Origin of the sequence: Pedococcus sp. 5OH_020, assembly GCF_027812955.1 — a bacterium.
GTDB lineage: Bacteria > Actinomycetota > Actinomycetes > Actinomycetales > Dermatophilaceae > Pedococcus.
Genome location: NZ_JAPYZV010000005.1, coordinates 1 through 57,671, shown reverse-complemented (window position 1 = coordinate 57,671; position 57,671 = coordinate 1). Strand labels below are relative to the sequence as shown.

Genomic DNA, 57,671 nt, shown 5'->3' with positions numbered 1-57,671 from the left:
TCCGTTCGACGACCGGACGGATCGACTCGTGAAGCTCGCCCTTGCGGTAGGCGCGCAGTCGCCGGGCGCCGTACGGTCCAATGTGCGGAAGGCGCTCGACCAAGGGGTCACCGTCGAGGAGCTGCGCGCGCCGTGGCCCTGGAGGCGATCACGACCTGCGGCTTTCCGACGGCCGTGGCAGCCCTTCGGTGGGTCGAGGAGGTGATCCGGCCCCAATCAGGTCCCTGACGCAAACCGCCGCCCGGGGGCAGGATCGGTCCCAGGCAGAAGGGAGCGTCTGGCGCCTCTTTACTGGCCGTGGACAAGTCGGGCTTTGACCTCGGCCGTGAACTCCCGGGTGGTGGCGCTGCCTCCGAGGTCAGCCGTGCGAACGCCAGCGGTCAATGCGCCCTCGAAGGCGCTCACCAGGGTCGCCGCAGCCTTCTCCTGCCCAAGGTGCTCGAGCATCATGGCGCCAGCCCACATCTGACCGACGGGATTGGCGATCCCGCGTCCGGCGATATCCGGAGCCGAGCCATGGACCGGCTCGAACATGGAGGGAAAGTCGCGCTCGGGGTTCAGGTTCGCAGACGGCGCGACGCCGATCGACCCTGCCACCGCCGCAAGAAGATCCGAGAGAATGTCTCCGAAGAGGTTCGAAGCCACGACAACGTCCAAGGATGCAGGTTTGAGCACCGCCCGCGCCGCGAGTGCATCGATCAGCACATGTTCGTGAGTCACGCCCGGGTGTTCGGCCAGAACACCGTCCACAACCTCGTCCCAGAACGGCATCGAGTGGATGATCCCGTTGGACTTGGTCGCGGACGTGACTCGTCCCGAGCGACGCTCCGCAAGCCGCGCTGCGAAGCCCGCGACGCGCTCGATGCCGGCGCGGGTGAACAACGCCTGCTGGATCGCCACTTCCTCAGGGCGCCCACGATACGCACGCCCACCGATCTCCGAGTACTCCCCTTCGACATTCTCGCGGACGATGACGGCATCCAGGTCGCCTGCCCCCAGAACTCGCGGCCGGACGCCGGGGAGGCAGCGCACGGGGCGAAGGTTGACGTACTGCATGAACTCACGCCGGATGGGGATCAGCAGACCCCAGAGGGTCACGTGGTCGGGGATGCCGGGCATCCCTACCGCACCGAGGAAGATGCCGTCGCCGTCGGCCAGCTCCTCGATGCCGTTCTTCGGCATCATCTCCCCCACGTCAAGGTAGCGCTGGGAGCCCCAGTCCCGTTCTCTCCACGTGATCGCGAAGTCGTTCACACCGGCGAGTGCGTCGATGCACTCGATCGCGGCCGGCATGACCTCCTGCCCGATGCCATCTCCAGCGATGACGTCGATGGTGTACGTCGTGCTCATGCCTGGTCCCGCCAGTTCACTGGCGAGATCGACAAGAGGAACCGGCTGCCCACCAGAGCGCCGTACTGCACGGTGGTGCCCTTCGGGATCGCGATCAGGCCACCGGCGTTGGCGACCACCTTGCGAACGCCGCCCTCCTCATGCACCAGAAGGCGCGCACGGCCCTCGATCACGTAGATGGTCTCCTCGTACTGGACGGTCCAGGGTTCGCTGTGGCCGTCGGCGTGGAACTCCATGAAGTAGGTCCCGAGCGCATCGAGCCCACAGCCCGCAGTGGCGTGCTCGATCGAGGCCGGCCCGAAGGGCTTGTCGTTGTCTTGGTTGTAGGTGGGCAGGGAGACAGGCGCGGTCATGGGATGCTCCGGGTTAGGTGGGGGTTGCTGCGACCGGCGTCGGCGACTCAGCTGCGCGACGCCAGCTCGGCGAAGAAGTCGAGGCGACGCAGGGCGAGTCCCGGCGCCTCTGGTCTGGCGCGCGACGCCATCAACAGATCATGGTCCAGGGTCACGAGGACGATCTGTTCCTCGTCGCTCTCGGCGAACGCCAGAAGCCCGTCGTTGACGCCGATGGTCCTGTCGACCGGGCCAGCGACTAGTGCACGCCCAACCGCGTACATCGGCGCATCCGTCGGTAGGCCGTTGTTTCCCACCAGCGGTGACATCACGACGTACAGCTGGTTCTCTATGGCGCGCGCCTGACAACCCGTGCGAACCCGGTGAACGCCCCGACGGTTCCACGTCAGTGAAGGGCAGAGGAGGAGGTCGACGCCCTTGCGGACGAGGAAGCGCGCGAGCTCGGGGTACTGGATGTCTGCGCAGATCAACACTCCGGCGGTGAACGGCCCGATCGTGGTGATCAGGAGGTCGTCTCCACCGCGCGCACCCAAGTCATGCTCCTGAGGCGTCAGGTGCGTCTTGTCCTGGGTTTCCACTCGGCCGTCAGGGTGAGCGACAACCGCCGTGTTTCGGAGAGTGCCGTCGGAGGCAACGCGGTTGTGGCTTCCGCCCACAAGCACCACACCATACTGTTCGGCCAGCTCCGAGAGCCTCGTGGTGATGGCCTCCATGTGCTGTGGCAGCACCCGCCAGTAGTCCGACGTGATGGTCCGCGTCGTCACCTCGTGGTCCTCGATGGCGCCGAGGAGGCCGGTACTCGCCAGCTCCGGAAAGAGCACCAGCTCTGCACCTCGCTCGACACTGGCCTGAACGAGCGACTCCAGGTGGGCGAGAAACCCCGCCACGGACTTCTCGGGTCGAAGCCCGAGCTGGACCGAGGCGACTGTCAACGACGACATCTTGTTTCCTTTCGGCGGACTAGCGGTGTTGACGCTAGCCGCGGAGAGGCCGGCGGCACATTGGTCACCTTCTGCCAGGCCGGCCCACCGCTTGGAGTTCTTCTGACGCACCGTGTTCGTCAGTCGGTGGCGCCTTGCAGCGCAGCGCGGTCCGGTGCAAGCGCAGCGCCGAACTCGTTCGTCTCACCTGCAACGATCGCGGCGAGCACCTCTGCGCAGGCGGGGGCACTCGAGACGCCCCAGTCGTGCCCCACATTGAGATAGATCGAGTCGATCCGACCGACGATGGGCAGCTGGTCCGGGGTCTCACTGCCCAACCCAGCCCAAAGGCCGGTGACGCCATGGTCGGAGTACGAGGGATATCGCTCCGCGGCAAGTGCCGCCATGACGTTCGTCGACGCCAGGCTGATGTGCGGGTTGAGAGAGCCGCGCCCGTCAATGCTGTGGCCGACGTAGAGCGCTCCGGCGCGGTTCAGCATGGCGGTGTCGTTGTACGACTCGTAGGCCCCGTCGCCCTCTCCGCTCAGGGGCGTCGCGAACGCCTCCGGGTCGAAGTCCGCAAGCTCCACCAGCGCACCGCTTCCGTGGACACCCTGTGGGCCGTGAAGCAGTGGGGTGGTCCCAGTCTCCACCGGCTGCATCATGAGCTGTCCGATGCGGACCGTCTGGACCGGAACGTGGATGCCTTCAGAGATCAGGGTCTTGGCCCAGGCCCCGGTGGCCCAGACGACTCCCGAGGCGAGCACATCACCGCGCACCGTTCGGACACCGATCGCCTGGTCACGGTCACGCAGCGTCGTCAGGACGGCAGTGTTGCGGAACACGCGGACGCCGGCTCTGATACAGGCTGCCTCGATCGCCGAGATGAACTGCAAGGAGTCCACCTGCGCGTCGTCGGCGCAGAAGACAGCGCCGATCGCACTGCGTGGAAGGACTCTCGACTTCTTGGCCGCCGCGGCGTGGTCCAGCATCTCGATCTCCAGCCCGGCGGCGCGGCGGTCCTGCACGTAGGACTGCAGGACCGCACCCTGCTCTTCTGTCTCGAAGAAGAACAGGCCTCCTTCGCAGCGATAGTCGAAGACATCGCCGACGATGCTGACGTACTCCTCGTACTTCCTCTTCCCATGTCGGGCAAGGCCGAGCTCGAGGCCGGATCGCCTCGTCTGAAGCCACAGCGCGCCGGGGTTGCGGCCAGAGGCGCCGTATGCGGGGAACCGCTGTTCGACCACAACCACACCGAACCCACGCTGACGCAGCTCCCACGCGGTACACAACCCAGAGAGACCGGCACCGACCACCACGATGTCGGTGTTCGCGAGAACGCTATCGCTGCTCATCAAGGCTTCCTTCCCACAGTTCGGCCCCCTGTGCCCCGAGCGCCGTACTCCCTGCGATGTGTGGCGCCCACGCGGTGGGTGGCGCCGAGCGACGGTTCAGTCGTCAACGCCTTGCCACCGATAGTGAGCCATGCTCGAACGCTACGCACCAACGCGCACAAGCTCATTGTGAAGTTCACAACCGTACGCCATAGTGACTATGACATCTCCTAAGCAGGTACACGCCGGTTCGCCTAGGGTTGTGGGATCCCTCAACCCCACCCCAGTCCGGGAAGCACACCCTGATGACGCTCATGCCCCCTTCCCTCGGCGTGGTTCTCACCGAGCTCGGCCCGGAGGCCAAGGTGCTGGTGGAGCGAGAGGACTCGCTCGCCCTGCCGGTCGCCGGTGCGAGCATCTGGGCGGGGCGCGCGCTCGCACCGGACCCGCAGGTGATCCTGGTCGTGGCGAACGGAGAAGAAGGGGACGAGCTTCAGGCCTTGTTGTCGCGCTTGCCCGACGAGCCCCAGCGCATTCTGGTACTGACGTCACCGTCTCCCCTGCCGACGCCTGAGCTGCAGAGGCTGGCAGGGCGACACACGGTTCTCGAGGCGGGTGGAACGGTCGACCCGGCCGACGTCGTGCTCGCCGTCTCGCGGGCCGCAGGAGCGCCGGCCGAGAACGTCACACGACGTCTGGCGACTCTCCAACGCTCGCTGACGCAGGCGCTGGCGGCTTCGGAACCTCTCCCTGCCCTCCTGGGACGACTGCGCAGCGCCAGTAACGCGCACGTCGCTCTCGTGGACAAGCAGGGCCGGTCGCTCCACGCCACCGGGCCGGTCCCGCTATCCCTGCTGTTCGAGGAGATCTCGCGGACCGGGGCCGACAGCCAGATGCTCGACGTCGACGGCTGGAGGGGTGTTGCGGACAAGATTCACGATCCTGACCGGCCCGGCGAGTACATCGGCTGGCTGATCGTGACGAGTCGACGTTCGGATTTTCCGGACCAGTACTCCGCCGCCGCCGTACACGTTGCCGCGGCGCTTGTCGAAGCCTGCTACCGCATGACTCTTGTGGCACGCCAGCAGGAACGAGCGATCAAGGCGGCGGTTCTCGAAGAAGCCCTGGCGTTACGCAGGGTACCTGACGACCCAGATCTTGCCGGACGGGCCGCCAGCTTCGGCCTCAACGTCGCCGAAGGGGTCCGCATCGCCATCCTGAAGCCACTTCGCGCTGCACCGACCGCCCGGGGAGCCCCGGCTCTCGAGGCAACCGCCGAGGACCTGGCGCAGGCCCTACGAGATGCGTCGATCCCTCACCTCCTCAGCCGCCGCGAGCGACACCTCGTCGTGGCGGTGCAATGCTCACCGGCGATGTTGAAGCGGGCCGTTGTCGCCTCCCCTTCGATACCGAACACCCTCATTGGCGTCGGACGGGTCGCCCTGAGTATTGGAGAGATACCCCTGTCGCACGGTGATGCAAGGCTGGCGATACGGACGCTGCAACGCGGTCCCCGAGGGCCGCGGGTACTTGGCTATGAGGACTTCGACTTCGCCATGCGCCTGTTCTCGGAAGTCGGTGTGGAGCGCATGGGCGTCTGGGCGCGCGACTTCCTGCGTCCGCTCGTCGACCGCCCAGCACTACTGGAAGGGTTGAGCGCCTACTTCAGGCACAGCCAGAACATGAATGCCGCCGCGGACGCGCTCAGCATCCATCACAACTCACTGCGCTATCGGCTGGCGAAGATCGAGGAGCTCCTGAACGTCTCGCTGCGCGAGCCGGCGACCTTCTCTTCGCTCTTCTTGGCGTCCACTGCCCTCGAGCACGAGATGGGAACGACGAACGTCCCAACCGTGCGAGGCGCCGCAGAACGTCCGGTGGATGTCGATGCGCCGCATCAGTTCCATGGCTACTCGGACCCGTCGCTCGAGCAGCTCGGCGTGGTCCTGAGTCCCGAACGCCCCTAGCAGAGAGCGCCGCAGGAGCACCGGGTGCCCTGCGCTCGGGCGGCCTACGAGGGCTGGTACGCGTCGAACACCTCGGACAGTGTCGGGAACCACACTCCCGAGTGCGATGCGACGTGGTCGACGAACCGCTGGAGCATCACCAGATTGTGGGCACGTCCGATGGTCTGTGGGTGCAAGGTCCACGTCATCACTCCACCCGGGCAGCTCTCGTAGGCGAAGTCGAAGCTGTCGATCCACCGCGACAGCACGGCGTCGTTGCTTTGCATGAGCGGGCTGCCCTTGAACGACTCGAGCTCTGGAAAGTCGTCCAGTACCCACGAGACCGGCAGCTCCAGGACCTCGCTGGGAGGGCCGAAGCTATTGCCCTTCCGTAGGTCGAAGTCCACGACCATACGAGGATGGTAGGGCGTGAAGTCGCGGCCCATGAGCGATGAGTCCCAGTGGAACCCGAACTCGGCCAGCAGAGCCAGCGTGTGGTCGGTGATGTCGAGTGCCGGTGAACGGTAGCCGCGCGGCGGGCGCCCGACCAAGCGCTGGTGCTGCTCGACCTGCACCGCAAGAAGCTCACGCTCCTCGTCCAGCTGAAGCTTCGGGATGTACTCGTGGTAGACGCCGTGGGCCGCGACCTCGTGCCCGTCCGCCAGAACCCGCTCCAGCGCGTGCGGAAAGGTGAGCATGGTGTGGGTCGGGATGCACCAGGTGGTCGTGATGCCGTACCGGCGCAGGAGGTCCAGCAACCGGGGCGCCCCCACCTCTGCACCGAACTCGCCACGTGACATCAGCGACTGCGACTGCGACTGGAACGTGGCGAGCCAGACGCTCTGGGCGTCGAAGTCCGGGCTGAGACAGACTGCGAGCCGCTTTCCCTCCGGCATGGCGACGGTCATGCGGGCGTCACACTCTCCGCCACGGGAGTCCAGTCGGCTGCCCACCCCGCCAGAGCGCGATCCGCGTCGATGTCTCGGGTGCAGGCGGGGTCGTAGGCGACATCGGCTCGAGGCACGACCCGGATCCGCCTACCATCCGCAAGCTCCTCGGAGATGTGCGCAATCACGCCCGGCAGGGTCGACAGGATGGCCAGCCCGGTCCCTTCCTCGGGAGTGAAGCCGAGGCCCAGGAGGACGACTGCCAATACCCCGACGTCGTTGATGCAGATGTCCGCCTTGCCCGGGATGGCGGTGAATGACGCATGCACCGCTTCGTACGTGGCCCCCGCCTGTGGCCAGCAACCCTCGGCGGCGGCGACCTTCTTCAGGGCAGCAGCCCGCGGATCGACCCGCTTGAACACCGGATGCCCCAGGCCCGGGATCCGCTCCCCCTCGGCACGCAGGCGACGTACCTCTGCATCGGCAAACCGCCCGAGGTCCTCGCCAGAGTCCTGAAATCGCCGGTGCAGGTCCGCGACATACCGGCCCGTCCCTTCGGTCGCCAAGGTATGGGCGCCCACGGAGAGGCAGGCGGCAGCAAGCCCGGCAGGGACGCTCGGGTTCGCCGACACCGCGAACCGAGCGGCGACCGTCCCAGGTTTCTCGAGCCCGAAGTCCAGCACCGCGCTGAGCGCCGCATCGAGCGTGCGTACCTGTGACGGCGTCGGCAGCCGGCCGCGGATCAGCAGGTACGTAGCCGCGGTGAACGGCAGGCCGGCGCCAAGGATGGACTCGAGGTCGTACCCCCGAATCGAGACCTTGTCGTCGCTGACGGTGCTGACGTGCGTGGCCCAGTAGGGGGCGTCGTACATTGCCACCGTTGCCTCCTCGTTACCGTTGTCCGGTCAGCTCGTCGTGAACGGGTTCGGAGATCGCGCGGAGAGCATCTCCGCCACAGCACTCCGCTTGGTCTTGCCAGTGGTCGAGCTCACCGGAAGTGCCTCCACGGCGACGAAGTCGCTGGGGACCTTGTAGCCACTGAGCCGTGCCGCGACCTGCTCGCGCAGGACGCCGAGATCCAGCTGCGGTCGCCCGACGACTGCCGCGACCACTCGCTGGCCGTAGACGTCGTCCGGAAGCCCCACGACAGCTACGTCCTCGACGTCGTCGCACGTCCGGATCGTGTGCTCCACCTCGGCCGGCGAGATGTTGACGCCGCCGCGGATGATGAGGTCCGACAGGCGTCCGACGACGTGGACGTACCCCTCTTCATCGATCCGAAGGAGGTCCTTGGTGCGGTACCAGCCATCGTCCGTCAGCGCCTCGGCCGTCAGCTCAGGCTCTCGCCAGTAGCCGAGCATCAGACCCGGTCCGGAGGACAGGCCCTCCCCCACCACGCCTGGGGGAACGTCGCTTCCGTCCGGGCCGACGACCCTGAGTTTCGCCCGAGGCACCAGCTTGCCTGCCGAGCCGGGACGCGGCACGGGGTCCGTGGTCGGGTCGTAGGTGACGAGAGGGAGACACTCGGAGGCGCAGTAGGCGTCCAGGACAGAGACGCCGGTCAGATCCGCCCAGCGCTGGAACACTCCTTCGTTGCGAGCTTCGCCACCCGAGATGCACAGCCGCAGGGAGCTGGTGGAGAGGACCCGGGAACCAGCTTCCTCGAGATGCCGAACCAGCTTCGCGAAGGTCGCTGTGACACCGGCGACGAAGGTCGCCCTGTTGGCGGCGATAGCGTCAAGCAGCGGCTCGGGGCGAGCTCGCCGAACCACGACGACGGTCGCTCCGGAGAACAGCAGCGCCATCGAGGTGCTCGCCAGGCCATAGAGCCACGACATCGGGAGGCACACGACGCCGCAGTCCGCGGCGTCGAGGTGCCAGACCTCTGAGTAGGTCAGGGCACAGTTCACCAACGTGCGACCGCTTACCATGATGGCCTTGGGTCGGCTGGTGGTGCCGGACGAGAAGCAGATCAGCTCGAGCGGCTCCCGAAGATCTGCGGGGTTCGGGGTCGTGTCGAGTCTCACCGCTGTTGGCGCAAATGGCTCGATGTCCACCACCGGAACGTTCGGGGCGATGCGGCGGACAAGGCCATGGTCGACCTGCGGTCCGAGGACCACCAGGACCGGATCGCTGCACGTGAGCGCGTAGGCGAGGTCGTCATGGCCGCTCGACGGGTAGATCGTGACCAGGACACCACCCCCATCCCAGACGGCAAGGGCCGTAGCCAGGAACTGGATGGAGCTCTCCGCCACGAGAGCGACCCGATGGCCGGCCTGGAGCCCCGCCCGCCGCAGGGCGCTGGCACGACGCTCGACCTCATGCTGTAGCTGTTGGTACGTCAGCCTTACGTCTCCGTCGACGACCGCCACGCGATCCGCGTGGCGCCGCACCGAACGCCTGAACGCTGCCGCGCAGCTGTCCAAGATGGGATCGGCTCCGTCAACCATCATCCGCCGCACACCGCCCGTCAGGTCGCGGACCAGCCGCCATCAACGGCGATGACCTGGCCGTTGATGTAGCCGGCTGACTCCGAGGCGAGGAACACGACGAGGCCGGCGACCTCATCAGGGCCAGCCGAGCGCTTCGCCGGGATCAGGAAGTCCATGATCTCGGGCGACACACCGATGCCACGTTGCTGCGTGGGGACCATCTCGCCCAGAACCTCCTCGGAGGTGGCTCGCAGGCTGGTCCTGATGACGCCGGGGGCTACGACGTTGGCGGTGACGTTGTGCGGCCCCACATCGATGGCAAGGCGTCGGTTCATGCCTTCGATGCCGGCCTTCGATGCCACGTACGAGAGACCGTCTGCGGCGCCACGCTGACCTGCGACGGAGCCGATCGTGATGATCCGACCTGAGCCCTGTTCGATCATCCGCAGGGCCGCTGCCCGACAGCCGTGGAAGGCTCCGCCCAGGTTGATCCCGATGATCTTCTGCCATAGGTCGGGGGTCGTCTCCTGGACATCGGCATAGCCGTCGAACACGCCCGCGGAGTTCACCATGGCGTCCAGAACGCCATTGTGCTTGCTCGCTTCCTCGACGAAGGCGTCCACGGCCGCATAGTCGCTGACGTCGACGACCCGTACGTTGAGATTGTTCGGCTGGCCTAGGGCCTCAGCAGTGGCCTCCAGCCGGGCTTGGGAGATGTCGCTGGCGAAAACCTCGTAGCTCTCGTCCAGGAAGGCCTTCGTGATGGCTTGGCCGATGCCAGAGCCGGCTCCGGTGATCGCGACAGTGCGGGTGGTCACAAGGAAACTCCTGAGCTCGAGCTGCGTCGGTACATCACGAGGGCCGGAAACCGGCGGCTGCCTGGGTCGCGCCGCGGTCGGCAAAGTCCTCACGTCGGAACATCACCAACCACTGACCGTGCTGACAGACCTCGTCGTGCTGGTTCCTGACCTCCACATCGAAGGTCACGACCCCTCGGTCGGGTTTGGACCGCGAGGGCCTCACCTCGGCGACCGTCTGGACGACGCGGATCGTGTCGCCGATGCGGACCGGTCCGGACAGGCTCCAGTTCATCCCCAGGAACGCCAGCGCCGTCCCGTCCTTGAGGCCGAGGCGCGACTCCAGTCCGATGGCGACGGAGAAGACTCCAGGACCGTGAAAGATCCGTCCGCCGAAGGCAGTGCTGCGAGCGAACTCCTCGTCGGTATGCAGGGGGTTGTAGTCACCCGACCAGCCGGCGAACGTGACCAGGTCAGTCTCGGTGATCGTGCGAGCCGCCGTGACCCACCGTTGGCCGACGGTGAACTCGTCCAGGAAGAGTCCCCTGGCGTGTAGCGCTGTTTGCGCGTGCGAGGCGGTCATCTCAGGCACGTCCTTCCGCGACGTTGAAGATCCGGCGCCAGCGCTGGGTCAGGCGGTCGAGCAGGCGGCCCAGTAGGGAGCGACGGGGGCTGGCGTCCTCGCCGCTGACGACCTGGACGAACTGCGTGATGGTGTCAGCCAGGATCGTGCGGATCACTGGACCGCCCATCGCGGCGAGGCTGCCTTCGACACGAAGCTGCGCCTCGTAGCGCAGGAGCGCACCGCCATCGGCCCCCGAGGTCACGACCACGTCAGCATGGCCGTCGAGCTTCATCCTCATCTTCGGGTCCTCGCCGCGAAGCTGGACGCTCAGGGTCTTTGTGGCGGCGAGCGGCCTGATCGTCGCTTCGAGGTCCCAGTTCGCGGTGATCCCCATGACGGTGTTGGTCATGGTGGCTCGGTAGACGCCCTGGCCCATGTCGACGAGGGTGGCCGGGTCGAGGCCGGGGATGCAGGCAGCGACGAGGGGGACGTCATCGAGCCGCCTCCATGCCGTCTGAGGTGTCACCGGAAGCTCGAGAACATCTTCCAGTGCGACCTCCGCGCCCGGAGGCTTCTTCGCCGTGCGCTTGCTCCAGTCGGCGCGTCGAGTGCTGGTCATGCTTGGTCCATTTCTGTAGGTCAGCCGAGCGTGACTGAGCGAGATACGCCCTCGGTGATGACGGCACGGTCGTAGCGGAAGGGCTCCGCGTCGATCGACGGCTCCTGGCCGAGCACCAGGTCGGCCAGGACGCGACCGCTGCCAGGACCGACCGTTGCGCCGTAGGCATGTCCCGCGCCGATGAAGAGTCCGGGCAGCGAAGGGACCTTGGAGAGGACCGGCTTTCCGTCACCCGTCTGCGGCGCGATCCCGGCCCAGATCCGCTCGACCGGAAGGTGCTGCAGCGCCGGGATGTGGTCCCCAAGAACTGCGAACGTCTGCGCCATGCCTGCGACGGTGGGCTCCTGGGAGTCGTCGGGGCCGTCGACGAACTCGATCGGGCAGCCGAGCCAAAGGCGCCCATCGGCACGCTGGCACACCAGCTCCAGCAGGCCGACCTCCGGCATGATGTGCTGCAGGGGGTGCAGAACGAGATCGTCGTCGTATCCCGGAAGCTCCCGGACGAACGCGTACTCGTGGAACAGGCTCGGGCCGTATACCGCGACGTCGAAGCGGGTGTCCTCGACCGGTGCGGTCTGCGCCATCTGCATCCGTAGATGGACCAGATGGAACGGCAGCCCCGCCTTGGCGAGCAGCTGGGAGGTCCAGGAGCCGGTGCAGACCGCGACCGCGTCCGCCGTGAGCAGGCCCTCGCTGGTATCGACCCCGACGCAGCGGCCGTCGCGGAGCTCGAGGCCGAGCCCGTCCGCGAAGACGACGTTGGCGCCTTCCTTCACTGCCGCGGCGACGAGCGCCTCGGTGAACTTGCCGGGATGGATGTAGCAGTCGCTCTTGGAGTGGATGGCACCCACGACGTCCTCGGGAAGCAGCGGACAGAGCTCGCGGGCACGGTCGCCGTCGACGATCTCCATCGGCAGCCCGTCCGCCGTGCGGCGTGCGACGAAGCCGTCGATCAACGGGAGCTGGTCCTCGTAGTAGAACACCACCGCACCGTTGGCCTGGAACTCGAAGTCGTCAATCTCGTCGGCCAGCTGCGGATAGAGGCTGCGTGAGAGCTGCGCCAGCTCCAGCTCCGCTCCCGGAGCCCGGCTCAGCATCGAGATGTAGCCGGCGTTGCGGCCGGAGGCGCCCCAGCCGATCGAGTGCTGGTCGACCAGTGTCACGCTCACGCCCTCGCGCGCCAGGTACAGGGCCGTCGAGGCACCGATGATCCCAGCGCCGACGATGATGACACTCTCCGGCCGAGTGACCGACTGGGCACTCGATGCGTTGACCGACATCTTGGTCACGTCCTTACTGCATTGTGATGGTGAAGCCAGGAGGGAAAGCTGCTGCGGCGACGCCGGAGAGCTGGGGTCAGGTCGACGCTCGGCTGCGTCCCAACCCACACGGACAGCATGGGGCTGGATCGACCACAGCCGCATCGTCCGAATTATCGTGGATCGGCCAGATCATCGTCATTTTGCCAACCTGGGTGCCGATCTACCGCGATCGCGCACCAGCGCTTCGGCCACAGGCTCGGGAAGCGGTCGCGATGTCGCGGATACGGGATCGACGTTGACGTAGGTCAGGGTCAGCTCCGCCAGCCTGCTGTGGTCACGCCATACCTCCATGGCCAGCACAAAGCTCGACGTACCGACCCGCACACAGGTCGCCGAGACCGACAGGTCGTCCTCGAAACGCGCTGGCGCCATGAACGTGAGGTCCGCGCGGACGACGGACGGGTCAGCGCCGGCCGCCACGAGGGCGAGGTAGGGGAACCCCAGAGCGCGAAAGTACTCGGTCATCGCGACATCGGCGAGCTCGAGGAAGCGACTGTTGAAGAGGAACCCCTGGGCATCCGCCTCGTGGTACCGGACTCGGTGGCGGTAGACGACCCTCGCGCTGGGCGCCGCGCCCGCTTCGTAGGCCGTCGCGTCACCCCGGAGCAGGGCGTCCGGCTCGTCGATCCGGTTGTCGACCATCGCTTTCACGTCTCTCTCCACAATGGCTTGAGCGAGCTAGCCGAGATCCGTGACCTCCAGTAGCTGCTCGAGGGCATCTCCGTACTCGTTGAGCATCCGTTCGATCTCGCGCTTGACGGTGGTGTGCCCCTTCATGTCCCCCACGACCTGCCCGACGGCGTAGGTCCAGTAGTCCAGGTCCTTCGCTCTTTCCGCGCGCTTGTAGGAGTAGCCGTTCAAGATCGACTGCATGGGCCACGTGAGCGGAGCCGGTGAGTCTGAGGCGCGCCACGTCTCCACATACTTGGTGCGCAGCATGCGGCCCTGCTTGCCGGTCATGACGTTGGCCAGGACGGCGTCGTCCGAGCTGGCAGCGAAGAGCTTCTCGCGTGCCTCGAGACTGAGCTCACTCTCGGCGGTGCCGAGCCACAGAGAGCCGAGCCACACCCCTTGGCAGCCCATCGAAAGTGCGGCGAGGATCTGCGACCCTCGCGAGATGCCGCCCGCGGCCAGCACAGGGACGCCGGCGGCGGCCTCCACGACCTGCGGCCACAACACCATCGAGGCGACGTCACCGACACTGCCGCCCGCCTCGGTGCCCTGGGCGACCAGCACGTCGACTCCGGCCTCGACCTGCTTGGCTGCGTGCCGCCCCGTGCCCACGAGCGCCCCCACCTGGACGTTGCGGGCGTGTGCGTCCTTGACGACCCAGTCCGGAGTCAAGCCCAGAGCACCCACGATGAGGCTCACCGAAGGACGAGCCAGGGTGACGTCGAGCTGGTCGCGGCTCTTCTTGTTGGTCATGGCCATCTTCCGGGCGTTCTCGGCCATGTACTCATCGCGGTCTTCAGGTGTGAGGTCACTGAGTCCACCGTCGTCCAGCATGTGCTGTACGAAGCTCAGGTACTCAGCAGGGATCGACGCGAGGTACTCCTCAGGAGACTTCTCGTCGCCTCCGGTGCCGGGAAAGACCAGGTCCACGCCGAACGGCTTGCCGTTCACCTCGTTCTCGAGCCACTCGATCGACATGTCGAGCTCCTCAGGAGTCATCCATGCCGCTCCGAGAACGCCCATGCCGCCAGCGTTCGTCACGGCGGCAATGACGTCCCGGCAGTGCGAGAACGCAAAGATGGGGAGCTCGATGCCGAGGCTCTCGGCGACTTTGGACTTCATCGTGAATCTTGTCCCTCAGAGTTGGTATGGCATCGAGTAGCTCGAGCCCTGGCTTGACGTGAAGCGGTCGGCCGCGGTGCAACCGCTCGTGGGTCGCTCCGGCACGGCCTTTCACGCAAGGTTAGAAGCACCCTGTTCGCCTGCCCATTGGGACAATCGCGAAACATCTGGCAGTCAGACAGAAGTTTTCACAGACCGAAGCATCGACTGGTCATGGAACCACGACCAGCTTTCCCACGTGCGCCCGCTTGAGCAGCTGCTCCTGTGCCATCCGCAGATCCTCAAGTGGGTAGGCCGCGTCAAGCAAGGGACGTAGAAGGCCCTCTTCGATGAGGTGCACCAGACGTCGGAACGTGTCCGCGGTCGGGTTCGTGATGCCGTACATCTCGAGGTCCTTATAGATGAGGTCCCGGAGGTCCATTGCCGCCATGGGTCCTCCGATAGCCCCAGAACTGGTGTACCGGCCACCGCGACGCAGGACTTTCAGCACCGGGCCGAAGAGGCTTCCGCCGACCACGTCGGCGACGACATCAACACCGCGCTCGCCCACCAGGTGTTCCACGGAGGCTCGCAGATCGCCCTCGTCCCTGGCAACGAAATGGTGGACGCCGAGGGCCTCGAGCCGTTGCTGCTTCGACCGGCTTGCGACAGCGACAACCTGGGCACCGCGCACCAGCGCCAGCTGGATGAGCGCCGTTCCCACTCCACCTCCCGCGCCGGTGACCAGGATCGTCTCACCGGCCGCGAGGGCTGCGCGCGAGAGCATCTCCTCGGCGGTGTCGTACGAACAGGGGAAGGTCGCCAGCTCCGCGTCGGTCAGCGAAGTCTCGACGGCATGGGCGTTCACCGAAGGAACGGCGACGAACTCCGCGAACCCGCCATCCCGCTCACTGCCCAGATACTCGACGAGCTGAGCTCGTCGCGGAAGCGAAGGATCCCGGACGGAGGGGTCCACCAGGACCCGCTGCCCGATCCTCGACGGTTCCACGCTCCCGCCCACTGCAGTGATCACGCCTGCCACGGCGGCGCCCTGGATCCGAGGGAACGTCACGGTGCTCTTGTTCCACGACGCAGCGGCCCCGTCGTCCCGACCGTGAAGTCCCAGCTCTTCCGTGACGCTCGACTCGACCTTGGAGTCGTACCACCCGGTTCGCGTGTTGATGTCAGTGTTGTTGAGACCGCAGGCTCCGACACGCACGACGACCTCGTCGTGACCCGGCTGCGGTGTCGGAACATCGTCCCGGGCGACAAGGCGGTCGATGCCACCATGACCGGTGAGAACGACAGCCCGCATCCGAGTAGGGACCACAACATCAGTCTGCACTTGTCGACCTTCGCCTCGTGTGGAGTCGTACGCCGCGCCTCAAGGCGCAAGCTCCGGCTTCACCATGACGTGCTTGAACTGCGAGTACTCGTCCAGGCCATGGCCCGAGAGCTCCTTGCCGTAGCCCGAGTCCCGGAAGCCGCCGAACGGCATCTCCGACGCGGTGAAGATCTGCTGGTTCACCCACACCGTTCCGAAGTCCAGCTCGCGGGTGAACCGCATCGTCCGCGCCAGGTTGGTGGTCCACACGCTCGCCGAGAGGCCGTAGTCGACACCGTTCGCCATGGCCAGCATTTCGTCGTCGTTGCGGCCGCGCTGGACCGTCACGACGGGCCCGAAGACCTCCCTTTGGATGATCTCCGAGCTCTGCTCGATGTCAGTGACGACGGTCGGCGCGTAGTACCAGCCTGCGCGCGGCAGGCGCTCGCCGCCCGTTCGGACGACCGCCCCATAGCCACGGGCTCGCTCGACGAAGCCGGCAACGCGCTCCAGCTGCCGTTCCGAGATGAGCGGGCCCATCGTCGTCTCTACGTCGCCGGGGTCCCCTACCGCGATCCTGTGCACCTCGGCGACGTAGGCATCCAGGAACTCGTCGTATGCGCGGTCTTCGACGATGATGCGGCAGGCCGCCGTGCAGTCCTGGCCACTGTTCGCGTAGCTGAACTCGACCAGGTCTCGCGCTGTCTGGGCCACGGGGCTGTCGGCGAACACCAGAACTGGCGCCTTGCCTCCCAGCTCCAAGCTGGCCCGCTTCAACGTCGCAGCGGCGCTGGCCGCGACCGCCTTTCCGGTCGATACGTCGCCGGTCAGTGCTACCAGGCGGACCTTCGGGTGCTCGACGATCGCCCTTCCTGCATTCGCATCGCCCAGCACCAGGTTCACCACACCTGGTGGCAGGAAGCGATTCATGAGGTCGACCAGCCTGATCGTCGTCTCCGGCGTCAGCTCGGACGGTTTGATCACCACGGCATTGCCGGCGGCTATGGCCGGCGCCAGCTTCCAGGTTGCCATCAGCAGCGGGTAGTTCCACGGGGTGATCAGCCCGACGACGCCGAGCGGTTCACGTCGGAGCCACGACGTGCTCCCGTTGGCATACTCACCGGCCGCAGGGGCGTGGGAAACACGCGCTGCGCCGGCACTGAACCGGATCACGTCCCACACCCACGGCATCTCGTCTCGCGCATGCGTGATCGGCTTGCCTACATTCTCAGACTCGATCCGCGCGAACTCCTCCGCCTCCTGCTCGATCGCGTCAGCGATCTTGAGGAGGATCTCCGCACGGTCCACCGGCGGCGTCCGGCCCCAGTCCGTCCTGGCGGCATACGCTCGCATGACGGCGTCGTGGACGTCCTCCGTGGACGCGTTGCGATACGTCGCGATGGGACGCTCAGTCGCGGGGTTGATCACCACCGAGATGTCCGCGTCCGCCGGCGTACCCAGCCAGTCCTGCGCCGTGTGTCCGGTCGTGGTGGGGGTGCTCATGTTCCTTCTCCGTTCTTCGGTTCGAACCAACCCGAGGCGCTCTGGGCGGTCTCGGGAAGCATCAGGGCGGTGGGCCATAAGAGCGGCCAACTCGGCATCCAACGCGGGTGCTCGCCATCTCAGGCGTCCCCGCACGTGTCATGAGACCTCGGCCGGGCGGTAGAAGTCGACATGTTGAGGGGCCAGCGGCTCGTTCCCGAGGATGAGGTCCGCGGCTCTTTCGGCGATCATCATGACGGGCGCGTAGAGGTTCGCGTTCGGGATGCGGGGCATGACAGAGGCGTCGACCACCCGCAGGCCGTCGACACCATGGACACGCATCGTCTGCGGGTCGACCACGGCGTGCTCGTCAGTGCCCATCTTGCAGGTCCCGCAGGGGTGGTATGTGGTCTCGGCATCGCGCGCGACCCACTCCAGAATCTCCTGCTCGGTCTTGACCTGCGGTCCCGGGGAGAGCTCGCCACCGTTGTACGGCGCGAATGCGGGCTGGTTGAGGAGCTCGCGAGTGAGCTGGACACCCTCGACCCAGTCGCGACGGTCCCGCTCGGTGGACAGGTAGTTGAACGTGAGTACCGGGGCCTGGAACGGGTCGTTGGCACGGAGCCTCACGTGCCCGACCGACTCGGGCTGCTGCGGACCCAGGTTGATCTGGTACGAATGCGGCGTAGGCGCCGCAGTTCCGTCGTTCCTGACGCCGAGTGGAAGCATCGTCAACATCTGGTTGGGCATGGGGGCGTCGTCGTTCGAACGGATGAAGCCGCCGGCCTCGAAGTGGTTGGTCGCTGCCGGTCCGCTTCGCCGAGTGAGCCACTTGAGGCCGGTGCTGGGCCACGTCCGCTTGCGGAGGATGCCCGCCATGGAGACCGGCTGGGTGCAGGCGTACATGACGAAGGCCTCCAGATGGTCCTGCAGGTTCTCGCCGACGCCCGGCAGGTCCTCGACGACCTCGATACCGAGCTTGCTCAGCTCCGGCGCGTTGCCCACACCGGAGAGCTGCAGCAGCTGTGGTGAGTTGAACGCGCCACCGGCCAGGATGACCTCGCCGCCGCGAACCACGGTCGTGCCCTCACGCCTCGAGCGGAGCTCCACACCGATCGCGCGCTTGCCCTCGAAGACCACCCGGCTCACGAGCGCGCCCGTCATCACCTCAAGGTTCTTCCGGTGCCGGACCGGAGCGATGTAGGTGCGTGCGGCGTCATAGCGCTCGCCGTTCTCGATGTTCGAGTCGAACGGACCGAAGCCCTCTTGGCGATAGCCGTTGACATCCTCGACCACCTCGTGGCCGGCCTGGCTCGCCGCCTCGAACAAGGCCCCGAACAGGGGGTTCTCGACCTTGTGGCGGTGAACCGGAATCGGCCCTGACCGTCCGCGGTAGAGCCCGGTCGGATCGGTGCCCACGAAGCGCTCGATGCGCTTGAAGTAGGGAAGGGTGTGGGCGTAGTCCCACGACTCCATGCCGGGCGCCTGGCCCCAGCTTTCGTAGACGAGGGGGTTGGCACGCTGGAAGAACATGCCGTTCATGCAGCTGCTGCCTCCCATGAGCCTGCCGCGGTAGTGCTCGATCTGCCGGTTCCCCAGCATCGGCTCCGGCTCGGACCTGTAGCGCCAGTCGTAGAAGCGGTTGCCCATGACGAAGAGGAACGCGGCCGGCACGCGCACCGGATAGTCGAACCGGGAATAGCGGTGGCCGGCCTCCAGGACGAGGACTCGGGCCTGCCCATCAGCTGTCAGGCGGTTCGCCAGCACACAGCCCGCTGAACCGCCACCGACGATGATGTAGTCGTAGCTGCGCTCCATAAGTGGCATCTTTCCGTTCCTCGTGGCGGCCAGCCGATCGATCGCGCGGCCTGCTGGAATGCTGACTCGCGACTACCCTGACCGGCCGAACTGCAGATCTCCACTGTGAATTTGCCGAAGGAACGCGCCCCGCCTAGGTAGTCGCGCCCATCACACCTCGCGGCACGGGCGCCTTAGCGGCGCGCACGACGGGGACACTCGACGTCCCATTTCGGGACAACTTGCCCCGGTCGGACCGTCATGACGCGCGTCGACGCCGTTGCGTCTGACCACTGCACGATCGTACGCTGGTGAAATACCAGCAGCCGCCCGGCGACGTGGTAATCACGCCACTGGCCCGGCTCAGAGAGGCCTCCCCACACTGGGCGAACCCGCAGCACCGGTGGATTGCGGGCCACAGCCGCCAGGATCGCGAAGGCTCGAGCGAGCAAGCGTCCTGGCCGTAGACCCGCACGAAAGGGAAACCGGAGTGGACACCAAAACGATCCCCACTGTCGCCGAACACGGGACGGGACCCCGCCTCCACGGGAACCTCGGCACCCTGGAGCTCTTCTTCAGCATCATGGCCTACAACGCACCCCTGGTCGTGGTCATCGGCGTCATCCCCGTGATGCTGATCGTCGGGAACGGCATCGGAACGCCGCTCGTATTCGTGATCTCCGGCGTGATCCTCGCCGCGTTCGCCGACGGCTTCATCCGCATGTCGAAGAGGCTTCCTCGTCCGGGCGCCTTCTACTCCTTCATCACCGCCGGCCTGGGACGAGAGATCGGCCTCGGCTCGGGTCTCATCATGCTCGCGGCGTACTTCGCGGTCGCGGCGGGCACGGTCGCGTTCGGAGGCATCGTCCTGGGCGCGCTCGTGACCGACACCCTCCACGGGCCGAAGGCCCCATGGTACGTGTGGGGCGCGGTCTTCTGGCTGCTGACCGCCATCTTCGGATATCTGCGCATCGACTTCTCGGCCAAGCTGACCACCATCCTGCTGTTCTGCGAACTGGTCGTCGTCGCGGTGTTCGACCTCGGTGTGGTGCTCCACGGCGGCGGTCCTGGAGGGCTGAGTACCGCGCCGCTCTCTCCCAGCCACATTTTCAACGGGTCATTCCCCATCGGCATGCTGTTCGCTATGGGCATGTTCGGCGGCTTCGAGGTCGCCGTGCTGTTCCGCGACGAGGTACGCAACCCGGACCGCACCATCCCGCAGGCGACGTATGGCGTGATCGCTGCCGCCGGGATCGTGTACACGGTGACGGCTTGGCTCTTCATCAGCTCCCTGGGCGTCGACCATGCTGTCGCGACAGCCGCCGCTGACCCGGAAGGGGCGATCCACGCGAGCATCAGCCAGTTCAGCGGCAAGTTCACCGCGGACGCCGCCCACGCTCTCGTCAACACCAGCTCATTCGCCGTCCTGCTGACCGCCCACAACGTCGCGGCGCGCTACGCGTTCAACCTGAGCGCTGACGGCATCCTTCCTCGCGCCTTGTCCGGCATACACAGGCGTCAGGGCTCGCCGCATGTCGCCTCCCTGTGGGTGACCATCGCAACGGCGCTCATCTTCGTTCCGATCGTCGCCCTGCACATCGACCCGTACGCGTTCTACGCCGCGATCCTGGGAATCGCGTCGATCGCGGCCTTGATCGTCTTCTTCGCGAGCAATGCAGCCGTGATGCGCTACATGCGTTCGGTCGGCACGCGAGAGACGGCACTTCACCGGATTGTCCTGCCGGTTCTCGCGGCGCTCGGACTCGGCACGACGCTCGTGCTCGGCGTGAAGAACTTCAAGGTTCTCACCGGTGGTTCCGACGCGCTCTCGAACTGGCTCCTCGTCGTTATCGTCGCGATCTTCGGGGCGGGTGTCCTCATGGCGATGGTGTACCGCAGGTCGCGGCCGGACGTGTACCAGCGCATCGGGCGTCAGTGAGGCCGGAAGCCAGCGGACCGGCAGCCCGTCCATCGCCGGAAGGACGGTCCATCAGGTCACGTCACCTGACGCACTTCGGCGTCCTCGAGGCCACCTCGACCGGCGAGTCACTCCGCGATGTGACGGGCTGGGCGGGAGACCCCGACCCCAGGCTCATCATCAACAACGTGGCGAGCAGCCAGCATCATCCCACCCGGGTCCGACGCCCTGCGGTACGACAGGGTTGGCTCGAAGGCGGGCCGGGCGGTGGTGGACGCGGCAGTGAGCCGTTCGTCGAGGTCAGCTGGGGCGAAGCCCTGGATCTCGTGAGTGCCGAGCTGCGGCGGGTCTACACCGCGTACGGCTCCTCCGCTGTCTACGGAGACTCCTATGGCTGGTCGAGCGCGGGTCGCTTCCACCACGGCCAGAGCCAGCTCCACCGGTTCCTGAACTGCCTGGGCGGCTACGTGTCAGCCGTGGGTGACTACAGCTACGGAACCTCGGGAGCGCTACTGCCCCATGTGCTCGGAAGCTCGCCCGCGCACGTGATGGAAGGCGCTACGACGTGGGAGGTCATCTGCGCCAACACCGAGCTGTTCCTCTCGTTCGGCGGTCTCTCCGAGAAGAACTCGGCGGTGGGGCCGGGCGGCATCGCCAGGCACGGGAACCGCTCGGAGGTGGGCCGTGCCCGTGCTGCGGGCTGTCACTTCGTCGACATCACGCCGATTCAGGATGACACGTTCGCCGAGGCAGGCGTCGAGTGGATAGCACCGCGGCCCGGCTCCGACGCCGCACTGATGCTAGGTCTCGCGTACACCGTCGATGCCGAGGGCGCCGCAGACCGCCAGTTCTTGGACGAGTACACCGTCGGGTACGACCGCTTCATCGCCTACGTCCGCGGGGAGTCCGACGGTGTGCCCAAGTCGCCCGAATGGGCCGCCGCTATCACGGAGGTTCCCGCCTCCACCATCACAGACCTGGCCCGTCGTATGGCCCGGTCGCGCACCATGATCAACGTCAGCTGGTCCATGCAGCGCCAGCATCACGGGGAGCAGCCGATCTGGCTGGGGGTCACCCTTGCCGCAATGCTGGGCCAGATCGGCCTCCCCGGCGGCGGGTTCCAACACGGTTACGGTTCCTCGGCTGATGTCGGGCTGGCACGGCGCGTCGTCAGCCCACCCCGGCTGCCGCAGGGCCGCAACCGCGAGTCGAGCTACATCCCGGTCGCCCGCATCGCCGACATGCTGCTGAACCCGGGAAGCGTCATCCCGTTCAACGGAACGGAAGTGACCTTTCCCCGCATCGACCTCGTCTACTGGGTCGGTGGCAACCCGTTCCACCACCACCAGGATCTCGCCAAGCTGCACCGCGCCTTCCAGACCCCGTCGACGGTCGTCGTGCATGAGCAGTTCTGGACGAGTACCGCGCGCCACGCAGACATCGTTCTGCCTGCCACGATGACGATCGAGCGCAACGACTTCGGCGCGGGTCGTAACGACCCCTACTTCTTCCCCATGCCGGCGTTGACCGCACCCGTGGGCGAGGCGCGTGACGACTACGCCATCTTCTCCGCCCTGGAGGAGCGCCTGGGACTCGACCAGTCATTCACTGAAGGGCGGTCCGCGGACCAGTGGCTCGACCACCTGTACACCGACTGGAGGGCCCACCTCGCCGAGCTCGGCCATGACGTCCCCGACTTCGCCCAGTTCATGAAGTCGGAGTACATCAAGATCCCGGTGAAGGACCGGCACCAGGTGCTGCACGCCGAGTTCAGGTCCGATCCGGTGGAGAGTCCCCTGGCAACGCCTTCCGGACGCATCGAGATCTCGTCCGACGTGATCGAGTCCTTCGGCTACGACGACTGTCCTGGCCACCCCGTCTGGCTCGAACCGTACGAGTGGCTGGGCCAGCGGGACAAGCGGTATCCCTTGCACCTCATCTCCAACCAGCCCAAGACACGTCTGCACAGCCAGCTCGATGTCGGCGAGACGAGCCAGAGGAGCAAGATCAGCGGTCGAGAGCCGGCTCGCATGAGTCCTGCCGACGCGGATGCTCGGGGACTTTCAACAGGTGACGTGGTCGTCATTCGCAACGAGCGAGGCGCCTGTCTGGCAGGCCTGGTCGTCTCCGAGGCGCTCCGTGCCGGCGTAGTACAGCTCTCCACCGGCGCCTGGTACGACCCCGATCCGAACGACCCCTCATTCTGCCGACACGGGAACCCCAATGTGCTGACGGCGGACCTGCCCTCGTCGGCGCTCTCGCAGGGCACCACTGCTCAGCATGCACTCGTCGAGGTCGAGCGCTGGGAGGGCCCGCTTCCCCCCATCTCCGTCGACAAGCCGCCGCGGTTCACCGAGCGACGTCCGGCGAGAAGCGCTCACGGATCTGAACCTGGGGGAACACCCGCAGACCGCGTCATTCGAGACCGTACAGATTGAGAGTCCCATGGCTGGTGCCGTCATCGAGTATGACGTGGAGGTCAGAATGCGCGATGGCGTCCTCCTGCGCGCTGATGTCTACCGTCCGATGGGCGACGGACCTTGGCCAGTGATCGTCGCGCGCACTCCCTACGACCGCTTGAGCTCCATCGAGATCCTTCATCTGGACCCGTGGGCAGCAGTCCGTAGAGGGTTCATCACCGTGGTCCAGGACACCCGCGGGCGGTACGCCTCGGAAGGGGACGGTCCCTGGAAGCCATTCGTCGGCGAGGACCTCGACGGGGCAGACACGATCGAATGGGCGGCCACGCTGCCCGGTTCGAGCGGCCGAGTCGGGATGTGGGGAATGAGCTACCTGGGGAATGCCCAATGGCAGGCCGCGTCCCAGCAACCCCCTTCCCTACGCGCCATCGTGCCAACCATGACGTGGCGGGATCCCGATGACGGGCTCGCGGCCCGCGGTGGGGCAGAAGAGCTTGGTCTGAACACCTTCTGGGGGCTGCTCACTGGCTTCGATGTCGTGGCACGCGAGCATTCGGACGACGAGCTGCGGCGAGCCGAACGCTTGGCCTCGATGGTCGACGACTTCGACCACCTCGCCAGTCGCACGTACTGGGAGCTACTCACAGCGATCGACCCTGTGCTGGACCGCCACGGTGCGCCATCACTGACGCGTCCAGATGCCCGGGCCGCAGCGCAGGCCGCCGACCTGGTCGACCAGGTGCAGGTGCCCAGCCTCAACATCGGCGGCTGGTTCGACGTCTTCCTCCAGGGGACCATCGACAACTTTCTCGAGATCAGCGACCGCGTGGTCGCCAAGCTCGTCATCGGACCGTGGCAGCACGTCAGCCAGGCACCCTGCCAAGGTGAGGCGGACTTCGGCGTCGCTTCGGACGGTTCGAGCCAAGGCTCGACGGCCTGGATACCCGGGATGGCCTTCGACTGGCTGCAGCACCAGCTGTCGACGGATGCTGCCGGGACAGGCGGTCAGCCGGTGCAGATCTTCGTGATGGGGGCGAACGAGTGGCGCTACGAGGCCGAATGGCCTCCGGCGCGAGCCGTAGACACTGCGTACTTCCTGGCTGCCGACGGCTCCCTCGGCAGCCGAGACACGCTCAAGCCCGGTAGCCGGCACTATGCCTACGATCCGCGCGATCCGGTGCCGACGTGCGGCGGTGCGACGCTCATGGCGGGGTTCCCTGCCGGCGTGTTCGACCAGGCACGTGTGGAGAGCCGAGACGACGTCGTGGTGTTCACCTCGGAGGTGCTTGTTCACGACGTTGAGGTGACGGGAAGGGTCTCCGCAACGCTCACCGTGGAGTCAGACGCACCAACCTGTGACTGGGTCGTGCGCCTGTGCGATGTCCACCCGGACGGGCGCTCCTACAATGTGACCGATGGGATCACGCGACTGCTCATGGAGCCTGGGGTCGCCCAAGACGTCGGCATCGACCTGTGGTCCACCAGCATGGTGTTCGCTAAGGGACACCGCATCCGCGTGCAGGTGACCTCCAGCTGCTTCCCGCGATGGGACCGGAACTTGAACACCCTGGACGGCCGCGATTCGGGCGCCATGAAGGTCGCCACGCAAACAATTCACCTCGGTCAGCACACCGGGTCGTTCATCACGCTTCCAGTGGTCCCCGGGTAACCCCAGTCGGCTGCGTCCGTCACCGGGTGCGACGCAGCTGATTCCGGTCCAACCCTAGGCGGCGGTGAAGGGAGCCAACGCGCCGAGAATGTCAGCGACCGTACCGGTTGTCCGCACGACGATGACCTCCGCGGCCTGAGCCGCACCCACGGAGTCCGCGGCCCCGCCTTCGAAGAGCTGGATGGTGCGGGCCATCGCGGTTTCGAAGTCCTGCTCAGGAGTGGTGGTCTGGCCGCGCAGCCAGCACCGGAGAACGTGGTTGTGAGTGGTCACCACCGCGCTGGCCATGAGCTCGGCCAGCAGGTCGGCGTCCGGGCCGTCGCCCATCCGTTCGCGGATGTACTCGCGAAAGGTGCGCTCGTACCGGTGCTGCCCTGCGATCTCTCGGTCACGAAGGGCCGGGACGGTCGAAGTCAGCCGGTACCGGCTTCGAGCCCGGCTGCCCTCGCCCAGGTAGTGCAGAAGCACCTGGCGAGCGGCGCCCGCCACCGCCACTGAGACACTCGGGCTCGTCGAGGCGCGCAGGTGCTCGTCCACCTCGGCGAGCAACGCGTCGTGGTCGGGAAAGATCACATCCTCCTTGGTGGCGAAGTGCCTGAAGAAGGTCGTCCTCCCCGTTCCGGCCCGCTGGGCGATCTCGTCAACGGTGGTCTCTGCGAAGCCCCGCTGGTCGAAAAGCGCGAACGCTGCATCCGTGAGCCTCTCTGTCGTGGTGCTGGTCATCTGTCCTCCTGCACTTGTCCTGTACGGCGGTACTGAGTACCATAACGATGGTATCCCGTACCGCGTGGAGGTTGAAGGATGACTGAGAAGATCGGTGTGGTCGGCTGCGGGCTGATGGGTGCCGGGGTCGCGGAGGTCTGTGCCCGTGCGGGGCTCGACGTGGTCGTCGTGGAGTCCACCGAAGGTGCGGCTCAGGCGGGCCTGTCTCGGCTGCGTAAGTCCTTGGAGCGGGCGGAGTCTCGAGGGAAGATCGTCTCTTCGAGTGAGGTCCTGGGTCGACTGGCGGTCGTGACCGACCTCGGGGCGCTGGCGGACCGTGAGGTGGTCATCGAGGCCATCATCGAGGAGGAGACTGCCAAGACCGAGCTCTTCCGTCGGCTCGATGCGATCGTGGTCTCGTCGTCGGCAATCCTTGCATCGAACACTTCCTCGATCCCGATCATGAAGCTCGGCGTGGTGACCTCACGCCCGGAGAACGTCATCGGAATGCACTTCTTCAACCCGGTGCCGGTGCTCAAGCTGGTCGAGCTCGTACCCAGCCTGCTGACGTCCACGGAGACGACCGAGCGGACGCGAGCGCTCGCTGAAGACGTTCTCGGCAAACAGGCGATCAACTGCCAGGACAGGGCCGGGTTCGTGGTGAACGCGCTGCTGGTCCCCTTCGTCCTGTCGGCCATACGAATGCTCGAGTCGGGTTTCGCGACGGCCGAGGACATCGACAAGGGGCTGGTACTGGGAGCGGCGCACCCGCAGGGACCCCTGGCGCTGGCGGACCTCATCGGCCTGGACACGACCAAGGCCGTTGCCGAGTCGCTCTACGACGAGTTCAAGGAGCCGTTGTACGCCGCTCCCCCGCTTCTTGCCCGGATGGTCGACGCCGGCCTGCTCGGCCGCAAGAGCGGCCGCGGCTTCTACACGTACGCGTGAACCGGACGACGAAAATGACCCCTGACTTCGACCTGTTCACGATCTCCGAGGACCACGAGGCGCTGCGTGAGGCCGTCCGCGCGGTTGCCAGGGACAAGATCGCTCCGTACGCGGCGGAGGTCGACGAGGAGGCTCGCTACCCGCGGGAGGCGCACGACGCCCTCGTTGCGGCCGACTTCTTCGCACCGCACATCCCCGAGCAGTATGGCGGCGTGGGCGCCGACGCCCTGGCGACCTGCATCGTCATCGAGGAGGTCGCCCGGGTCGACGCGTCCGCATCGCTCATCCCGGCGGTCAACAAGCTCGGCACGATGCCCCTGATCCTCGCGGCCAGTGAGGAGGTCAAGCAGCGCTACCTGACTCCCGTGGGAGAGGGCCGCTCGGCGTTCTCCTATGCCCTCTCAGAGCGCGAGGCCGGGTCCGACACCGCCTCTATGAGGTGCCGAGCCACGCCGGCCGGCGACGGCTGGGTTCTCAACGGGCAGAAGTCCTGGATCACCAACGCCGGCGTCTCGGACTACTACACGGTGCTGGCTGTCACCGATCCGGAGGGCGCGCGCGGCAGCAACGTCACGGCGTTCGTGGTCGAGAAGGGAGACGCCGGCTTCACCTTCGGGGAGAAGGAGCGCAAGCTCGGCATCAAGGGCAGCCCGACCCGCGAGCTGCACTTCGACGGCGTGCCCATCGCGTCCGACCGCGTCGTCGGCCAGGTCGGCGAGGGTCTCAAGATCGCGTTGCGGACGCTGGACCACACCCGCGTGACCATCGGTGCTCAGGCCGTAGGGATCGCCCAGGGCGCGCTCGACTTCGCCGTCGGCTACGTCAAGGAGCGCAAGCAGTTCGGCAAGCACGTCGCCGAGTTCCAGGGCATCCAGTTCATGCTCGCCGACATGGCTATGACCGTGCAGGCGGCTCGCCAGCTGGTTTATGTGGCGGCCGCGAAGTCTCAGCGCGGTGACGCGGACCTGCCGTTCTTCGGTGCCGCGGCCAAGTGCTACGCCTCGGACGTCGCCATGCAGGTCACCACTGACGCCGTGCAGCTTCTCGGGGGCGCAGGGTATGTCCGAGACTTCCCGGTCGAGCGGATGATGCGTGACGCGAAGATCACCCAGATCTACGAGGGCACCAACCAGATCCAGCGGGTCGTCATGGCGCGCGAGCTCCTCAGCTCATGAGGTGACGGACCGTGCGGGTCGCCACCGCAACTCGGCGCCGGGCGTCGAGCTCACGGTTCTCCTTCTTCTTGCCGAGCACCAGGTCGGGGTGAACGCTCATGCATGACACTTCGAGAGGGTTACTAGGACGTCCTGCCGCCTACTGGGACCGGTGGGCCGCCGCCAGCGAGACGTAGGAGGCTGCGTTCGCGCGGTTCCCGGCGACCTCATGGTCATTCGTCTCGCGCCGAACCTTTGCCGGCATTCCGAGCACCAGCGACCGCGGTGGAACGACCAGTCCCTCAGGCAGCAGCGCGCCGGCAGCGACGACGGACCCTGCGCCGATCACCACGTGGTTCATGACGATCGCACCCATTCCGACCAGGACGTCGTCCTCAATGGTGCACCCGTGGAGTACGGCCCGGTGGCCGACCGAGACGCCGGCGCCGATGCGCACCGCTACCCCCGGGTCGGCGTGCACCACGCAGCCGTCCTGCAGGTTCGAGCGCGGCCCGACGACGATGGCATCACCGTCGCCGCGTAGTACCGCGCCATACCAGACCGACGCCTCCGGGCCGACCGTGACCGCGCCGACCAGAGTTGCGTTGGTGGCGACCCAGGCGGTCGGGTCGACGGACACCTTCCACTGCAGGGGTGGGGTCATCACTGCATCACCTCGTTGCTTGCTCTAGGTACGTCAGCACGTGACGGTACTGCGTCCCCACGGCGCGGCTCATGCCGAGCTCGCAGGTTCGGTTACACGAGGCATGCGCGTCGGCGCCATACTCCCGGACCTCTTCGGCCTGCCGTGCGGTGGCCGACGCGGTGAGCTCGGGGTGCAGGAGACCGCGGTCGCCGGCGAAGCCGCAGCAGCCCCACGAGGGCGGCACGAACACCTCCTTCGCCACCGCGGCCGCCAGCGCATGCAGGGCGTCATTACCACCGGTGCGGGTCGAGGAGCAGGTCGGATGAAGCGCCAGACGTTCGACCACCCGACGAGGCGACAGCCGGGGCAACAGCACCCGCGCGGTGAAGGGCACCGCGTCCTCGACCACGAACGGGGCGTCGGGCAACGACTTCACCAGCCCCTCGCTGCACGACGCCGCGTCCGATACGACGGTCAGCGAACCCTCCCGGGTGGCCGCGGTCAACACGTCACGTGCCTTCGCCGCCATGACCGCGGCGCCGTCGGTGAGCCCCTTCGAGCTCCAGGGCATCCCGCAACACAGCGACGCCACTTCGTCGGGGACCCTGACCTGTACGCCGACGCGTCGGCACAGCGCCAAGAAGGCCTCGGTCGTCGGAGCGTCGCCACCGAACATCGTTCCGGTGCAGCTGGGTAGCAGCACGATCTCGGCGGCGGCGGCGCCCACCTGACGGCGGACGGATCCTGCGCCAGGAAGCTCGGATGACCACAGGGGGACGAGGTCCTCGCCGAGTACGCGGCGGCCAAGCCGGGACATCGCCGTGGCCAGGCGCGGTGCGGCGTGGGCGGCTGAGATGCCCCGCGCCGCCACCACGGTGGCGCCAGTCCAGTGCCGGGCAGCGGATCGGCCTCCCGCTTGAGCTGCACGGCCCTGCTCGGACGCGCGGAGTCGGCGCACCAGGGAGCCGGTGTCGATCCTCACGGGGCACACGGTCTGGCACATCCCGTCGGCAGCACACGTCTGTATGCCGTCATAGGAGTAGTCGGCAGCGATCGCGTCAGCTCCGGACTGGTCGCCGCTCGCTCGAAGTGCCGCTTCTGCCCGGCGGGCGACGATGCGCTGCCGCGGGGTGAGCGTCAGGTCCTGAGATGGACACACCGGCTCGCAGAAGCCGCACTCGACGCACCGGTCCACCTCGGGCTCGATGGGACTGACCGTCTTCAGGTGGCGCACATGGGCCTGCGGATCGTCAGTCAGGACGACGCCCGGGTTCAGCACCGCCTCCGGGTCGCAGAGCGCCTTGAGCTCGCGCATGACGCCGTGCAGCGCCGCGCCGTACTGTCGCTCGACGTAGGGCGCCATCACGCGGCCCGTGCCGTGCTCCGCCTTCAGCGTGCCGCCGCGGGTGAGAACCACGTCCACCATGTCCTCAGTGAACGCCGCATAGCGGGCCACGCCGGCCTCGGAACCGAGGTCCTCGGTGACCATGAAATGAATGTTGCCGTCCTTGGCATGGCCGAAGACGACGGTGTCATCCGCGTCGTAGCCGTGCGCGGAGAAGACCTCCTCCAGCGCCGAGCACGCGTCCGTGAGGGCCTCCACAGGGACGGCTACATCCTCGAGCAGAGCAGTCGTCCCAGGACGTCGGGCGCCTGCAACCGTTGCGTACAGCCCCTTGCGGACGTGCCACAGGTCGGCACGAGTGGCGGCATCCGTTGTCGTACTGACCCCGCTCAGCAGCGGCGCCGCCGTGGCGAGCAGAGCCTCGAGTGTTGCGGCAGACTCTGCCTGGTACTCCACCAGCAGAGCTGCATGAGCGACCAGCTCGACGTGGGTCAGTGCGGGTACGGCGCGCGGGTCTCGAGCCGCCAGCTGCAGCGACCGCGTATCGAGCAGCTCGATGGCCGAGGCACCGGAGGCGACCAGCTCCGGTAGTACGTCGGTGGCCGCGGCGAGGTTGGGAAGGACCAACAGCCCGGTGGCCGCGTGAGGACGAACCGGCAGCGTCCGGAAGGTGGCTGAGGATACGAAGGCCAGCGTCCCCTCCGAGCCGACTATGAGGTGCGCCAACAGCTCAGCCGGTGAGTCATGGTCGAGAAAGGCGTTGACGCCGTACCCCATCGTGTTCTTGATGGAGAAGAGCCTCTCGACCTGCGACCGCAGGGCAGCATCGTTGCGGACCGTGTCGCGCAGTCTCAGCAGTCCCGCGTGCAGCGCCGGCTCGTCGTGAGCCAGGCGGGCGTCGGCGTCGCGATGTGCCGTGTCGACGACCGTGCCGCTGGCCAGGACCAGCCGGACGGCGTCAAGGGTGTGGTACGTGTTCCCCGCTATCCCGCAGCTCATCCCGCTGGAGTTGTTGGCCACCACGCCGCCGATCGTGCAGGCCGACTCACTGGCTGGGTCGGGTCCCAGCATCCTCCCGTGGTGGCGCAGGGCAGCGTTCACCGACCGCACGGTGCTGCCGGGGGCGACTCGCACCCGCGCCCCGTCGTCGAGGACCTCGATCCCTCGGAACCCTTGGCGTACGTCCAGCAGCACGCCGTCACTACCCGCTTGGCCTGAGAGGCTCGTACCACCGCTGCGGAAGGTCACCGGCAGCGCCTCGGCAGCGCAGGCCGCCAAGACGCGCGCTACCGCGGCCTCGTCGCGCGCAACCACGACAGCCTGCGGCGTGAGCAGGTAGTGCGAGGCGTCAGCCGCGGCGGCAACCAGGTCGAGCGGCCGGTCGCGTACCGACGTCGGTTCGACGCCCCGTCCTGTCAGTCGGGACGCGACACTCACCTGTCGCCGCCGTTGCCAGCCTCGGTCAACACCAGCTCGTAGGTCAGCGCCACGGCGTTCTCCCCCGGCAACACGCGGCCGCTGTGCACGACCGCGTGGCGGTCCACCAGGTGAGCGCTGAGGTCAGCTGTCATCCGCCCCTCGACGCTCTGCACCGTCCCGTCGAGGAACATCACCTCGGTCGCCGGCCCCTCCACTGTCACGACCGAGCCGTCGGGCTGTTGGAGCCGGCCACCCACGAGCGACCCGACCTGTCCGCGCACGTGTGCCCCAAGCCAGCCCTGCGCTTCCGTCAGGCGTTCGACCACGCCGACAAGGTCGACGTTCGGCCGAATGCGACACACCACCGCGGAGACCTCTCCGCCGCCCGTATCGGCGACCCGGCGGGGCGTGAAAAGCGACATCTGCGTCTCGGGGTCGGGTTGGACCTCCACCACCACGTCGGGTCCGCCCCACACCTGCGCACGCACGCCGGAGCCGAGGACCACCTCCTCGGGATTGAGGTGGCCTGCGCGCTCGGTCCCCTCGGCGTCCACGAAGAGCGAGTGGCTGTGGCAGAACACTGCGCCGTCGCGGCGACCGACGGTGATCCCCCCGCGAATCATCCGCCCAGGCGCGGCTCCCACGTACAGCCGGCTGAAGTTCGCAACCGGCCCCCCCTCGGGGCCGAGGTCGGGGATGTAGTAGGAGAACTCGCTCAGCTCACCGCCGACGAGCTGGCCGTTGGCGGACACGCAGCCCGTGGCGTCGAGCAGCTGTTGCAGCGCCTGGAGCAGCGGGGTACCAGCGGGCAGCTCGATGTCATACCCGGTGAGGCGCGTCGGCACGCAGACGACGCGCTCGGCTGCCACCGGGCCAGGGTGCTTCAGCCGCGCTGCCCCCGGACGCAGTCCTAGCATGTCCGTGGCCATCATGTCGGCATCACCTGACCCGCACCTGCGGCCAGCGACCGGCCTTGCGGAGCAGCTCCCGCAGCACCGGCGTGGTGACCTTGCCATACGCCGTGGTGGGCAGCTGATCGACCAGGTGGACCACCTTCGGCGCCTTGTAGCGAGCCATATGCTCGCGGCACCACGCCAGCAGCTCCTCTGCGGTGAGCGCGCCACTGACCACCGCAACGGCATATCCCACCTCGCCCCACTCCGCGTCGGGCGCGCCGACGACGCCGACTGCCCGGACCTGTGGGTGGGCCAGGATCTTCTCCTCCACCTCGCGGGGGTCGATGTTGGAGCCGCCGGAGATGTACATGTCCGAGGCTCGCCCGGTGATGTAGAGCATTCCACGCTGGTCTACGACGCCTAGGTCACCGGTGCGGAACCAACCGTCGCGGAAAGCGTTGGCGTTGGCATCGTCGTTGTCCAGATAGCCGGCGAAGACTGCCGGGCCGACCACGCAGATCTCCCCCCGCTCACCTGTCGGGACCGCATTGCCCTCGAGGTCTCGGATGGAAACCGTCATCCCCGTCCGCGGGTAGCCCGCGGTGACGATTCCTTCGTAGGTCGGCACGTCGTGGTGGAGCTCGGGCGGTAGCACGGTGATCGCGCCAGTCACCTCCGCCAGTCCGTAGTACTGCTCGATGACCGGGCCCAGCACGTCGTAGGCCCGGCGCTGGTCCTGGCGGGTGATCGGCGCGCCGGCGTAGATCACCTGTCGCAATGAGGAGCGGTCGGTGTCCTCGGCGACCGCCGCCACCAGCCGGTTCAGGATGGTTGGCACGGTGAACATCGTCGACACCCTGTGCCTGGCGATGAGCGACCATGCCTGCGACGCATCGAGCGACTCGCCCGGCAACAACACCAGCCGAGCGCCCCGGGCGACATGAGTCAGCGCATGCACACCGGCGCCGTGGGAGAGAGGTGCCAGGACAAGAGTCGAGTCGCGGCTGGACAGTCCCGGCATGAGGTCGGCGAGGTGGTTGTTGACGATGAACGCCAGGTGGTCGTGGGTGAGCACAGCAGCTTTGGGGCGACCTGAGCTGCCCGACGTGAAGAAGAACCAGGCTGGGTCGCCGACCATCATGGCTGCGTCCTCTACCTGGGCGCCGCGGTGCTTGTCGACAAGTCTCCCCACATGCGGTGTCGCGTCGGTGCCCGGGCCGTCGGAAATCGTCCAACAGGGGACGGGGTGCAGCGCCTTTGCGTGCGCGTCCGCTCCCTCCTGGACCACCAGCAGGGCGGGGCGAACCACTTCGGCCAGCGCTGCTAGCTCCTGAGCGGTGAGCTTGCAGTTCGTCGGGGTCACGATGGCCCCCACGCGCCAGGCCGCGAACAGCACCGTCAGGTAGTCACGACTGTTCGGTGCATGAAGCATCACCACGTCCCCCGGGCGGAGCCCGGCCGCCGCGTAGGCGGCAGCCAGAGCGTCGACCCGGGAGTCCAGCTCTGCCCAGGTCCACACCAGCTCGCCGCGGACAAGTGCGGGTTCGTCGGGCAGGCGGGCCGCGGTCTGCCGCAGGAGGCTCGAGAGGTTGCTGGTACCCCGGGGGACGGCGGCAGTACGGGCGTGGGTCACCAGGCCTCCAGGATGCTTGCGTAGTTGGCGACGGCCGAGCCCCCCATGTTGAAAACCCCCGCCAGCTCCACTGCCTCGAGCTGCATCCCGCCCGCCTCGCCGGCCAGCTGCATCGCCGCGATGGCGTGCATGGAGACTCCTGTTGCACCGATCGGGTGCCCCTTCGACTTGAGACCACCAGATCGGTTGACGGGCAGCTTTCCCTCCGGCGAGACCAACCCCTCGTCGAGGACCCGATGGCCCTGCCCACGGTCTGCCAGGCCCAGCGCTTCGTACTGCAGGAGCTCGGCGATAGTGAAGCAGTCGTGGGTCTCCAGCAGGTCCAGCTCCAGGGTGGTGATGCCGGCCTGCTCGATCGCAGCGCTCCACGCGCGGCGAACGCCGGCGAACTCCAGGGGATCCCGCTTCGAAAGCGCCATGAAGTCGTTGGCTTGGGCGCGGGCGCGGAACCCCACCCGTCGCGGTGCGGACCGCGCGACGTCGGGGGCCGCTACCACCAGAGCGGCGGCCCCGTCGGAGATCAGTGAGCAGTCGGTACGTCGCAACGGTGGGGCGACCATCGGGTTCTTCTCCGAGACCGTGTTGCAGAAGTCGAACCCGAGGTCCTTGCGCATCTGCGCGTATGGATTGGTCACACCGTTGTGGTGGTTCTTGGCCGCGATGCGGGCCAACGTCTCGCTCGGGTCGCCGTACCGGTCCGCGTAGGCCGCTGCGATGCCGGCGAAGACTCCCGCGAAGCCGCTCTCCACGGCGGCCTCCTCGGGTCCGTAGCAGCCTGAGAGAAGGATCTCGCCGGCGCGCGTTGAGGTGACACCGGTCATCTTCTCCGCGCCTACGACGAGAGCCACCTTTCCACGGCCAGACTCGACGAAGTCGAGTGCCGCGTAGAGGGCTGCCGAGCCGGTGGCGCACGCGTTCTCGAGGCGAGTCGCGGGAACCTCGGCCAGCGCGGGCACGGCCATGGAGACCAGGCCTGCCTGGAAGTCCTGCGTCGAGAACCCGTTGTTGTAGACGCCGACGAATATCCCGTCGACCTCCTCGGGCGCGACGGCCGCGTGCTTCAGCGCGCCGGGGACGACCGACCCCATGAGTGATGCGGTGTCTGGGTGCTCGAGCTTGCCGAAGACCGAGTGCTCCCAGCCGATGATCGACGTGGCCCCCGTGCTCACTTGACGACACCTGTATGAGGGGCGGCATCCTGATCCCCGGACCCGCGTCTACTCATGGCCTGTCCGGCGATCTCGGAGAGAGTCGTCTCGGACCCGGTGGGGAGTCTTGGCATGGTCTGCCTCCTGGAGCAGCTGGGCGGCGCGCCACGGGCGACCTGGCCCGGTTCTGTGTAGCCCGACGGTCGGGACACCGTGTTATCGCCCCAACAGTGCCGTCCCAGACACCGCGCCACAACCGTCGTGTGCCGAGGGCCCGCAACGACGGCCGCAACAACTGTCGAATCCGCCCCTGCAGACGGCTGAGCACGGGAGCCCCCTCAGCACCGCGGGCAACGCAGCCTTTGGCGGATGAACGGAGCTGACGTCCGAAGTCCAGAATTCTTACATGGTGACGCTGAACACGCTCAACTAGGTTTCGGGAAACAGCTCGTCGGCCTCCGCCGGAGTATGCAGCTGCCACGAGGTGCCTCGTGTCACCCCGCGTCTGCCTTGACGCAAGGCGAGTCGAGCTGATGATGCTGTTTCCGTCCGCTTCCTGGAGGGAGTAGATCGTGTCCGTGATTTCGCCAGTGCCGACGCAGGGCCCCTTGGTGGCCGCACCAACAGCGTCGCGAGGAAGGGCCGCGCGTGCGCGTGCCGTGGTACGGCAGGTCGGGCTCGCTCTGCTGACGCTGTTCCTGATCTCCTTCATCGCGTTTGTGGCGATGAACCATTCGCCGGTGCAGATCGCCCGCAACGTCCTCGGACGGGGAGCCACACCTGCGCAGCTGCGCGCGTATGCGACCTCGCACGGCCTCGACCGTCCGGTGATGGTGCAGTACCTCAGCTGGCTGGGCCACTTCGTTCGCGGGGACTGGGGCGCAACGCTTGTCAACCAACAAGTCCGACCACTGGTACTCCCGGCCTACGTCCACACGGGCGAGCTTGCCCTGATAACCCTGGCCTGGTCGGTGTTGCTGGCCATCGCACTCGGCGTCGCAGCCGCTCGGCGCAGGGGAGCGGTCGACCAGAGCCTCTTCGTCGGCATGACCGTCCTTGCGGCACTCCCGGAGTTCGTGATCGGACTTGGCCTGATGGTCACGTTCGCGGTTCAGCTCCGATGGTTCCCTGTCTCGTCCAACGCCGTCGCCGAGGGCAGCGCCGGTGAGAAGCTCCTGGCATTCGTACTCCCCTCACTGACCCTCGGTCTTGGCGTGGTCGCCTATGTCTGGCGCATCACGCGTGCTTCGATGCTCGAGGCCCTTGCTGCGCCGTACACCAGATCTGCCATCTTGCGAGGCCTGCGCCGCCGTCGAGTCATCTGGAGGCACGCTGTGCGCTCCGCCTCCGTGCCGCTCGTCAACGCCATCGCCATCAACATCATCTACCTGATGGGCGGCGTCATCGTTGTCGAGAACGTGTTCGCGTTCCCTGGCCTCGGTCGGCTGCTGGTGCAGGCGATCGCTCAGGGTGATGCGAACCTCGCACTCGCAATCATCATGCTGTTGGGAGCAGTGTTCATCGTCCTCGGTCTGGTGGCCGACGTGGTCGTGACGTATCTCGACCCAAGACTGAAGGGTGGCAGTCGATGAGCGTTGCAGCGACTGATCCGAGCATGGACGCCGTGCCCAGAAGGTCCCGGCGCGGTGGAGTCCTCCACCCCGTGACTCACACCTGGACGGGTCGAGTCGGGCTGGTCATCGTCGCCCTCATGATGATCGTGATCGTGTTGGGTCCCGTTCTTGCGCCGCATGATCCGAACGAGCTTGCTGCGGGCCTTCCGCTCGCGCCGCCGGGCCGAGGCTTCGTCCTTGGCAACGACAACCTCGGTCGCGACGTGTGGAGCCGCTTCCTCAGCGGAGGTCGGATGGTGCTCTTGGTGCCACTGGCCGCGGTCGGGCTGGCCACGATCTCCGGCGGCTTCCTCGGCATGACGTGCGGGTATATCGGTGGCGCTCTCGATGCCGTGGTTGCTCGGGTCTTCGACATTCTGCTGACCCTTCCACCACTCCTGATCGCGCTCGCGGTCATCGCGGGGTTCGGGTCCTCCACCGCCGTGCTGGTGCTGACCATCGCACTGATCTTCGCACCCCAGATCGGCCGCGTGGCCCGCGGCACAACGCTGGCCGTCGTGTCATCCGACTACGTGCAAGCAGCCCGCGCTCGCGGGGAGCGGCGCGTCACCATCGTCGTCCGAGAGATAGCGCCCAACATCGTTGCGCCGGTGGTCTCCGACCTCGCCTTGCGTGTGACCTATGGGGTGATCTTCGTCGCGACTCTGAACTTCCTGGGCCTCGGGGCGCAGCCGCCTTCGCCCGACTGGGGACTGTCCATCGCCCAGAACCTCGCCTACGTCCAGGTGCAGCCCTACGCATCCCTGGCCCCAGTCGTCGGTGTGGCAGCACTGTCCGTGGGGCTGAACCTGATGGCGGACTCAATGGTGCGCTACGTAAGCCATGATGGCATGAAGGACTCGATGTTGTGAGTACGTCGCCAGTTGCGTTGGATATCCAGTCCCTCTCCGTTGGCTATAGGCAGCGGGACGGCTCGGTCAACACGGTGGTCAGGGACGTGGACCTGACCCTGACCCGTGGGAAGGTCCTCGGCCTGGCGGGAGAGTCCGGTTGCGGAAAGAGCACCACCGCTCTTGCGGCGATCGGCTACCGGCCTGGTGGCATGGAGGTGCTCAGCGGCACTGCTCTGCTGGGCGACCTCGACCTCCTCAGTCTTCCGTTGCCGAAGCTCCGCCGGCTATGGGGTAGCAAAGTCGTCTATGTTCCGCAGGCCTCGTCTCAGACCCTGACGCCGGCGCTCACGATCGGGGCACAGCTCGCCGAGCCGATGATGCTGCATCTGCGCATCGGTGGTAAGGAACTGCGGGCCAGGCAGCTCGAGCTGTTGAACGAGGTCGGCGTTCCCAACGCCGACGCGGCCCTTCGACGGTACCCGCACCAGTTCAGCGGCGGCCAACAACAGCGAATCAACCTGGCCATTGCTCTCTCGTGCAACCCCGAAGTGCTCATTCTGGACGAACCCACCACAGGACTCGACGTCACGACCCAGGCCCGGATCATGGGACTCCTGAAGCGAGTCATAGCCGAGCACCAGACTGCGGCACTGCTTGTCAGCCACGACCTCCCGCTCCTTGCGGAGGTCTGCGACCGCGCCGCGATCATGTACGGCGGTCAGGTCGTGGAAGCGGGGCCGGCGGCTGTTCTGCTGACCCAGCCGGTGCATCCATACACCCAAGCGCTTGTCGCGGCCGTTCCGGACCCATCGGGCAAGACCGCATTGTCGGGCATCCCTGGCGCTCCACCGCAGGGGGTCGTCGAGTCGGCTTGTCCCTTCGCTCCCCGGTGTGGCTACACCATCGACCCGTGCATCCGGGCCAACCCGGCACTGGTGAGTCTCAGCGACTCCCACAGCGCGCGTTGTGTTCGAGCGACGGAGCACATCGTGCTGACCGTTCGCGATCGGAAGCTCGAGCTGCCTGTGGTCAAGGATCATTCTCCGCTGCTGAGTGTCGAGGAGCTTTGGTGCGAGTACAGCTCGCACAGAAGCACGACACCGGTGGTCAAAGGGGTGAGTTTCGACGTGCCGCAGGGTGAGACCCTCGCCATCGTCGGAGAGTCGGGTAGCGGAAAGTCAACGCTCATCCGAACCGTTGCGGGCCTACACCCGCCTTCGGCCGGCAGCATCCGGTTCGAGGGAGCCGATCTGCCGTCGAACGCGGCCAAGCGGCGCAGGACGGTCCGGCGCGACATGCAGATCATCTTCCAGAACCCCGACACGTCACTGAACCCGCGGCACGATGTCATGAGCCTCATCGCGCGCCCCATGCAGCTGTTTGAACGAGGCCTTTCGCGGCGAGACCGAGAGGAACGGGTCCGCCAGATCCTGGCACAGGTCAACCTTCCACCGTCCATGGCGCATCGATACCCCAACGAGCTCTCGGGTGGCCAGAAGCAGCGAGTGGCGATCGCCAGGGCATTCGCAGCGAACCCCAAGCTGATCCTCGCGGACGAGATCACCTCAGCACTTGATGTCTCCGTTCAGGCTGCCATCATTGATCTCCTGTCGGCCCTGTCGGCGGAACATGGCACCTCCGTGGTGTTCGTGTCTCATGACCTGGCACTGGTCAGGGCGGTAGCGCACCGCGCCCTCGTCCTACAGCAGGGCGTGGTGCGGGAGGTCGGACCGGTCGCCCGGCTGTTCGACTCACCGCAGGATGAGTACACCCGGGAGCTCGTCAATGCCATCCCCACTGGCGGGGCCACCCGAACCGGCGGCTTGAGTCTCCAAGCGAGCGGCCTGCGGCATGGTGCCGCACCACCGGCAGATCCGGCGGCGTGAACGGATTGGTCAGAGGCCGATAGGGGCCGGCTAGTGGTGCTGCAGCCTGAGCAGCTCTCGCAGGCGCAGGCCGAGGTGCAGCGCCAACCGCGTGCGGCCGTCATCCAGATCCAGACCGGTAGCCTCCCGAATTCGTTCGAGCCGGTAGTACACCGCCGTGCGGTGTAGGTGAAGCGCATCGGCCGTCTCGGGCGCAGACCCGGCGTGGTCCAAGAAGGCCTGCACCGTCTCGATGCTGCGACCGTCTTTGTCGGACGCCACCAGGCGCTGGACCTCCTCAGGCAAGCAGTCCTCCTCCAGCTGGGCCAGCGGCAGCTGGAGCAGGACAGCGAGCTCGCCGAGGTTCGCCCATGCGACCACGGGCTGTGAGAGCAGGTCTCTGCCGGCGCGCGCCGCCAGCTCTGCCTGGCGAAAGGAGGCTCGCGCCTGTTCGAGTCCCACGGCCGAGCCGCCCATTCCCGCCACGCATCTGAAGCGACCTGCCGCGACGTCGTGAACCCGCGCGACGAGATCGCCGGCATACGCAGTCACCGTCTCGGTTCTGATCTCGGTGCGGCTGGAAAGGAGAACGAGCGCAGACCGTTCGTGCACCGCCGTGAGCCGCGTCCAAGCACCGTGCCGAGGCGCCTCGGACGCCAGCGCGTGTCTCAAGCCGGCGGAGATGTGTCCGGGGCTGCTCGGAACCCGGCCCTCGTACGCGTTGAGCTGGAGCGCCCGGACATGCCGGTCACCATGCTCACCCAGGCGAGCCGTGAGCGTCCGAACTGCCGCTCGACGAAGGGCGGGCTCGGAAGCGACGAGGTCGTCCAGAGCGTCCGAGAGTGCCTGGGCATCATCGTCCACCTCTGGTGCATGATCGCCGAACATCAACGTGGCAAGCTCCTGGCAGGCCTCTGTGAGCAGCGACATCTCGGCCGTCGTCAAGGTGCCTTCCCTGTCAACCACCATGAGCAGTCCCAGGAGCGTGCCGCGCCAGCGGATGGGAACGCAGACGCGAGTCTGCAGCCCGAACTCCGCGCTTGCTGGAATGATCCCAGCCGTCGTCCACGTCGCAACTCCGTGGGCAAGCACGTAGCCGATGGTTCGTGCGCCGGCGTCGTGCTCGAGGACAGCGCGTCGGCGTGCCTCGTCGTCGTCGCCGTAGTGCCTGCTCGCGTAAAGCAGTCTCACCTCCGGGTCGTCGATGACCACCGAACGATGCAAGCGAGCAGCCAAGTCATCCACCAGCTGTTGGACGGCGCCCACGCTCACGGCGCCAGTATCCCATGGGCTTCGACAAACTGAGCAAGGTCCCGCCAGTTCCGCTCGCCGAGACGGTAGTCACGGAGCGTCGTGTGGACGACCGTTGGGTGCGGAACGAGGGCTCCCGTCCGAGGTGTTCGCCGAAGCGTCGGGACCCGCAGGCCATAGTCGGCGAGTACCACTGGAGCGAAGCATGGAGCAAGTGACCACCCAGGGTGGCGCCACGGGCGACGACACTCGGCAGCCGGAGCAGGACCGCCCGTGGCATCCGCACTTCGACCTCCGTGGCCGGACTGCAATCGTCTTCGGCGCGGGCTCCTCGGGCTCCCGCATCAGTAATGGAGAGGCCGCCGCTCGGGCCTATGCGCTAGCGGGTGCCGCCGTAGCTGCGGTCGACGTCGACGCGAGTGAGGCCGAGCGCGTCGCCGAAGAGATCACCGTCTCCGGTGGTGTGGCGATCGCCATCAGGGCCGACGTCACCGACGAGGCCCAGGTCCAGGACGCGGTCCGCGTTGCGACCGTCCAGCTGGGTGGCCTCGACATTCTGCACAACAACGTCGGGGTGGCTCGAAGGGGCTCGGTCCTGGAGCTCGGGCTCGAAGCATGGGACGCGTCAGTTCGTTTGAACCTCACCAGCGCATACCTGACCGCCCGCCATGTTCTTCCTGGAATGCTCGAGTCAGGCCGTGGGGCCATCATCAACGTCTCCTCGACGGCAAGCATCCGTGACACCGGCTACACCTACCCTGCGTACAACGCCACCAAGGCTGGCGTGAACCAGCTGACCGTTTCCTTGGCGCTCACCTATGCGGCGCGCGGCATCCGCGCCAACGCGGTGCTACCAGGCTTGATCGACACACCGCTTGTCTCGCAGCAGATCACGAGCGATCCGGATGCCCTCGCGGCGAGACATGCCGCCAGTCCGACGGGTCGCATGGGGACCCCCTGGGACGTGGCCAACGTGTCGGTCTTCCTTGCGAGCGATGCCGCGTCCTACGTGAACGGAGTGTGCCTGCCTGTCGATGGCGGGCTGTCTGCGCGTTGCCTCTGACGACTCCTCCCGGGATGGAGCTGGAGCGTCAGTCCTGGGAGACAGGTCCGGGTGCTCCTGGGTGAAGTGTCACGAAGTCCAGGAGCCGGCGGTTGAACTCCTCCACCTCCGTGACGTGCGGTGAATGTCCGCTGTTCTCGAAGACGGTGAGGCGGCTGTCACGCACCTGCGCGGCGAACCACTCCATCCCGTCCATGTCGTAGTAAGGGCTCAGTCGCCCGCCCACGACCCACGTCGGAACGGGGATACGGGGCAGGACGTCGCGCCAGTCGGCGACCATGTGGTCCAGCAGTAGCTTGGACACCTTCTCGTGGTCGAACGTGTGCTCAGTCATACCCATCGCCGCACCTTCGGGCATCGGCGGCTCGAGTTCGGGCTGACCCAACACCGCTCGCCTGTACGCCATGTCGTAGACGTTGTCCCAGGTGAGACCTCGCGCGCCCCAGGTCCAACCGTCCTCGTTCGTGAGCTTCGGCGACTGCTCGATCGCTACGAACCGCTTCACGGGGTCGACGCCGGAGATCGAGAACATGGCGAGTGAGGCCGACACCCCCATGGAGTGGCCGACGAGGGTGATGTCGTCCAGGTCCAAGAGCTCGATGAGCTCGCGCAGGTCCTGACCGAGACGCGACATCCGCAGCCCGTGTAGTGGCTTGTCGGAGGCCCAATGCCCTCGTTGGTCCAGGGCCACCACGCGATGGCCGGCGGCCAACAGCGCATCTCGCTGGAACTCCCAGTGAGCGCGAAGGCCGTCGTAGCCGTGGACCAAGAGGAACGGGCTGCCCTCGCCCTCGTCGTCGAAGACGATATGCACTCCGTCGGAGGTCGTCATCGTGAGGTCGGTGCCTGGCATAGGTGTCCCCTTGTTCTCCGCATTGAGCGATGGGTCGCGAGCGTCCGATGTGGCCCAGCCAAGGCCCGCCGGTTCGGAACTCCACGGTCGCGTCATACCGCCGGAGCCCAGTGCTGCCGCTCGCTGGCCCAACGATAGCGATGCACCGCAGGTGTGACTCTCTGCATCTGTAGCAAAGGGGGCTCCCAGGCTTCGTCAGCAAGCGGTGGCTGTACGGCCTTCCGGCGCCGACGCTTGCGGTATGCGTGCAGTGGTCAAGGTTGCCCCGGGACCGGGATGCGAGTACGTCCTCGACCGGGAGGAACTGGAGCTCGGGTCAGGTCAGGTCCGGATCGAGGTTGCTGCGGCCTCCGTGTGTGGTTCGGACGCGGCGTTCTTCCAGTCCGGCTACGCCGGCGGCGACGTCAGCATGACGTTCCCTCGGACGATGGGTCACGAAGTCGGTGGTGTGGTGGTCGAAGCCGGACCGCACACCGCCGGGATCGAGGTCGGAATGCCGGTCGCGGTCGAGACCCACCTGCACTGTGGTGAGTGCTTCAGCTGCCTGTCAGGCGATGGGCACAACTGTGCGCGCCTGGAGCTGCTGGGCGTGACTGTCGACGGTGCGTTCGCCGAGCGCTTCGTGGTCCAGGCGCGAAGCTGCTTCGTTCTTCCCGACGAGATCGATCCCAAGGTGGCCGCGCTGCTCGAGTCGGCTGGAAGCGCCATGCACGCAATGCTGCGCTCAGGTGTCAACCTCGCAGGCGCCTCAGTGCTGGTCTCCGGAGCAGGGCCGGTAGGCATGGTGGCGGCACAGGTCGCTGATGCCCTGGGAGCGCGCCGGGTCGTCATGGTCGAGCCCAACGCCTACCGTCGCAGTATGGCGCAGCGCTTCGGCGCCGCCATCGGCACTGAGGCCGACCCCCGCGAGGCCGCCGACTCCATGACGCAGGCGCGAGGTGGCTTCGATCTCGCCCTGGAGTGTTCAGGTGCGAGGCCTGCGCTCGCCAACGCCCTGGAGGTTGTCCGTCGGGAGGCGACGGTGGTCGCGGTGGGCTTGGTGAAGGGTGAGCTCCCGCTCGACGTCAGCAGGACGCTCATCTCTCGCGGGATCACACTGCGGGGCAGCTGGGGGCGGTCCATCTGGGACACCTGGCACCGACTGGCCGCACTAGTCGTCGCCGGGAAGGTGGACCTCGAGGGTCTCATCACACACCGGCTGCCGCTCAACGGGCTTCCGCAGGCACTCGACCTGATGCGCGGTGAAGCCGGCAAAGTGCTGCTGGACCCCTCGCTCCCGGATTCCGAACCACGTGCCGGCAGCACTATCCCTTCACGTCCGCCGACGCGTGAGGCCCTGCACCAGGAGAGCGACTGAACGAGAACCTGCGTGGCAGGTTGGCCCTGGGCGCCGACGGCGTCGTCCTGCCGTTGGTCGACAGCGCCGAGTAGGTGCGCGCCGCACCCCTCCAGTTCTCCCATCCGCCGGCCGTGGAGCGGCTCGAGGCCGTCTTCCTTCGGCCCGGCGACTTGTCCGCGAGCCGCGGCGCCGTTGGAGAACTGGTTCCGAGACGTTCCGATCCTGGACCCTCGTCCCCAATGCCGCTGCGTCGGCCATGGAGACGGAGAGCGGGACGCACCGATGTGCGTCCCGCTTCCCGTCGAGAGTCTGCGCGGTCAGGCCAGCCAGGTCTTCCGGAAGTTGAAGTTCGTAGCGGGGTTGAAGATGACTCCGTTGACCTTCGGTGACCTCGCGTAGGCGGCGTCGGCAAACACGGGGATGAGAAAGCCGTAGGAGTCACGTGCCGCAAGGTAGGCCTGCTGGGTCAGCTCGATCTGCTTGTGCGGGTCTGTGGCGGCCATGAGCTCGGCGACGGTCTTCTCGACGGTCGGGTCGGAGTGGTGGGTCTCGGGGTAGCTGGCGTCCTTGGCATAGAAGGCACCGAAGCCGACCGGTGGGAAGAAGCTGGTCCAGTAGTCCATGAAGGCTGAGGACGCCATCCACCCCTTGGTCCAGTACGTGTCCAGCGGGAGCTGGTTGAGCTTCACATTGATGCCGGCACCCTTGACGATCTGCTGCCATGCCTGGGCGGCATCCAACATGCCTGGGACCGCTGCGGTCGTGCTCAGCGTGATGTCCAAGCCGTTCGGGAACCCCGCCTCGGCAAGCAGACTCTTTGCCTTAGCGACGTCGTGCTCAGGCTTGAGCCCCTTGGGGTACCACGTGGTGCCGGGGTCGATCGGGACGTCTGCAACGGCCTTGCCGTGCCCCTGCAGCGCGGTCTGCACCATCTTCTCTCGGTCGGTTGCCAGCTTGATGGCTTGAATCACCCGTGGGTCATCGAACGGCTTTTGGCTCTGGTCGAAGGCGAAGATCCAGCTGTTCTTGTTCTTGACCGTCTCGAGCTGGACGTTGCTCTTCCCCTGCATCGTCACCCAGAGCGAGACCGGGATCGGGTCAGTCAGGTCGGTGGATCCGGCCAGCACCGTCTGGACCTTCGCGCTCTGGTCGGGCGTGATCGATGCATCGATCCCGTCGAGGTATGGCGCACCGCCCCAGTACTGGTCGTTGCGCGCCAGCTTCCAGCCCTGTCCTGGTGTCCAGCCAGTAAGCTTGAACGGCCCGGTGCCCACGGAGTTCTTTGCGCCGAACGCCGTGACGCCGTCCTTGACGACGGAGGCGTAGGGAAGGTTTCCGATCGTCTGAATCAGGGTGCCGTTCGGCTTCTTCAGCTTCAGGACCACGGTGTTGGCGTCTGGGGCCGAGACCCCATGGGTGTCGAGGTATGGCGACAGGAAGGCGGCGCCATGGTTTCCGGACTTCGGGTCCAACATGCGGTTGATCGTGTAGACGACGTCCTTCGAGCTGAAGTCACTGCCATCGTGCCACTTCACGCCCTCGCGGAGGTGAAGAGTCCATTGCGTCGCGTCGGCGTTCACGTTCCACGACTTCGCCAGCGCCGGCTGCGCCTGGAAATCAGCGGTGAGCGTTACCAGCTGGTCGTAGATGGAGTCCACAACCATGTAGGAGCTCATCGAGGTCGTGACGCCCGGATCCAGGCTGTCGGAGCTGCTCCCGTCGCTGATCGAGACGCGAAGGGTCCCGCCCTTCTTGGGCGTCCCTCCTGACTGCGATGTCGACGGCGACCCGCTTGACGCACCGCCGGCACACGCCGAAAGGAGGAGGGCGCCGAGACTGACGCCGCCCAGCGCAAGGGTTTGACGTCGAGTGACCTGAACTCTCGTGGGCCTGGCACATGCTGGTTCGAACGATCGGTGAGGGTTCTGGGCCATGACGGCTCCTCCATTTTCTGCGCATCGCACACCCGATGACGACTGGAAGTAAGTCTCGTTGGCCGACCTGTCCCGGTGAACTGTGATTCTTCAGGAGCCGCGGACAGAATTCCGTTACTCCGCCAAGAGCGGCTGGAAGCCGGCTCAGCCCGTCATCCAGGCCTTCCTGAAGTCCATCTGGTGGACGAAGTCCCACACGACGCCCTTGACCTTGTTCGACTGCGCCCAGCCACCATTGGTATAGAACGGGACGATGTAGCTGTAGGTCTCACGTACCATGACAAGGGCGTCCCGGATCAGCTGAGCTTGTACTGTCGGCTCCGTCTCCTTCATGATCTTGGCGATCTGGGCCGCCAGGCGAGGATCCTGATAGCGGGTGTCCCACCACGGTCCCGAGGATGTGTAGAACAGCTGCAGCAGCTGAGCCGGGTGGAACCTGTTCCAGTAGTCCTGGAACGCCGGCGTAGCCATCCAGCCCTTCTCCCAGTATGTGTTCAACGGAAGCTGGTTCAGCTTGATGTTGAAGCCTGCCGGTTTGACGACCTGCTGCCATACCTGGGCCACGTCGAGCATTCCCGCCGTGACGTTGGAGGTGCTGAGCTCGATGTCGAGTCCGTTCGGGTAACCAGCCTCGGCCAAGAGACGCCTGGCCTTCTCGGTGTTGAACTCCGCTTTGCGGTCATGGGGGTAGAACACCGACCCCGGAGGCGTACCGAAGTCATCCGTCACAACCCCTTGGCCCTGGAGAGCGACGCGAAGCATCGTCTCTCGATCGGTGGCCAGCTTGAGGGCCTGCAACACCTTCTCATTGTTGAACGGTGCACGCCGCTGGTCGAAGGCGAACACCCAGGCGCTCTTGTTCTTGAACGTCTGCACCGAGACATTCGGCTGTCTCTTCAGGCTGGCCCAGAAGGTGATCGGAACGTCATCGGTGGCGTCCGTGGACCCCGCCATGACGCCTTGTAGCTTCGCGCTCTGGTCGGGGGTGATCGTGGCTTGGATCCCATCAAGATGTGGGGCACCGTCCCAGTACGCCTCATGACGCGTGGCTGCCCAGCCCGTGCCAGCAGCCCACGAGGTCAGCTTGAACGGTCCAGTGCCGATTGCCGTCTTGGAGGTGAACGACTCCGTGCCGGCCTTGGTGATCTTGGCGTTCCAGTTGGAGCCCACCAGTGCCGGCAGGATGCTGTTGGGCGCCTTGAGCTTCACGACGACGGTATGCGCGTCTGGCGCAGCGATCCCGACCGGGTCGATGTACGGGCTCATGCCGCCGTACATCTCATTGCCGCTCTTGGGGTCGACCCACCTCTTGAGCGTCGCCACCACGTCGGCCGATGTGAGCTCGCTCCCGTCATGCCACTTCACGCCTTTACGCAGGTGGAACGTCCACTGCATCGCATCAGGGCTCGACTCCCACGACTCGGCAAGGGCTGGCCGTGGGATGTAGTTGTCGTCCACCCTGGTCAGCGGGTCGTACAGCGCATTGCACACGATGGCAGAGTTCTGCGAGATGATGAGGCCAGGGTCGAGGCTGTCCGTGGACTGCCCATCACTCACTGACAGCCTCAGAGTGCCACCCCTCTTCGGTGACCCGGAACCGCTCGAGGAGTCGCTCTGCGACGAGCTGGCGGTGCTGCAGCCTGCGAACAGCAGCGCACCGAGGCTCACACCGCCAGCAGTGAGCGCCTGGCGACGGGACAGGCTCGTGCCTCCAACGATGCCGAGCTGCTCGCGGTTTCTGGTCGAGTCTGTCATGGGAATCCCTTCAGCGGCCCGATGGTGTTTCTCCGGGAGGCTAGGGATGCACCACGACCGCGTCACTTGGAGAAGGTATGAGGGCGCGCGGGTTCTCCAGTCGGTTCTACAGTCTCCGCTCGCCGTTTCGGACCGACATCAGCGGGCGGAGAGGGCTTTCCACGTCTCAGGCCGGCACCTGGTCCCGGAAGATCCACCGGAGGGTTTCGGGGAACACCGCTCCGCCGTGGCGAAGGGTGTGGCCGCCGTTCCCGAACACGAACTGAGAGTCATATCGGCGGTACCTCAGAGATGCGTCGAGGTCGTGGTTCGCAATCGGGATGTTGCCGAAGATGACATCGACGTCGCGCGAGCCCGTTTGGTGCCAGATCCTGATGGCCTTACGCGGACTCTGTCGGAACATGGTGGGAAGCTGGTGACCGCCTCGCACATTGATGAAGCTGCCGCAGTGCGAGATGACGTTGCCGAACTCCTCGGGACGGTGGAACGCGGCGGTGACGGCGCAGGCGCCACCCGAGCTCATGCCGCAGATGACCCGGCCGCGAGGATCCTCGGTGAGCCGAATTCGGGTACGGACGACCGGGAACAGCTCGTCGACGAGGAAGCGTGCATAGTCGCCGCTGACCACGTCGTACTCGATGCTGCGGTTGTGGTCCCCACCGAAGGAGGGGTAACCCGGTCCGGTCTCTCCGGGGCACACGAACAGGCCGGCAGACATCGGGATCTCCCCGTTGTGCACGAGGTTGTCCAGCACGGTTGTCGCACGCACCTGGGGACCCACATAGTCGCGGCCGTCCTGGAACACGACGAGGTTCACGGACTCCGCCTGCTCGGCGCCCTGTGGGAGGTAGAGGTACACGCTTCGGGCGACGCCGGGGTACACCGTGTGGCTCACCCACCGGAAGTGGTAGTACTCGCCCGCCGGCACCTCCAGACGCGGAAGCGAGTCCCAGCTCAGCTTGTAGTCGGAGTTCTCGTCATCCGCTAGGGCGTATGCCGCAAGGTCCTTCCCGGAGATTCTGTGCTCCTTGAAGAAGTCGGCGTTCACCGCCTCCTGCTCCGCCTGCCCGTGCGTCAGGTCGACCAGCTCGAGCTCTGCAGTCCTCTCGGAGACAGCCCCGCTGGCGAATCGCAGTGCCGGCACGTCGACGGCTGCTTCGTCCTCAGTGACGCTGGCCGACTGGGAAGCACCATCGACGGGTCGTGCGAGATGACCAAGGAGGCCAGGGCGGACTCTCGCTGAAGTTCCAAGGGAAGATTGAGGACCTGTGCCAACCGACAGGTCATCTGCTGAGACTGACTCGTCACGTGCCATATCACGGGTTCCTTTGCCGTTCGGGAGTCTGGTGGGGGCGATGAGGACGTCATCGCGTCAGCCGAGCCAGTCAGATAGGTCTGTAGGTGACGATCGCGCGTGATCGCCGCACCGGCGAGAATTGCTCGTAACGGCGAGAATGACTCCTTCTGTAGCCCACCACCAGGTACAGACGCCGAGCAGTCATCGGCTCGTCTTGCTCGATCTGTCGAATGTCAGGTCTTAGGGGGTGCGGGCGCGGCGGATGCTGTTGTGAGTGAGCCTGCCACCCGGGCCATCGCGCGGGGGCTCACCGTCATCGGCACGGCCAGCCCGAGGGACCACGACCACCTCGATCGCCTCGGTGCGATTCGCATCGCGCACGGCCCGGGACTCGTGGAGCGCGTCTCAGCGGTCGCACCCGGAGGCGTCAACGGAGCATTCGACATCTCCGGCGCCGGCGTCATCGCCGACCTGGTGAGCCTCGTCGGCCACCCCCCGCCGAGGTGATCTCGATCGCCGACTTCTCCGCCCCCACCCTCGGTGCCCGCCTATCCACCGGCGCCACCCGCAGCACCGACCCCGCGCTGGACTCGCAGAAGCAGTGAGCCTTACTCACTACGCCCTCAACATCGAACGCAGGTTCGCTCTCGAGGACATCGGCGCTGCCCACCAGCACGCGGAGAACGGTCACACGGTCGGCAAACTGGTCGTCATCCCCTGACCCGGACTGCCCGCATGGGAGACGAGCTGTCGTCACATGCCATCGTGTTGCGACGTCCAGGCCTGCACCCCGCAGGCGCAGCATCGAAGTCCGATGAAGCCGATAACCGGCGTTGCCTGTCCAGCTTTGCAGGCGTCTGCGCGTCTAGCCTTGAGGCTAGTCGCGAGCATACGAGGCGTACATGACAGCAGCGGATGGAACCACGGTGGTGGTCGTCGGTGGCAGCATGGCCGGACTGTTGGCCGCACGAGCGTTGTCCGACCACGCCGCGTCCGTGGTCGTGTTCGAGCGTGAGCGGCTGACTGAGGAGGTCGCCCCGCGCGGTCACGTGCCGCAGGGCCGCCATCTGCACCTGCTCCTCGCCGCCGGGCTCGACCTGCTACGTCAGTGGTTCCCGGGCATCGAGGAGGATCTCAAGGTTCGTGGAGCGGTGCCCGTCGACGGCCACCGGGCGTGGGTCCATCAGGGTGGTGCCTACCGAGCCCGCGGGGACTGGGGACGGCCGGTGCTGTGTCTGACGCGGCCTCTGCTCGAGCACGTCGTTCGCGAGCGAGTGGCCGCCACGTGCGGCGTCACGCTCGAGTCTGGGAGCCTGGCCGAGCGGGTGACCGTCACCGGACGCCGTGTCACCGGAGTGGTCGTCGCGGGTGTGGAGCGGCCCGCGGGGCTGGTCGTCGACTGCTCCGGACGCAGCTCCCGCATCGCCCAGGACCTCGCGACCTCGAGGCTGCTCATGCCGCCCATCACCCGGGTTGGTATCGACATCGGCTACTCCTCCTTCTTCATGCGCCGCTCCCCTGACGACCTGGAGGGCGACTCCGTCGTCTGCATCGACACTCCAGGCTCGTTCCGAGCAGCCTCTGTCCTGCCGGTGGAAGGCGACCGCTGGCAGGTCGCCCTCGGCGGTGTTCACGGGGACGTGCCGCCGTGCGACGACGAGGGGATCCATGCCTTTGCAGCGGCCCTCCCGAGCCCGGTCGTCGGGCAGCTCCTCGACCGCTGCGAGCGACTATCCCCTGTGGCGACCTACCGCTTTCCTTCCAGCCAACGCCGACACTACGAGAAGTCCCCCCTCCTTCAGGGCTTCGTGACACTGGGCGACGCTTCGAGCAGCTTCGACCCCATCTACGGTCAGGGAATGACGTCGGCGGCGCTGCAGGCCGCCGCCCTGGGCGAGGCGGCGAGGACCCTCGGCGTGCTGTCGCCCGAGCTTCCGAACCGGTTCCATCGCAAGGCGGCTCAGATCATCGACAGCCCCTGGCGCATCGCGGTGGGTGGCGACTTCGCGCATCCCGCCACGACGGGTCCCAGGCCGCTCGGGACGGCCCAGCTCAACCGCTATGGCCAGCGCGTGGTCCAGGCCGCCCACGTCTCTCTGCCGGTGGCCCGCACGTTCAACCGGGTGCTTCAGCTGAGCGACCCGCCTGCCGTGTTGCTTCGACCCGACATGCTGGTTCGGGTGCTCACCAGCGCACGACGCTCCCCGGCCGTGACCGGCGACGCAGTTAGCCATCCCAGGGTCGGGCTGGACACCCCCGACTGACGTGCGGGGCGCCAAGCCCCGATAACGCCTGCGCAGAGCTGAACGCCAGTAGGCACGACGGCGCCCCTTGCCTTTCCAGCGTTGCGGCGTCCCGACGCATCACAAAGTGGAAGGCCACCGGACGCCACCCGTGCAAGGGTCGGCTTCTCCACGCGGCCAGACTCGCCCCCGTTGCCGAAGGCCGACCGCGGCCGCGCCAACGGGCGCGAGGAAGCGCGCAGGTCTCCGCCTCAGCGGAGTGGGAGAGATGGGCGCAGCAACAGCACTTTCAGTGGCAAGACACCCCGTGCCGGCTTCGCTCGCCCGGCGCAGATGGACCGCAAGGTCTGGTACCTGACGCACAACTCGGAGCTGCCGTACCGGGGCGACTCCCAGGTCCACCTCCCGAACCAGGTACCCGGCGCGGCCCGCCCTCCCGGACAGCCCGTGACGAAGGACCTGCGACGCGGTCGAGGCTCCTTCTCTGCACCGGCAGCCCACATCGACTTCCCGGTGACTTCCCGGACGTGGCTGAGGCCTCTCCCGAGCCCGGCGCGCTGTGCGTTCCGATGTGTGATACGGCCCTCTGGTCGCGGTGGGCCGATTTGCGCCCTATGGGTGGGGTGTGATCGTGTATCCGCTGTTTTGCGGATTCAAGGTGGCAGCAGGGGCCGCCCGGAACCACGCCCATTCACGCATGAGAAGAGCCACGGAGGCCCCTTGAAGACCCGACTCGTCGTCGCCACCTCGGCCACGCTCGCCCTCGTGGGAACCGCGGGGGTGATCGGCCGAGCCAGCAGCGCCGATGCTGTGCCCGCCCGCACCCCAAGCGTCACGACCGGCGCCGCCACGACCGTCACGACAAGCGGCGCGACGCTCAACGGCAGCGTGAACCCCAATCGCTCGTCGACCACGGCACACTTCGACTTCGGGCTCAGCGCTGCCTACGGGTCCGCCACTCGCGACCAGTCCGTGGGCTCCGGCCGGGCATCCGTCGCTGTGGCAGACCCCCTGACCGGTCTCACGGCCGGCGCCACGTACCACTACCGGATCGTCGCACGGAACGGCTACGGGACCGCCTACGGCGCCGACATGGTGTTCACCACGCCTGGGCAGCCAGCCCCCACCACGACGGCCACGCCCACGCCCAGCACGACGACGACGGCCACGCCGACCGCCACGACGACGACTACGCCGACGCCCACGACGACCACCACGACGCCGACGGCAACGACCACCACGACGCCGACGGCGACCACCACCACTGCGCCCAGCGGAGCGGCCTGTACGAGCCCGATCTTCACCACCAGTGACCCCAACGGCGGGATCAGCAACGGGGGCTACTACGTGCACAACAACCTGTGGAACGCCTCCAGCTATCCCGGCACCAAGGGCACCACGCAGGTCTGCTCCTATCGGTCCTGGAACCACGTGGGCACGGCCACCAACACCGGCGACGGCGCTGTCAAGACCTACCCCAACGTGCACAAGGACTACTCCGGGCGGACCATCTCCAGCTTCCCCCGGCTCACCTCCACCTACGCCGCCACCGCCCCTGGCGTCGGGATCTACAACGTCGCCTACGACCTGTGGCTCAACGGGGTGCCCAACGACGAGGTGATGATCTGGACCGACAACCACAACCAGGTCCCGGCCGGGTCCCGGTTCGCCTCCGGGGTCAGCCTCGGCGGCCACACCTGGGACGTGTACGCGACCAGCGGCAACGGGTACATCGCCTTCGTCCCCTCAGGCGGGGCCCGGTACCCCTCGGGGACCGTCGACCTCAAGGCCATGCTGACCTACCTGGTCGGCCAGGGCCGGGTCGCCTCGGGATCCACGGTCGACCAGATCTGCTACGGCGTGGAGATCGTCGACACGGGCGGCTCTGCGGCGACGTGGCAGTTCACCGACTTCTCCATCACCGACTCCTGACACCACTCGGGACACGCAGTCCCGAGAACGCAGGCGCGGGCGCCGCCGGCAGGCCATCTGCCGGCGGCGCTGGCGCGTCTAGGACGCCTCCCACAGCCAGGAGACCGGCTACTTCAGAGGCTGGCCTCCCGTGACGCCGAGAATCTCACCGCTGACATAGCTTGACTCCTGAGAGGCGAAGAACACGTAGGCCGGTGCAAGCTCCGCCGGCTGTCCGGCTCGCCCCATCGGGGTCTGCTCGCCGAACGACCCGACCTTCTCCTCCGGCATGGTGGCCGGGATCAGCGGGGTCCAGATCGGGCCTGGAGCCACCGAGTTCACCCTGATCCCCTTCTCGGCCAGCATCTGCGCCAGACCCTTGGTGAAGTTGACGATGCCGCCCTTCGTCGTGGCGTAGTCGAGCAGCTCCGGCGAAGGCTGGGACGCCTGGATCGATGACGTGTTGATGATGCTCGCCCCGGCCTCCATGTGCGGCAGGGCCTTCTTGCACAACCAGAACATGGCGTAGAGGTTGGTCTTGAGGACGCGGTCGAACTGCTCCGTCGTGATGTCCTCGATCCCGCCGGGCTGGGCCATCTGGTATGCCGCGTTGTTCACCAGGACGTCGATCTTTCCGAAAGCCTCCACCGCCTGGTCGACGACCCGTTGGCACTGCTGCTCCTCGCGCAGGTCACCGGCGCAGGTGACCACGGTACGACCGGCCTCCTTGACGAGGCGCGCGGTCTCCTGGGCGTCCTCCTCCTCTTCCTCGAGGTAGGAGATGAGGACGTCCGCTCCCTCCCGGGCGAAAGCGATGGCGACTGCCCGACCGATACCGGAGTCACCTCCGGTGATCACGGCCTTCTTGCCTTCGAGCCGGCCACTGCCGCGGTAGGTGTCCTCGCCGTGGTCCGGCTCGTCCCCCATCGCTCCTGTGGTGCCGGGGTGCTCGATCTGCTCACCCTCACTGTCCGGCTGGTCGTGCTGCTCAGTGGGGTCCTGCGCGGTGTACTGGTCCTTGGGCATACCGTTCTCTCCTCGGCTCGCTGATGGGATCCGCGGGACTGCGCCGGCTGCGGCGATCCGCGGGAGGCACCTTCCCTACCCGCTTTCCCGGCGGGTACACCGCGTTCAGACGACCCGAGGCCCCACGGAGCATCGGCGGCGTGAAGATCACCTCTTTGCGAGGGCTGTGGCCTACGTCGCCGAGGCGTCGCGGGGCGAGCTGCAGGCTCTACGGGGAGCCGGCTGATACGCCAAGACGCCAGAGCGTGAGCGAACGATACGTCTCCCCCGGCCGCAGGACAGGAGACGGCAGCCAGTCCTGGTTCGGCGCATCGGGGTGGCGCTGCGTCTCCAGCGCGACCCCATCCCCTTGCCGGTACCGCTTTCCGCCGGAGCCGACGGTCACGCCGTCGAGGAAGTTGCCGCTGTAGACCTGAAGGGCCGGCTGGTCGGTGTGCACCTCCAGGCTTCGGCCACTGGCCGGGTCCTCGATGCGGGCCGCACGCCGCAGGCCCTCACCGCGAAGGTCGAAGCTGTGGTCCAGTCCCCCGACGATCCCGATGTCCCGGTGCGGTGCTCGGACCACCTCGCCGATGCGCGCGCCGCGGGTCAGGTCGAACGGGGTCCCCGCCACCTCGGCCGGTGCGCCGATGGGAATGGACGTGCTGTCGACGGGCAGGTAGCGGTCGGCGTCCACCGTGAGGACGTGACCGTCGACGGACCCGGAGCCTTCCCCCGAGAGGTTGAAGTAGGAGTGGTTCGTGAGGTTCACCACGGTGGGCTTGGTGGTACTGGCAGAGAGCTCGACCACCACGGTGTCCGGCTCGACGCGGTACGTGGCCCAGGCTGTCAGCTCGCCGGGGAAGCCCTGGTCGCCGTCCTGGCTGACCAGCTGGAACGTGATGCTGGCCGGCTGCAGGTCCTTGACGGTCCAGAGGCGGGCGTGGAACCCGCCCGGGCCTCCGTGCAGACAGGTGGCGCCCTCGTTGGGTTCCAGCCGGTGCGTGACGCCGTCGAGCGAGAACCGTCCCTGCGCGATCCGGTTGGCATAGCGCCCCACCACCGCGCCGTGGTACGCGGGCGGCCGGGCGACGTACGCCGATGCTTCCCGATGCCCCAGCACCAGGTTCGGCCCGTAGCCATCGACGCCGCCGCCGCGGGGGTCGTGCGGGCGTAGCGACTGCACAGTGGCACCGACGTCGAGGACGCGGAGCTCCGGAGCCCCCTCGCCGCCCAGCGTGTACGCCGTGACGGGGCGCCCGTCCGGAAGCTCCCCGAACGGGGTGGGTTCGTTCATCGCCGCCCTCCAGCTGATGCGGCCCATCGCGTCTGGTCCATCAACTCCGCTCCATCCCGCCTGGTCCACTGGGTCCGATCCACTCCGTCCCGTCCACTGGGTCTGGCACGCAGTGTCTCGCACCTCGCGTGACGTTGTCCCAGGCCGGCACAGCACGGCAGCACCACCGTTGGAGGTTTGCGAGTCCTGGGTTGGTGGTGCTGCCGCAGCGGCGCACATACCCACCGATGGGGGAAGCGATTCGTTCTCCGGCCGCCGACCTGAGGCGATCTCGTCCGCCTCACCGCCCGCGAGCAGCCTTCTCCCGTCCTGCCGACTGCAACGGCCGGCGCTAGAGTGCCGAGCATGGGTGACGGAGAGTCACGGGCGCCTGATCCCGTTCCGGACCACGTCATCGTGATGGGGGTGTCAGGGAGCGGCAAGTCGACGGTTGCCAAGGGCATCTCCACAGTCATGGGCTGGGAGTTCGCCGAGGGTGATGCCTTCCACTCCGAGGGGAACGTCGAGAAGATGCATGACGGCATTCCCCTGACCGACGACGACCGCTGGCCCTGGCTCGAGGCGGTCGGCGCGTGGATCAGCGAGAAGGAGGCCCGTGGCGAGCCGGCCGTCGTCACCTGCTCCGCTCTCCGGCGCGCCTACCGCGACATCCTGTGCCGGAACCGTCCCCACGTGCGGTTCCTCCACGTGACAGCCGCCCCCGAAGTCATCCGCGACCGCATGGAGCACCGCCCGGACCACTACATGCCGGCGTCGCTCCTCCCCAGCCAGCTTGCCACGCTGGAACCGCTGGAGCCCGATGAGCCCGGCGTCGTCATCACCAACGAGGGCACGGCCGCACAGGTGCTCAACCGTGCACTGGTCGCCCTCGGCCTGCGGAAGGAATCGTCATGACAGCCTCAGTCGTCAGCTCGGTCGCCGCCCTCGTCGCGGCGGACAAGCCCTACGCCCCGGACGGCCAGCTGCTCGCCGCCTGCGTCGTCGGCATCCTCGCCGTCGTCGCGCTCATCACCTTGGCGAAGCTCCACCCGTTCCTGTCCCTCATGCTCGGGTCCGCCGTGCTGGGTGCCATCGCCACGATGCCGCCTGGCGACATCGTGGACAGCTTCATCAAGGGGTTCGGCTCGACCACCGGCTCCGTCGGCGTGCTGATCGCGCTCGGCGCGATGATCGGCATGATGCTGGAGCGGTCCGGTGGCGCGCGCAAGATCGTGTCCACCATGGTGGGCCGGGTGGGACCGGGCGGCCTGCCGTGGATGATGGCCGCCATCGCCGCCATCCTCGGTCTGCCCCTGTTCTTCGAGGTCGGCGTCGTGCTGCTCGTGCCGGTCGTCGTCATGGTGGCGCGGCGCACCGGCCTCTCGCTGATGAAGGTAGGAATCCCGGCGCTGGCGGGCCTGTCCGTGCTGCACGGGCTCGTCCCACCCCACCCCGGCCCGCTGACGGCGATCGGCCTGCTCAAGGCCGACCTCGGCCTCACCCTGCTCTTCGGGCTGGTCGTCGCCGTCCCTACGCTCGTCGTGGCGGGTCCCGTCCTGGCGCAGCTCGTGGACCGGTGGGTGCCCAAGTACGTCGAGACGCGTGAGCCCGTAGCGGTCGGCGCGTCCGACACGGGCGGGTTCAGCGCGACCGCAGGTCGCGACCTCGGCTCTGTGACGGGCGAGGAGGCCGGGACGCCGACGGGTCGAGGCCTCGGCGGCGGCCGTGACGTTGCGGTCGACGACGCTCGGGGCGACGACCTCTCCGGCACAGCCGGCGTCGGGTCGGTCGCGTCGCCGGAGGGGCCATCGCGAGAGGTCCCGTTCTCCTCGGCGATCATCGCCATCACGCTGCCGGTGGTCCTCATGCTGGTCGACGCCATCAGCAAGCTCGTCATCACCGACGAGAACAACGGGTTCCGACAGGTGGCCGACTTCATCGGCACTCCGGTGGTCGCCCTGCTCATCGCCGTGCTCTTCTGCTACTTCGCGCTCGGGCTGGCCTCAGGGATGTCGAGGACCCGGGTGAGTGACTCGCTCGGTGCGAGCCTGCCGGGCATCGCTGGGATCATCCTCATCGTGGCCGCCGGTGGCGGCTTCAAGCAGACGCTCGTCGACGCAGGGGTGGGCAACGTCATCAAGGACTGGGCCACCGGCGTCAACATCTCCGTACTCTTCCTCGGCTGGCTCGTGGCCGTCCTCATCCGGCTCGGCACCGGCTCCGCGACGGTCGCCACCATCACGGCGGCGGGCATCGTCGGTCCGCTGGCGCCGAGCCTGAGCGCGAACCACCTCGCCCTCCTGGTGCTCGCGATCGGCTGTGGGTCGCTTTTCTTCAGCCACGTGAACGACGCGGGCTTCTGGCTGGTGAAGGAGTACTTCGGCCTGACCGTCGGGGAGACGATCCGGTCCTGGTCCGTCATGGAGACCGTCATCTCGGTGGTCGGCTTCCTCCTGGTGATGCTCCTGAGCCTCGTCGTCTAGCTGTACTGCCCTGACAGGTTGGTCAAGCGGGTGATGGGTGGTTGGTTCCCGCAGGCGGTGTGGGGTCGGTGGTGGTTGTACTCGTGCAGCCATGCTGGCAGCGCAGCTCGGCGTTCGCTCTCGGAGG

At 67.0% G+C, this 57,671-nt stretch carries 48 protein-coding genes (1 of these 48 running past the window's edge); 18 read left to right on the top strand and 30 right to left on the bottom strand.

Annotation, left to right across the window (positions count from 1 at the left end; translation table 11 throughout):
- On the top strand, nucleotides 1-205 hold the 3' portion of the coding sequence (locus PHA84_RS10115) for a carboxymuconolactone decarboxylase family protein (RefSeq protein ID WP_270887980.1). 101 nt of this gene lie to the left of the window's left edge; the window shows 205 of its 306 coding nt (coding positions 102-306); its start codon lies beyond the left edge, outside the window; the stop codon is at nucleotides 203-205.
- Nucleotides 206-288: 83 nt separating this feature from the next.
- Here PHA84_RS10115 and PHA84_RS10110 read toward each other — a convergent pair whose 3' ends face one another.
- The 4 genes from PHA84_RS10110 to PHA84_RS10095 all read right to left on the bottom strand — a co-directional run bounded on the left by PHA84_RS10110 (nucleotide 289) and on the right by PHA84_RS10095 (nucleotide 3,981).
- Complete coding sequence (locus tag PHA84_RS10110) at nucleotides 289-1,350, bottom strand: tartrate dehydrogenase (RefSeq protein ID WP_270887979.1); 1,062 nt, start codon at nucleotides 1,348-1,350, stop codon at nucleotides 289-291.
- The gene (locus tag PHA84_RS10105) at nucleotides 1,347-1,703 is read right to left on the bottom strand and encodes a hypothetical protein (RefSeq protein WP_270887978.1); all 357 of its coding nucleotides are present in this window, start codon (nucleotides 1,701-1,703) and stop codon (nucleotides 1,347-1,349) included. Before PHA84_RS10105 ends, PHA84_RS10110 begins: the two co-directional genes overlap by 4 nt.
- Before the next feature lie 47 nt (nucleotides 1,704-1,750).
- On the bottom strand, nucleotides 1,751-2,644 hold the full coding sequence (locus tag PHA84_RS10100) for a nitrilase-related carbon-nitrogen hydrolase (RefSeq protein WP_270887977.1): 894 nt from the start codon (nucleotides 2,642-2,644) through the stop codon (nucleotides 1,751-1,753).
- Nucleotides 2,645-2,763: 119 nt separating this feature from the next.
- Nucleotides 2,764-3,981 (bottom strand): NAD(P)/FAD-dependent oxidoreductase, encoded by a 1,218-nt coding sequence (locus PHA84_RS10095; RefSeq protein ID WP_270887976.1) that lies wholly within the window; start codon nucleotides 3,979-3,981, stop codon nucleotides 2,764-2,766.
- 284 nt (nucleotides 3,982-4,265) lie between these two features.
- Between PHA84_RS10095 and PHA84_RS10090 the strand changes: the two genes are divergently transcribed.
- Entirely contained in the window at nucleotides 4,266-5,927 is a 1,662-nt protein-coding gene (locus tag PHA84_RS10090; protein ID WP_270887975.1) for a PucR family transcriptional regulator, read from the top strand.
- Between the two features lie 44 nt (nucleotides 5,928-5,971).
- Here the strand turns inward: PHA84_RS10090 and PHA84_RS10085 are convergent, their stop codons facing one another.
- The 12 genes from PHA84_RS10085 to PHA84_RS10030 form a co-directional block, all read right to left on the bottom strand.
- Complete coding sequence (locus tag PHA84_RS10085) at nucleotides 5,972-6,814, bottom strand: polysaccharide deacetylase family protein (protein ID WP_270887974.1); 843 nt, start codon at nucleotides 6,812-6,814, stop codon at nucleotides 5,972-5,974.
- The gene (locus PHA84_RS10080) at nucleotides 6,811-7,665 is read right to left on the bottom strand and encodes a citryl-CoA lyase (protein ID WP_270888337.1); all 855 of its coding nucleotides are present in this window, start codon (nucleotides 7,663-7,665) and stop codon (nucleotides 6,811-6,813) included. Before PHA84_RS10080 ends, PHA84_RS10085 begins: the two co-directional genes overlap by 4 nt.
- Nucleotides 7,666-7,698: 33 nt before the next feature.
- On the bottom strand, nucleotides 7,699-9,243 hold the full coding sequence (locus PHA84_RS10075) for a class I adenylate-forming enzyme family protein (protein ID WP_270888336.1): 1,545 nt from the start codon (nucleotides 9,241-9,243) through the stop codon (nucleotides 7,699-7,701).
- Nucleotides 9,244-9,263: 20 nt separating this feature from the next.
- A complete protein-coding gene (locus PHA84_RS10070; protein WP_270887973.1) occupies nucleotides 9,264-10,043 on the bottom strand; it encodes an SDR family NAD(P)-dependent oxidoreductase in 780 nt (259 codons plus the stop codon).
- 34 nt (nucleotides 10,044-10,077) lie between these two features.
- Nucleotides 10,078-10,605: a MaoC/PaaZ C-terminal domain-containing protein gene (locus tag PHA84_RS10065; protein WP_270887972.1), complete on the bottom strand. Its 528-nt coding sequence runs from the start codon at nucleotides 10,603-10,605 to the stop codon at nucleotides 10,078-10,080.
- Nucleotide 10,606: 1 nt separating this feature from the next.
- Nucleotides 10,607-11,206, bottom strand: a complete 600-nt coding sequence (locus PHA84_RS10060; RefSeq protein WP_270887971.1) for a CoxG family protein — start codon at nucleotides 11,204-11,206, stop codon at nucleotides 10,607-10,609.
- Nucleotides 11,207-11,226: 20 nt separating this feature from the next.
- Nucleotides 11,227-12,486: an NAD(P)/FAD-dependent oxidoreductase gene (locus PHA84_RS10055; RefSeq protein ID WP_270888335.1), complete on the bottom strand. Its 1,260-nt coding sequence runs from the start codon at nucleotides 12,484-12,486 to the stop codon at nucleotides 11,227-11,229.
- A 177-nt stretch (nucleotides 12,487-12,663) separates the two neighbouring features.
- The gene (locus PHA84_RS10050; RefSeq protein WP_270888334.1) at nucleotides 12,664-13,170 is read right to left on the bottom strand and encodes an acyl-CoA thioesterase; all 507 of its coding nucleotides are present in this window, start codon (nucleotides 13,168-13,170) and stop codon (nucleotides 12,664-12,666) included.
- Between the two features lie 36 nt (nucleotides 13,171-13,206).
- On the bottom strand, nucleotides 13,207-14,322 hold the full coding sequence (locus PHA84_RS10045; RefSeq protein WP_270887970.1) for a nitronate monooxygenase: 1,116 nt from the start codon (nucleotides 14,320-14,322) through the stop codon (nucleotides 13,207-13,209).
- 211 nt (nucleotides 14,323-14,533) lie between these two features.
- Nucleotides 14,534-15,631: a zinc-binding dehydrogenase gene (locus tag PHA84_RS10040; RefSeq protein WP_270887969.1), complete on the bottom strand. Its 1,098-nt coding sequence runs from the start codon at nucleotides 15,629-15,631 to the stop codon at nucleotides 14,534-14,536.
- A 54-nt stretch (nucleotides 15,632-15,685) separates the two neighbouring features.
- Nucleotides 15,686-17,128, bottom strand: coding sequence for an aldehyde dehydrogenase family protein (locus PHA84_RS10035; RefSeq protein WP_270887968.1), 1,443 nt, complete (start codon nucleotides 17,126-17,128; stop codon nucleotides 15,686-15,688).
- 138 nt (nucleotides 17,129-17,266) lie between these two features.
- Nucleotides 17,267-18,934, bottom strand: a complete 1,668-nt coding sequence (locus PHA84_RS10030; protein WP_270887967.1) for a choline dehydrogenase — start codon at nucleotides 18,932-18,934, stop codon at nucleotides 17,267-17,269.
- Between the two features lie 460 nt (nucleotides 18,935-19,394).
- Here PHA84_RS10030 and PHA84_RS10025 point away from each other — a divergent pair, with 460 nt between their 5' ends.
- The 3 genes from PHA84_RS10025 (at nucleotide 19,395) to PHA84_RS10015 (ending at nucleotide 24,911) form a co-directional block, all read left to right on the top strand.
- On the top strand, nucleotides 19,395-20,843 hold the full coding sequence (locus PHA84_RS10025; RefSeq protein ID WP_270887966.1) for an APC family permease: 1,449 nt from the start codon (nucleotides 19,395-19,397) through the stop codon (nucleotides 20,841-20,843).
- A gap of 119 nt (nucleotides 20,844-20,962) precedes the next feature.
- Entirely contained in the window at nucleotides 20,963-23,260 is a 2,298-nt protein-coding gene (locus tag PHA84_RS10020; RefSeq protein WP_270887965.1) for a molybdopterin-dependent oxidoreductase, read from the top strand.
- A 7-nt stretch (nucleotides 23,261-23,267) separates the two neighbouring features.
- Entirely contained in the window at nucleotides 23,268-24,911 is a 1,644-nt protein-coding gene (locus PHA84_RS10015; protein WP_270887964.1) for a CocE/NonD family hydrolase, read from the top strand.
- Nucleotides 24,912-24,965: 54 nt separating this feature from the next.
- Here PHA84_RS10015 and PHA84_RS10010 read toward each other — a convergent pair whose 3' ends face one another.
- The gene (locus PHA84_RS10010; RefSeq protein ID WP_270887963.1) at nucleotides 24,966-25,634 is read right to left on the bottom strand and encodes a TetR family transcriptional regulator; all 669 of its coding nucleotides are present in this window, start codon (nucleotides 25,632-25,634) and stop codon (nucleotides 24,966-24,968) included.
- 78 nt (nucleotides 25,635-25,712) lie between these two features.
- Between PHA84_RS10010 and PHA84_RS10005 the strand changes: the two genes are divergently transcribed.
- Together PHA84_RS10005 and PHA84_RS10000 are read left to right on the top strand one after the other, a co-directional pair.
- Nucleotides 25,713-26,561, top strand: coding sequence for a 3-hydroxybutyryl-CoA dehydrogenase (locus tag PHA84_RS10005; RefSeq protein ID WP_270887962.1), 849 nt, complete (start codon nucleotides 25,713-25,715; stop codon nucleotides 26,559-26,561).
- Nucleotides 26,562-26,575: 14 nt separating this feature from the next.
- A complete protein-coding gene (locus PHA84_RS10000) occupies nucleotides 26,576-27,736 on the top strand; it encodes an acyl-CoA dehydrogenase family protein (RefSeq protein ID WP_270887961.1) in 1,161 nt (386 codons plus the stop codon).
- A gap of 139 nt (nucleotides 27,737-27,875) precedes the next feature.
- Here PHA84_RS10000 and PHA84_RS09995 read toward each other — a convergent pair whose 3' ends face one another.
- From PHA84_RS09995 to PHA84_RS09975, 5 genes are all read right to left on the bottom strand, one after another.
- Nucleotides 27,876-28,379: a gamma carbonic anhydrase family protein gene (locus tag PHA84_RS09995; protein WP_270887960.1), complete on the bottom strand. Its 504-nt coding sequence runs from the start codon at nucleotides 28,377-28,379 to the stop codon at nucleotides 27,876-27,878.
- Nucleotides 28,380-28,386: 7 nt separating this feature from the next.
- Nucleotides 28,387-31,143, bottom strand: coding sequence for an FAD-binding and (Fe-S)-binding domain-containing protein (locus PHA84_RS09990; RefSeq protein ID WP_270887959.1), 2,757 nt, complete (start codon nucleotides 31,141-31,143; stop codon nucleotides 28,387-28,389).
- On the bottom strand, nucleotides 31,140-31,994 hold the full coding sequence (locus PHA84_RS09985) for a hypothetical protein (RefSeq protein ID WP_270887958.1): 855 nt from the start codon (nucleotides 31,992-31,994) through the stop codon (nucleotides 31,140-31,142). Before PHA84_RS09985 ends, PHA84_RS09990 begins: the two co-directional genes overlap by 4 nt.
- A 70-nt stretch (nucleotides 31,995-32,064) precedes the next feature.
- The gene (locus PHA84_RS09980) at nucleotides 32,065-33,654 is read right to left on the bottom strand and encodes an AMP-binding protein (RefSeq protein WP_270887957.1); all 1,590 of its coding nucleotides are present in this window, start codon (nucleotides 33,652-33,654) and stop codon (nucleotides 32,065-32,067) included.
- Nucleotides 33,651-34,823: an acetyl-CoA acetyltransferase gene (locus PHA84_RS09975; RefSeq protein WP_270887956.1), complete on the bottom strand. Its 1,173-nt coding sequence runs from the start codon at nucleotides 34,821-34,823 to the stop codon at nucleotides 33,651-33,653. Before PHA84_RS09975 ends, PHA84_RS09980 begins: the two co-directional genes overlap by 4 nt.
- Before the next feature lie 551 nt (nucleotides 34,824-35,374).
- Between PHA84_RS09975 and PHA84_RS09970 the strand changes: the two genes are divergently transcribed.
- The 3 genes from PHA84_RS09970 (at nucleotide 35,375) to PHA84_RS09960 (ending at nucleotide 39,155) form a co-directional block, all read left to right on the top strand.
- Complete coding sequence (locus tag PHA84_RS09970) at nucleotides 35,375-36,394, top strand: ABC transporter permease (protein ID WP_270887955.1); 1,020 nt, start codon at nucleotides 35,375-35,377, stop codon at nucleotides 36,392-36,394.
- Nucleotides 36,395-36,465: 71 nt separating this feature from the next.
- Nucleotides 36,466-37,287 (top strand): ABC transporter permease, encoded by an 822-nt coding sequence (locus PHA84_RS09965; protein ID WP_270887954.1) that lies wholly within the window; start codon nucleotides 36,466-36,468, stop codon nucleotides 37,285-37,287.
- Nucleotides 37,284-39,155 carry a dipeptide ABC transporter ATP-binding protein gene (locus PHA84_RS09960; protein WP_270887953.1) on the top strand — a complete coding sequence of 624 codons (1,872 nt, stop codon included), beginning with the start codon at nucleotides 37,284-37,286 and terminating at the stop codon, nucleotides 39,153-39,155. Before PHA84_RS09965 ends, PHA84_RS09960 begins: the two co-directional genes overlap by 4 nt.
- Nucleotides 39,156-39,185: 30 nt before the next feature.
- Here the strand turns inward: PHA84_RS09960 and PHA84_RS09955 are convergent, their stop codons facing one another.
- Nucleotides 39,186-40,406 carry a PucR family transcriptional regulator gene (locus tag PHA84_RS09955; protein ID WP_270887952.1) on the bottom strand — a complete coding sequence of 407 codons (1,221 nt, stop codon included), beginning with the start codon at nucleotides 40,404-40,406 and terminating at the stop codon, nucleotides 39,186-39,188.
- 184 nt (nucleotides 40,407-40,590) lie between these two features.
- Here PHA84_RS09955 and PHA84_RS09950 point away from each other — a divergent pair, with 184 nt between their 5' ends.
- Complete coding sequence (locus tag PHA84_RS09950; protein ID WP_270887951.1) at nucleotides 40,591-41,448, top strand: SDR family NAD(P)-dependent oxidoreductase; 858 nt, start codon at nucleotides 40,591-40,593, stop codon at nucleotides 41,446-41,448.
- 28 nt (nucleotides 41,449-41,476) lie between these two features.
- Here PHA84_RS09950 and PHA84_RS09945 read toward each other — a convergent pair whose 3' ends face one another.
- The gene (locus PHA84_RS09945; RefSeq protein ID WP_270887950.1) at nucleotides 41,477-42,301 is read right to left on the bottom strand and encodes an alpha/beta fold hydrolase; all 825 of its coding nucleotides are present in this window, start codon (nucleotides 42,299-42,301) and stop codon (nucleotides 41,477-41,479) included.
- Nucleotides 42,302-42,542: 241 nt separating this feature from the next.
- Here PHA84_RS09945 and PHA84_RS09940 point away from each other — a divergent pair, with 241 nt between their 5' ends.
- On the top strand, nucleotides 42,543-43,658 hold the full coding sequence (locus PHA84_RS09940) for a zinc-dependent alcohol dehydrogenase (protein WP_270887949.1): 1,116 nt from the start codon (nucleotides 42,543-42,545) through the stop codon (nucleotides 43,656-43,658).
- Between the two features lie 299 nt (nucleotides 43,659-43,957).
- On the opposite strand, the gene PHA84_RS09935 is transcribed toward PHA84_RS09940, so the two are convergent.
- The 3 genes from PHA84_RS09935 to PHA84_RS09925 form a co-directional block, all read right to left on the bottom strand.
- Nucleotides 43,958-45,304 carry an ABC transporter substrate-binding protein gene (locus PHA84_RS09935; RefSeq protein WP_270887948.1) on the bottom strand — a complete coding sequence of 449 codons (1,347 nt, stop codon included), beginning with the start codon at nucleotides 45,302-45,304 and terminating at the stop codon, nucleotides 43,958-43,960.
- Between the two features lie 414 nt (nucleotides 45,305-45,718).
- Nucleotides 45,719-47,329 carry an ABC transporter substrate-binding protein gene (locus tag PHA84_RS09930; protein ID WP_270887947.1) on the bottom strand — a complete coding sequence of 537 codons (1,611 nt, stop codon included), beginning with the start codon at nucleotides 47,327-47,329 and terminating at the stop codon, nucleotides 45,719-45,721.
- A gap of 166 nt (nucleotides 47,330-47,495) precedes the next feature.
- Nucleotides 47,496-48,473 (bottom strand): alpha/beta hydrolase, encoded by a 978-nt coding sequence (locus tag PHA84_RS09925; protein WP_270887946.1) that lies wholly within the window; start codon nucleotides 48,471-48,473, stop codon nucleotides 47,496-47,498.
- A gap of 423 nt (nucleotides 48,474-48,896) precedes the next feature.
- Here PHA84_RS09925 and PHA84_RS09920 point away from each other — a divergent pair, with 423 nt between their 5' ends.
- The 4 genes from PHA84_RS09920 (at nucleotide 48,897) to PHA84_RS09905 (ending at nucleotide 52,801) form a co-directional block, all read left to right on the top strand.
- Nucleotides 48,897-49,133, top strand: a complete 237-nt coding sequence (locus PHA84_RS09920; RefSeq protein ID WP_270887945.1) for a hypothetical protein — start codon at nucleotides 48,897-48,899, stop codon at nucleotides 49,131-49,133.
- 94 nt (nucleotides 49,134-49,227) lie between these two features.
- On the top strand, nucleotides 49,228-49,347 hold the full coding sequence (locus PHA84_RS09915) for a zinc-binding dehydrogenase (RefSeq protein WP_270887944.1): 120 nt from the start codon (nucleotides 49,228-49,230) through the stop codon (nucleotides 49,345-49,347).
- 181 nt (nucleotides 49,348-49,528) lie between these two features.
- Nucleotides 49,529-50,890 carry an FAD-dependent oxidoreductase gene (locus PHA84_RS09910; protein WP_270887943.1) on the top strand — a complete coding sequence of 454 codons (1,362 nt, stop codon included), beginning with the start codon at nucleotides 49,529-49,531 and terminating at the stop codon, nucleotides 50,888-50,890.
- Nucleotides 50,891-51,589: 699 nt separating this feature from the next.
- Nucleotides 51,590-52,801, top strand: coding sequence for a GH12 family glycosyl hydrolase domain-containing protein (locus tag PHA84_RS09905; RefSeq protein ID WP_270887942.1), 1,212 nt, complete (start codon nucleotides 51,590-51,592; stop codon nucleotides 52,799-52,801).
- Nucleotides 52,802-52,909: 108 nt separating this feature from the next.
- On the opposite strand, the gene PHA84_RS09900 is transcribed toward PHA84_RS09905, so the two are convergent.
- Both PHA84_RS09900 and PHA84_RS09895 read right to left on the bottom strand, forming a co-directional pair.
- The gene (locus PHA84_RS09900) at nucleotides 52,910-53,806 is read right to left on the bottom strand and encodes an SDR family oxidoreductase (RefSeq protein WP_270887941.1); all 897 of its coding nucleotides are present in this window, start codon (nucleotides 53,804-53,806) and stop codon (nucleotides 52,910-52,912) included.
- A gap of 208 nt (nucleotides 53,807-54,014) precedes the next feature.
- Nucleotides 54,015-55,082: an aldose epimerase family protein gene (locus PHA84_RS09895; protein WP_270887940.1), complete on the bottom strand. Its 1,068-nt coding sequence runs from the start codon at nucleotides 55,080-55,082 to the stop codon at nucleotides 54,015-54,017.
- A gap of 345 nt (nucleotides 55,083-55,427) precedes the next feature.
- Between PHA84_RS09895 and PHA84_RS09890 the strand changes: the two genes are divergently transcribed.
- Both PHA84_RS09890 and PHA84_RS09885 read left to right on the top strand, forming a co-directional pair.
- Complete coding sequence (locus tag PHA84_RS09890) at nucleotides 55,428-55,976, top strand: gluconokinase (RefSeq protein WP_270887939.1); 549 nt, start codon at nucleotides 55,428-55,430, stop codon at nucleotides 55,974-55,976.
- Nucleotides 55,973-57,544 (top strand): GntP family permease, encoded by a 1,572-nt coding sequence (locus PHA84_RS09885; RefSeq protein WP_270887938.1) that lies wholly within the window; start codon nucleotides 55,973-55,975, stop codon nucleotides 57,542-57,544. Before PHA84_RS09890 ends, PHA84_RS09885 begins: the two co-directional genes overlap by 4 nt.
- Here the strand turns inward: PHA84_RS09885 and PHA84_RS09880 are convergent.
- The coding region (locus PHA84_RS09880; RefSeq protein ID WP_270888333.1) for an integrase core domain-containing protein at nucleotides 57,541-57,671 on the bottom strand (131 nt) is incomplete at its 5' end. The genes PHA84_RS09885 and PHA84_RS09880 overlap by 4 nt on opposite strands.

Coding starts and splice junctions, on each gene's coding strand:
- PHA84_RS09900 (WP_270887941.1), bottom strand. CDS start 53,806: ATGCCCAAGGACCAGTACACCGCGCAGGACCCCACTGAGCAGCACGAC.
- PHA84_RS09930 (WP_270887947.1), bottom strand. CDS start 47,329: ATGACAGACTCGACCAGAAACCGCGAGCAGCTCGGCATCGTTGGAGGC.
- PHA84_RS09910 (WP_270887943.1), top strand. CDS start 49,529: ATGACAGCAGCGGATGGAACCACGGTGGTGGTCGTCGGTGGCAGCATG.
- PHA84_RS10045 (WP_270887970.1), bottom strand. CDS start 14,322: ATGAAGTCCAAAGTCGCCGAGAGCCTCGGCATCGAGCTCCCCATCTTT.
- PHA84_RS10015 (WP_270887964.1), top strand. CDS start 23,268: ATGGCTGGTGCCGTCATCGAGTATGACGTGGAGGTCAGAATGCGCGAT.
- PHA84_RS09890 (WP_270887939.1), top strand. CDS start 55,428: ATGGGTGACGGAGAGTCACGGGCGCCTGATCCCGTTCCGGACCACGTC.
- PHA84_RS10005 (WP_270887962.1), top strand. CDS start 25,713: ATGACTGAGAAGATCGGTGTGGTCGGCTGCGGGCTGATGGGTGCCGGG.
- PHA84_RS09945 (WP_270887950.1), bottom strand. CDS start 42,301: ATGCCAGGCACCGACCTCACGATGACGACCTCCGACGGAGTGCATATC.
- PHA84_RS09950 (WP_270887951.1), top strand. CDS start 40,591: ATGGAGCAAGTGACCACCCAGGGTGGCGCCACGGGCGACGACACTCGG.
- PHA84_RS10085 (WP_270887974.1), bottom strand. CDS start 6,814: ATGACCGTCGCCATGCCGGAGGGAAAGCGGCTCGCAGTCTGTCTCAGC.
- PHA84_RS09995 (WP_270887960.1), bottom strand. CDS start 28,379: ATGACCCCACCCCTGCAGTGGAAGGTGTCCGTCGACCCGACCGCCTGG.
- PHA84_RS10035 (WP_270887968.1), bottom strand. CDS start 17,128: ATGAGCACCCCCACCACGACCGGACACACGGCGCAGGACTGGCTGGGT.
- PHA84_RS10010 (WP_270887963.1), bottom strand. CDS start 25,634: ATGACCAGCACCACGACAGAGAGGCTCACGGATGCAGCGTTCGCGCTT.
- PHA84_RS10065 (WP_270887972.1), bottom strand. CDS start 10,605: ATGACCGCCTCGCACGCGCAAACAGCGCTACACGCCAGGGGACTCTTC.
- PHA84_RS10080 (WP_270888337.1), bottom strand. CDS start 7,665: ATGTACGACGCCCCCTACTGGGCCACGCACGTCAGCACCGTCAGCGAC.
- PHA84_RS10095 (WP_270887976.1), bottom strand. CDS start 3,981: ATGAGCAGCGATAGCGTTCTCGCGAACACCGACATCGTGGTGGTCGGT.
- PHA84_RS10100 (WP_270887977.1), bottom strand. CDS start 2,644: ATGTCGTCGTTGACAGTCGCCTCGGTCCAGCTCGGGCTTCGACCCGAG.
- PHA84_RS09885 (WP_270887938.1), top strand. CDS start 55,973: ATGACAGCCTCAGTCGTCAGCTCGGTCGCCGCCCTCGTCGCGGCGGAC.
- PHA84_RS09940 (WP_270887949.1), top strand. CDS start 42,543: ATGCGTGCAGTGGTCAAGGTTGCCCCGGGACCGGGATGCGAGTACGTC.
- PHA84_RS10050 (WP_270888334.1), bottom strand. CDS start 13,170: ATGGTCGACAACCGGATCGACGAGCCGGACGCCCTGCTCCGGGGTGAC.
- PHA84_RS10060 (WP_270887971.1), bottom strand. CDS start 11,206: ATGACCAGCACTCGACGCGCCGACTGGAGCAAGCGCACGGCGAAGAAG.
- PHA84_RS10075 (WP_270888336.1), bottom strand. CDS start 9,243: ATGGTTGACGGAGCCGATCCCATCTTGGACAGCTGCGCGGCAGCGTTC.
- PHA84_RS10105 (WP_270887978.1), bottom strand. CDS start 1,703: ATGACCGCGCCTGTCTCCCTGCCCACCTACAACCAAGACAACGACAAG.
- PHA84_RS10090 (WP_270887975.1), top strand. CDS start 4,266: ATGACGCTCATGCCCCCTTCCCTCGGCGTGGTTCTCACCGAGCTCGGC.
- PHA84_RS10000 (WP_270887961.1), top strand. CDS start 26,576: ATGACCCCTGACTTCGACCTGTTCACGATCTCCGAGGACCACGAGGCG.
- PHA84_RS09895 (WP_270887940.1), bottom strand. CDS start 55,082: ATGAACGAACCCACCCCGTTCGGGGAGCTTCCGGACGGGCGCCCCGTC.
- PHA84_RS09935 (WP_270887948.1), bottom strand. CDS start 45,304: ATGGTTGTGGACTCCATCTACGACCAGCTGGTAACGCTCACCGCTGAT.
- PHA84_RS10030 (WP_270887967.1), bottom strand. CDS start 18,934: ATGCCACTTATGGAGCGCAGCTACGACTACATCATCGTCGGTGGCGGT.
- PHA84_RS10055 (WP_270888335.1), bottom strand. CDS start 12,486: ATGTCGGTCAACGCATCGAGTGCCCAGTCGGTCACTCGGCCGGAGAGT.
- PHA84_RS10110 (WP_270887979.1), bottom strand. CDS start 1,350: ATGAGCACGACGTACACCATCGACGTCATCGCTGGAGATGGCATCGGG.